The sequence below is a fragment of the Pseudomonas sp. HPB0071 genome (assembly GCF_000478505.2).
Lineage (GTDB): Bacteria > Pseudomonadota > Gammaproteobacteria > Pseudomonadales > Pseudomonadaceae > Chryseomonas > Chryseomonas luteola.
Genome location: NZ_KI517367.1, coordinates 2,533,628 through 2,590,371 on the forward strand (window position 1 = coordinate 2,533,628; position 56,744 = coordinate 2,590,371).

Annotated in this window: 49 protein-coding genes and 1 tRNA gene (1 of these 50 cut by a window edge); 34 read left to right on the forward strand and 16 right to left on the reverse strand. The window is 57.4% G+C overall.

Annotated elements, in window-relative coordinates:
- From asd to HMPREF1487_RS11965, 3 genes are all read right to left on the reverse strand, one after another.
- Positions 1–649, reverse strand: partial view of an archaetidylserine decarboxylase gene (gene asd, locus HMPREF1487_RS11955; RefSeq protein ID WP_037030727.1) — the 5' portion only. The gene continues 245 nt to the left of window position 1, outside the view; only the first 649 of its 894 coding nucleotides appear in the window; the start codon lies at positions 647–649; its stop codon lies beyond the left edge, outside the window.
- 150 nt (positions 650–799) lie between these two features.
- On the reverse strand, positions 800–1,612 hold the full coding sequence (gene rhdA, locus HMPREF1487_RS11960) for a thiosulfate sulfurtransferase (protein ID WP_010796908.1): 813 nt from the start codon (positions 1,610–1,612) through the stop codon (positions 800–802).
- A 42-nt stretch (positions 1,613–1,654) separates the two neighbouring features.
- Complete coding sequence (locus HMPREF1487_RS11965) at positions 1,655–3,205, reverse strand: HDOD domain-containing protein (protein ID WP_010796909.1); 1,551 nt, start codon at positions 3,203–3,205, stop codon at positions 1,655–1,657.
- 114 nt (positions 3,206–3,319) lie between these two features.
- On the opposite strand from HMPREF1487_RS11965, the gene motA reads away from it, so the two are divergent.
- Positions 3,320–4,171 (forward strand): flagellar motor stator protein MotA, encoded by an 852-nt coding sequence (gene motA / locus HMPREF1487_RS11970; protein ID WP_010796910.1) that lies wholly within the window; start codon positions 3,320–3,322, stop codon positions 4,169–4,171.
- Between the two features lie 12 nt (positions 4,172–4,183).
- Positions 4,184–5,293, forward strand: coding sequence for a flagellar motor protein MotB (gene motB, locus HMPREF1487_RS11975; protein WP_010796911.1), 1,110 nt, complete (start codon positions 4,184–4,186; stop codon positions 5,291–5,293).
- Between the two features lie 23 nt (positions 5,294–5,316).
- Here motB and rsgA read toward each other — a convergent pair whose 3' ends face one another.
- On the reverse strand, positions 5,317–6,336 hold the full coding sequence (gene rsgA, locus HMPREF1487_RS11980) for a small ribosomal subunit biogenesis GTPase RsgA (protein ID WP_010796912.1): 1,020 nt from the start codon (positions 6,334–6,336) through the stop codon (positions 5,317–5,319).
- Positions 6,337–6,464: 128 nt separating this feature from the next.
- On the opposite strand from rsgA, the gene HMPREF1487_RS11985 reads away from it, so the two are divergent.
- Positions 6,465–7,235, forward strand: coding sequence for an SAM-dependent methyltransferase (locus HMPREF1487_RS11985; RefSeq protein ID WP_010796913.1), 771 nt, complete (start codon positions 6,465–6,467; stop codon positions 7,233–7,235).
- Between the two features lie 71 nt (positions 7,236–7,306).
- Entirely contained in the window at positions 7,307–7,849 is a 543-nt protein-coding gene (orn, locus tag HMPREF1487_RS11990; RefSeq protein WP_010796914.1) for an oligoribonuclease, read from the forward strand.
- On the opposite strand, the gene queG is transcribed toward orn, so the two are convergent.
- Positions 7,846–8,910: a tRNA epoxyqueuosine(34) reductase QueG gene (queG, locus tag HMPREF1487_RS11995; RefSeq protein WP_010796915.1), complete on the reverse strand. Its 1,065-nt coding sequence runs from the start codon at positions 8,908–8,910 to the stop codon at positions 7,846–7,848. The genes orn and queG overlap by 4 nt on opposite strands.
- Positions 8,911–8,968: 58 nt before the next feature.
- On the opposite strand from queG, the gene HMPREF1487_RS12000 reads away from it, so the two are divergent.
- The 11 genes from HMPREF1487_RS12000 (at position 8,969) to HMPREF1487_RS12050 (ending at position 21,912) form a co-directional block, all read left to right on the forward strand.
- A complete protein-coding gene (locus HMPREF1487_RS12000; protein WP_010796916.1) occupies positions 8,969–10,456 on the forward strand; it encodes a bifunctional ADP-dependent NAD(P)H-hydrate dehydratase/NAD(P)H-hydrate epimerase in 1,488 nt (495 codons plus the stop codon).
- On the forward strand, positions 10,444–10,932 hold the full coding sequence (tsaE, locus tag HMPREF1487_RS12005; protein WP_010796917.1) for a tRNA (adenosine(37)-N6)-threonylcarbamoyltransferase complex ATPase subunit type 1 TsaE: 489 nt from the start codon (positions 10,444–10,446) through the stop codon (positions 10,930–10,932). The genes HMPREF1487_RS12000 and tsaE overlap by 13 nt, the downstream gene beginning before the upstream one ends.
- Before the next feature lie 5 nt (positions 10,933–10,937).
- On the forward strand, positions 10,938–12,215 hold the full coding sequence (locus HMPREF1487_RS12010) for an N-acetylmuramoyl-L-alanine amidase (protein ID WP_010796918.1): 1,278 nt from the start codon (positions 10,938–10,940) through the stop codon (positions 12,213–12,215).
- Between the two features lie 122 nt (positions 12,216–12,337).
- Positions 12,338–14,302 carry a DNA mismatch repair endonuclease MutL gene (gene mutL, locus HMPREF1487_RS12015; RefSeq protein ID WP_010796919.1) on the forward strand — a complete coding sequence of 655 codons (1,965 nt, stop codon included), beginning with the start codon at positions 12,338–12,340 and terminating at the stop codon, positions 14,300–14,302.
- 42 nt (positions 14,303–14,344) lie between these two features.
- The gene (miaA, locus tag HMPREF1487_RS12020) at positions 14,345–15,313 is read left to right on the forward strand and encodes a tRNA (adenosine(37)-N6)-dimethylallyltransferase MiaA (protein WP_037029960.1); all 969 of its coding nucleotides are present in this window, start codon (positions 14,345–14,347) and stop codon (positions 15,311–15,313) included.
- A gap of 83 nt (positions 15,314–15,396) precedes the next feature.
- Positions 15,397–15,645 carry an RNA chaperone Hfq gene (gene hfq, locus HMPREF1487_RS12025; RefSeq protein WP_026003896.1) on the forward strand — a complete coding sequence of 83 codons (249 nt, stop codon included), beginning with the start codon at positions 15,397–15,399 and terminating at the stop codon, positions 15,643–15,645.
- Positions 15,646–15,658: 13 nt separating this feature from the next.
- The gene (gene hflX / locus HMPREF1487_RS12030; RefSeq protein WP_010796922.1) at positions 15,659–16,963 is read left to right on the forward strand and encodes a ribosome rescue GTPase HflX; all 1,305 of its coding nucleotides are present in this window, start codon (positions 15,659–15,661) and stop codon (positions 16,961–16,963) included.
- A 99-nt stretch (positions 16,964–17,062) separates the two neighbouring features.
- Positions 17,063–18,253: an FtsH protease activity modulator HflK gene (hflK, locus tag HMPREF1487_RS12035; protein WP_010796923.1), complete on the forward strand. Its 1,191-nt coding sequence runs from the start codon at positions 17,063–17,065 to the stop codon at positions 18,251–18,253.
- Complete coding sequence (hflC, locus tag HMPREF1487_RS12040; RefSeq protein WP_010796924.1) at positions 18,253–19,122, forward strand: protease modulator HflC; 870 nt, start codon at positions 18,253–18,255, stop codon at positions 19,120–19,122. The genes hflK and hflC overlap by 1 nt, the downstream gene beginning before the upstream one ends.
- Positions 19,123–19,383: 261 nt before the next feature.
- Positions 19,384–20,571 (forward strand): ATP phosphoribosyltransferase regulatory subunit, encoded by a 1,188-nt coding sequence (locus HMPREF1487_RS12045; RefSeq protein ID WP_010796925.1) that lies wholly within the window; start codon positions 19,384–19,386, stop codon positions 20,569–20,571.
- 48 nt (positions 20,572–20,619) lie between these two features.
- On the forward strand, positions 20,620–21,912 hold the full coding sequence (locus HMPREF1487_RS12050) for an adenylosuccinate synthase (protein ID WP_010796926.1): 1,293 nt from the start codon (positions 20,620–20,622) through the stop codon (positions 21,910–21,912).
- 145 nt (positions 21,913–22,057) lie between these two features.
- Here the strand turns inward: HMPREF1487_RS12050 and HMPREF1487_RS12055 are convergent.
- Positions 22,058–22,144, reverse strand: a tRNA-Leu gene (locus HMPREF1487_RS12055).
- A 205-nt stretch (positions 22,145–22,349) separates the two neighbouring features.
- Here HMPREF1487_RS12055 and rnr point away from each other — a divergent pair.
- The 9 genes from rnr (at position 22,350) to HMPREF1487_RS12100 (ending at position 34,575) form a co-directional block, all read left to right on the forward strand.
- Positions 22,350–25,016 (forward strand): ribonuclease R, encoded by a 2,667-nt coding sequence (rnr, locus tag HMPREF1487_RS12060; protein ID WP_010796927.1) that lies wholly within the window; start codon positions 22,350–22,352, stop codon positions 25,014–25,016.
- Positions 25,013–25,756: a 23S rRNA (guanosine(2251)-2'-O)-methyltransferase RlmB gene (gene rlmB, locus HMPREF1487_RS12065; RefSeq protein ID WP_010796928.1), complete on the forward strand. Its 744-nt coding sequence runs from the start codon at positions 25,013–25,015 to the stop codon at positions 25,754–25,756. Before rnr ends, rlmB begins: the two co-directional genes overlap by 4 nt.
- Before the next feature lie 36 nt (positions 25,757–25,792).
- Positions 25,793–28,309, forward strand: coding sequence for a response regulator (locus HMPREF1487_RS12070; RefSeq protein WP_010796929.1), 2,517 nt, complete (start codon positions 25,793–25,795; stop codon positions 28,307–28,309).
- Between the two features lie 171 nt (positions 28,310–28,480).
- Complete coding sequence (gene rpsF / locus HMPREF1487_RS12075; RefSeq protein ID WP_010796930.1) at positions 28,481–28,903, forward strand: 30S ribosomal protein S6; 423 nt, start codon at positions 28,481–28,483, stop codon at positions 28,901–28,903.
- A 26-nt stretch (positions 28,904–28,929) separates the two neighbouring features.
- The gene (rpsR, locus tag HMPREF1487_RS12080; RefSeq protein ID WP_007161145.1) at positions 28,930–29,160 is read left to right on the forward strand and encodes a 30S ribosomal protein S18; all 231 of its coding nucleotides are present in this window, start codon (positions 28,930–28,932) and stop codon (positions 29,158–29,160) included.
- Positions 29,161–29,195: 35 nt separating this feature from the next.
- Positions 29,196–30,086 carry a YybS family protein gene (locus tag HMPREF1487_RS12085; RefSeq protein ID WP_010796931.1) on the forward strand — a complete coding sequence of 297 codons (891 nt, stop codon included), beginning with the start codon at positions 29,196–29,198 and terminating at the stop codon, positions 30,084–30,086.
- Positions 30,087–30,107: 21 nt separating this feature from the next.
- Positions 30,108–30,554, forward strand: coding sequence for a 50S ribosomal protein L9 (gene rplI / locus HMPREF1487_RS12090; protein WP_010796932.1), 447 nt, complete (start codon positions 30,108–30,110; stop codon positions 30,552–30,554).
- 149 nt (positions 30,555–30,703) lie between these two features.
- Positions 30,704–32,098 carry a replicative DNA helicase gene (gene dnaB / locus HMPREF1487_RS12095; protein ID WP_010796933.1) on the forward strand — a complete coding sequence of 465 codons (1,395 nt, stop codon included), beginning with the start codon at positions 30,704–30,706 and terminating at the stop codon, positions 32,096–32,098.
- Positions 32,099–32,322: 224 nt separating this feature from the next.
- Positions 32,323–34,575, forward strand: coding sequence for a YgiQ family radical SAM protein (locus tag HMPREF1487_RS12100; protein WP_010796934.1), 2,253 nt, complete (start codon positions 32,323–32,325; stop codon positions 34,573–34,575).
- Between the two features lie 34 nt (positions 34,576–34,609).
- Here the strand turns inward: HMPREF1487_RS12100 and HMPREF1487_RS12105 are convergent, their stop codons facing one another.
- The 6 genes from HMPREF1487_RS12105 to HMPREF1487_RS12130 all read right to left on the reverse strand — a co-directional run bounded on the left by HMPREF1487_RS12105 (position 34,610) and on the right by HMPREF1487_RS12130 (position 42,043).
- Positions 34,610–36,253 (reverse strand): acid phosphatase, encoded by a 1,644-nt coding sequence (locus tag HMPREF1487_RS12105; RefSeq protein ID WP_010796935.1) that lies wholly within the window; start codon positions 36,251–36,253, stop codon positions 34,610–34,612.
- Between the two features lie 245 nt (positions 36,254–36,498).
- Complete coding sequence (locus HMPREF1487_RS12110; protein WP_010796936.1) at positions 36,499–38,187, reverse strand: bifunctional metallophosphatase/5'-nucleotidase; 1,689 nt, start codon at positions 38,185–38,187, stop codon at positions 36,499–36,501.
- Between the two features lie 175 nt (positions 38,188–38,362).
- A complete protein-coding gene (locus HMPREF1487_RS12115; RefSeq protein WP_010796937.1) occupies positions 38,363–39,220 on the reverse strand; it encodes a glucose 1-dehydrogenase in 858 nt (285 codons plus the stop codon).
- A 33-nt stretch (positions 39,221–39,253) separates the two neighbouring features.
- Complete coding sequence (locus HMPREF1487_RS12120; RefSeq protein WP_010796938.1) at positions 39,254–40,321, reverse strand: class I mannose-6-phosphate isomerase; 1,068 nt, start codon at positions 40,319–40,321, stop codon at positions 39,254–39,256.
- A gap of 141 nt (positions 40,322–40,462) precedes the next feature.
- Positions 40,463–41,323: an SDR family oxidoreductase gene (locus tag HMPREF1487_RS12125; protein WP_112297618.1), complete on the reverse strand. Its 861-nt coding sequence runs from the start codon at positions 41,321–41,323 to the stop codon at positions 40,463–40,465.
- A 132-nt stretch (positions 41,324–41,455) separates the two neighbouring features.
- On the reverse strand, positions 41,456–42,043 hold the full coding sequence (locus HMPREF1487_RS12130; protein WP_010796940.1) for an LOG family protein: 588 nt from the start codon (positions 42,041–42,043) through the stop codon (positions 41,456–41,458).
- Between the two features lie 437 nt (positions 42,044–42,480).
- Here HMPREF1487_RS12130 and azu point away from each other — a divergent pair, with 437 nt between their 5' ends.
- The gene (gene azu, locus HMPREF1487_RS12135; RefSeq protein ID WP_010796942.1) at positions 42,481–42,933 is read left to right on the forward strand and encodes an azurin; all 453 of its coding nucleotides are present in this window, start codon (positions 42,481–42,483) and stop codon (positions 42,931–42,933) included.
- Between the two features lie 53 nt (positions 42,934–42,986).
- Here the strand turns inward: azu and rutR are convergent, their stop codons facing one another.
- Positions 42,987–43,661, reverse strand: coding sequence for an HTH-type transcriptional regulator RutR (rutR, locus tag HMPREF1487_RS12140; RefSeq protein WP_010796943.1), 675 nt, complete (start codon positions 43,659–43,661; stop codon positions 42,987–42,989).
- Positions 43,662–43,973: 312 nt separating this feature from the next.
- Between rutR and rutA the strand changes: the two genes are divergently transcribed.
- From rutA to HMPREF1487_RS12170, 6 genes are all read left to right on the forward strand, one after another.
- Positions 43,974–45,068 (forward strand): pyrimidine utilization protein A, encoded by a 1,095-nt coding sequence (gene rutA / locus HMPREF1487_RS12145; protein WP_010796944.1) that lies wholly within the window; start codon positions 43,974–43,976, stop codon positions 45,066–45,068.
- On the forward strand, positions 45,068–45,796 hold the full coding sequence (rutB, locus tag HMPREF1487_RS12150; protein ID WP_010796945.1) for a pyrimidine utilization protein B: 729 nt from the start codon (positions 45,068–45,070) through the stop codon (positions 45,794–45,796). Before rutA ends, rutB begins: the two co-directional genes overlap by 1 nt.
- A 2-nt stretch (positions 45,797–45,798) precedes the next feature.
- The gene (rutC, locus tag HMPREF1487_RS12155; RefSeq protein ID WP_010796946.1) at positions 45,799–46,185 is read left to right on the forward strand and encodes a pyrimidine utilization protein C; all 387 of its coding nucleotides are present in this window, start codon (positions 45,799–45,801) and stop codon (positions 46,183–46,185) included.
- Positions 46,186–46,346: 161 nt separating this feature from the next.
- Positions 46,347–47,117: a pyrimidine utilization protein D gene (gene rutD, locus HMPREF1487_RS12160; RefSeq protein ID WP_010796947.1), complete on the forward strand. Its 771-nt coding sequence runs from the start codon at positions 46,347–46,349 to the stop codon at positions 47,115–47,117.
- A 41-nt stretch (positions 47,118–47,158) separates the two neighbouring features.
- The gene (gene rutF / locus HMPREF1487_RS12165; RefSeq protein WP_010796948.1) at positions 47,159–47,698 is read left to right on the forward strand and encodes an NADH-dependent FMN reductase RutF; all 540 of its coding nucleotides are present in this window, start codon (positions 47,159–47,161) and stop codon (positions 47,696–47,698) included.
- A gap of 108 nt (positions 47,699–47,806) precedes the next feature.
- Complete coding sequence (locus HMPREF1487_RS12170; protein ID WP_010796949.1) at positions 47,807–48,961, forward strand: hypothetical protein; 1,155 nt, start codon at positions 47,807–47,809, stop codon at positions 48,959–48,961.
- A 45-nt stretch (positions 48,962–49,006) separates the two neighbouring features.
- On the opposite strand, the gene HMPREF1487_RS12175 is transcribed toward HMPREF1487_RS12170, so the two are convergent.
- From HMPREF1487_RS12175 to HMPREF1487_RS12185, 3 genes are all read right to left on the reverse strand, one after another.
- The gene (locus tag HMPREF1487_RS12175; protein ID WP_010796950.1) at positions 49,007–50,344 is read right to left on the reverse strand and encodes an MFS transporter; all 1,338 of its coding nucleotides are present in this window, start codon (positions 50,342–50,344) and stop codon (positions 49,007–49,009) included.
- A gap of 263 nt (positions 50,345–50,607) precedes the next feature.
- Positions 50,608–51,558: a PDR/VanB family oxidoreductase gene (locus HMPREF1487_RS12180; protein WP_037030731.1), complete on the reverse strand. Its 951-nt coding sequence runs from the start codon at positions 51,556–51,558 to the stop codon at positions 50,608–50,610.
- 81 nt (positions 51,559–51,639) lie between these two features.
- Complete coding sequence (locus HMPREF1487_RS12185; RefSeq protein WP_010796952.1) at positions 51,640–52,701, reverse strand: aromatic ring-hydroxylating dioxygenase subunit alpha; 1,062 nt, start codon at positions 52,699–52,701, stop codon at positions 51,640–51,642.
- Between the two features lie 227 nt (positions 52,702–52,928).
- On the opposite strand from HMPREF1487_RS12185, the gene HMPREF1487_RS12190 reads away from it, so the two are divergent.
- The 3 genes from HMPREF1487_RS12190 to HMPREF1487_RS12200 all read left to right on the forward strand — a co-directional run bounded on the left by HMPREF1487_RS12190 (position 52,929) and on the right by HMPREF1487_RS12200 (position 56,630).
- Positions 52,929–53,642, forward strand: a complete 714-nt coding sequence (locus HMPREF1487_RS12190) for a GntR family transcriptional regulator (RefSeq protein WP_010796953.1) — start codon at positions 52,929–52,931, stop codon at positions 53,640–53,642.
- An 86-nt stretch (positions 53,643–53,728) separates the two neighbouring features.
- A complete protein-coding gene (locus tag HMPREF1487_RS12195; protein WP_010796954.1) occupies positions 53,729–54,475 on the forward strand; it encodes an SDR family oxidoreductase in 747 nt (248 codons plus the stop codon).
- A gap of 94 nt (positions 54,476–54,569) precedes the next feature.
- Positions 54,570–56,630, forward strand: coding sequence for an AsmA family protein (locus HMPREF1487_RS12200; RefSeq protein ID WP_010796956.1), 2,061 nt, complete (start codon positions 54,570–54,572; stop codon positions 56,628–56,630).
- Positions 56,631–56,744 lie beyond the last annotated feature (114 nt).

The following is a 56,744-nucleotide window of genomic DNA, read 5'->3' on the forward strand; positions in this document are numbered from 1 at the left end:
CCATACCGGCCCAAACGGTCTCGATACTGGCCACGATCATGGCACCGACCAGAATCATGGCCATCGGACCGCGTTCGGTATCGAAGATGCACACGACACGTTCATTGCGGGCAAACAATTCCGGAACGTTCTCGGCGGTCAGGTGATTGACCGAAAAGATTCGCCCGGGCACATACACCATCTCTTTCAGCGTGCCGGAAATGGGCATGTGTACGCGGTGATAGTCCTTGGGCGATAAGTAGATCGTCGCGAACGATCCACCCATGAACGGTGCAGCCCGTTGGGCATCACCACCTACAAGCTCCAGCAGACTGTAGCTATGCCCCTTGGCCTGAAAAATACGGCCATGCTCGACCTGACCGATCTGGCTGACTTCGCCGTCGCTCGGGCTAACAATGGCTGTCGGATCTTCCGGTAGCGGACGTGCATCTGGCTTTAAGCTGCGGGTAAAGAATGCATTGAAGTTTTCGTATGCCGTCAGGTCTTCGACCTGAGCCTGGCGCATATCCACGTCGTAGCGACGGGCAAACCATGCCGTCAGGGCATTCTTGAACCAAGGCATCCGGCACTCGGCGAAGCCGCCAATCAACCGTGAAAGGAAGTGATGAGGCAGTACGTGCTGGCTAAGAATGAACAGGCGGTCTTTCAAATTCATGGTGTGTCCTTGAGCGGCAATATATGAAGCGTGAACCCGCGGGCGAGGCCAGACAAGGCAAAACAGAAAAGGCCGGGTCAGATTGCTGTGACCCGGTTCTCGTTTCATTGTACAGCCATTCGGCTCGCCGCTGGAAACCCGCTATCAGCGTTCGACCGGTGTATCCGGATGATTTCCCCATTCTCCCCAGGAGCCGGCATAACCCTTGATTCGGGGGTAGCCCAGCGCCTTGGCGACCAGATAGGTAAATCCCGAGCGGTGGTGCGTCTGGCAATGGGTAATCACTTCCTTATCGGGCGTGATCCCCAAGGCATTAAGTGTTTCGGCCATATCGCTGCGGATACGCAGGCTATGTGCCGGGTCCATGCCGGCCGTCCACTCGAAATTGATGGCGCCCGGGATATGCCCGCCCTTGGCTGCCAGGACTTTTTCGCCTCGATATTCCTGTGGCCCGCGTGCATCCCAGATGGCCAGATCTTCCGCACCCAAGCGGCTCTGCAGATACTCACGCGTTGCAGTAGGCTCATCATGCAGCGTGAGGTTAACCGGCGTATCCACCGGCGGTGGCACATCCTGCGTCAATGGCAGGCCCGCTTCGATCCAGGCATGACGGCCGCCGTTAAGGTAATGGTAGCGGTGATGACCGATCACATCCAGCAACCAGATGAACCGTCCTGCCCAGCCACCGCCTTCGTCGTCATACACGACATAAACGGCCTCAGGGCGATGGCCCAGTTCGCTGAACAACATTTCCAGGTCGGCTTTTTCAGGGAGAAGCCCTGGCGCTGGAGGTTTGCCCAATTGTGTACGCTGGGGCGCAATGAAGTGGGCGCCGGGCACATGCCCCTCGGCATAATGCGCAGCGCTGGATAGATCGACCAGAATCAGCTCCGGCGTGTCGAGGCGGGCGGCAAGGTCGGCAGGCTCGATCACGAGCGGCAGGTCTGTAAAGGACATATCAGGTCATCCGGTCTGAAATCATGGGTTCGATTGTAGCGATCATGTGAGTCGTTGGGCGTAACTCGTCACGCCACGCTCGATGCAGGTGACAGTTTTATTGATAGCCTGCTGGTCGCGCTCGGAAAACGGCTCGCCTCCGTTGTCAATGATAGCCAGCATCGAAACGCGACCTTTGTTGCCCATCGAGCGCAGCACCATGTGTGAGTGTGGAAACAGGGCTTGCAGATTACCAGGCAGGTGAGGGCGAAACTGAGCGCTGTTCTCCGGGGTAATACGAAGTTGGGCGGGATCGCTCATCAGCTTGCGCAGCAGGGGATGATTGTTGATAGGCAGCTGAAGCCCCTTGGCTGCCTCGGGCAGGCCATGGATGCCTTGGGCCATGAGCACTGTTTGGTCCGCATCGGGTGTCAACAGGAGCAGGCGTGGCAGGCCGGTTGCCGCCAAGGCATCCCTGGCGCAAGCCGTCAGCTGGATGCCGTTGCTAAAGGAACTGGGCGTCTTTACCAGTTCGGCACAATATCGGCGCCATGCGTCCAGCCCATCGCCTGGCGTTTGGTTATTGGCCGCGGCTGATTGGGTGTCAGGCGCGGCCTTCTTGTTTGAGTGCAGGCGTCTTGCATCCCAGGGCCAGATCAGGGCTTCGGCCGGATGCCAAAGGCCTGGAATGAACTGTTGGCGAGCATGCTGCGCGGCGGCCTGATGGGTGACCTGCTGAATATGATCCAGTGACTCATGCATATAGAGGCCGACCAGCCGTTGCCAGCGGAGGATGTGCGGGTTGCTCCAGCTCTGGTGGGCGGCCACGGCCAGGCCATTCGCCAACAGAATTGTGTTGCCGGGCTGGGTGAGCCACCGACGTAGCGGCAAGTCCTCATCCAGGCGCTGTTGCTGCTGAAGAGGATGGGCATCGTTGTGGGCAATGTGCAGCGCCTTGACCAGGCGGCGACGGTCCTTCACCAGCAGGCGATATCCGTCTACAACCCAGGCGGGCAGGCTCCAGCGCTCGGCTAGGGTCAGGCACAGGTCCAGAAGGGGTACGCCAAGCAGCTCCTGCTCGACCGTGATGGCCGGCTCGTTGTTGCCCAGTACCCGCTGCTCCCATTCTTCCCAGAGTTCTGGATAAGCCTGAGCCAGTGGCCACACGGGCGCCAGGAACAGAAGCGTAGAGAGACGAACCTCCTGGCGCAGGCGAGCCAGGGTATTGCCGAAGAGGCCATTGGCCTGCGCCATGGCGTGTTCGCTGATCAACAAGAGCTGCGAAAGGGCTGGCGAGTATTTCTCTTTAGCTTCCGACGGAAGTGCCGATAACAGGTACTCAGTAGGACCCAGCCCGAGCCGGCTCAAGGCTACTTCCAGCGAAACCGCAGGATTCTCCCGGCCAAGCTGGCTTCGATTGGACTCCCTTAGCAGCACCAGCGACAGGATCGGTGACTGAAGCGCCACCTCGGCAATTTCAGGAACGGTCTTGTTGCCATTGGCCAGAGCCCTGCGGACATCTTCCTTGACTTCCTGGGGTACGGATAAACGTACGCTTTCCAGCCTTTTCAGCCAGGCGTCGAGCGTATTTGGACGAGCGGTAGTAATGGACATAGAGAGCTCGCATGAATGGCTTACAGAAATACCTACAGTCTGGCGCAGATTATCCGATAACTAAATCAGCAGCCTCTTTGTGGGCCCTTGTTTAACTAGAAGTGTTTGAAAATCATGGTCAAGATCATCGGCATTATCGTTGTCATCGGTAGCATACTCGCAGGCTTCGTGCTATCGGGCGGCAGTATCATGGCTCTCGTGCATCCTTACGAAGTGCTGACGATTGGTGGCGCTTCGTTGGGTGCCTTTTTACAGGCCAACTCGGGCAGCACCTTCAAGATCGTGTTTAAGAAGTCTTTGTCCATGTTTGGTCATCGCTTCACTCATGCGTACTACCTGGACGTGCTCAAGCTACTCTACGAAATCCTCAACAAGAGCCGTCGTGAGGGCATGATGTCCATCGAGGGCGATATTGAAGAGCCTAACGAAAGCCCAATCTTCAGCAAATACCCAGCCATCCTCAAAGATGCACGGATGACAGCCTTCATCACTGATTATCTGCGTCTGATGTCGTCTGGCAATATGGCTCCGCACGAATTGGAAGGGTTATTCGACATGGAGCTGAACAGCACCAAGGCTGACCTTGAGCACCCCTCTCATGCCGTAGCCAAGATCGCCGACGGTATGCCAGCCATGGGTATTGTGGCAGCGGTACTGGGTATCGTAATTACCATGGGCCTGTTGGCCGAAGGGGACACCATCAAGATTGGTGCGAGCGTAGGTACTGCCCTGGTAGGTACTTTCCTGGGTATTCTGGCGTCCTACGGCTTCTTTGCACCCTTGGCTGCCTCGCTCGAGCATGACGCCAAGGAAGAACTGAACGTTCTCGAGTCCATCAAGGCCACCCTGGTTGCTTCCGCATCGGGCATGCCGCCAACCGTGGCTGTCGAGTTCGGTCGTAAAGTCCTGTATCCCGCCCATCGCCCAAGCTTCATCGAGCTTGAGCAAGCAATGCGCGGCGCGTGAGGTTAAGCCATCATGGATAACAACCAGCCCATTATCATAAAGCGCGTCAAGAAAGTTGAAGGCGGGCACCATGGCGGCGCCTGGAAGATTGCCTTCGCCGACTTCATGACAGCCCTGATGGCGTTCTTCCTGGTGATGTGGCTGTTGATTTCGACCACTCCCGAGCAGCGGATCGCCATTTCAGGCTACTTTCAGGACCCGATCGGGTTTACGGAAAGCGGAAGTCCTTATGTGATCGACCTTGGCGGTACGCCAACACCGTCTCCCAATCAGACGCTGAACCCGACGATGGAAAATGACCCCAAGACGCCGGATTCACCTGATAGCACTGATGAGGAACAGATCGACCAGACTACCAAGCCGAGTCCGGCTGATGCGGGCGGCATTGATGCTCAGCAGGCCGAGAACATCGCGGAGAAGATCGACAAGGAGCGCCTGCAACTGCTCCTGCAGGAATTGCAGAACAAGATCAACGATAACCCGGATCTGCAGCGTTTCAAGGATCAGATCCTGCTCGAGATCACTCAGGACGGCCTGCGTATCCAGATCGTCGATGCGGAAAATCGGCCGATGTTCGACTCGGGCAGTGCTGAGCTGAAGATGTACTTCGAGAATATCCTGCTGGCCATGGCGGATACGATCAGGGAAGTTCCGAACAAGATCAGCATCAGCGGTCACACCGATGCCAAGCCGTTCGTAGGGAAGGGGTACTACGGCAACTGGGAATTGTCGGCTGCTCGTGCCAATGCGGCCCGTCGAGCGCTGGTGGCAGGTAGTTACCCAGAGAACCAGGTGGCCCGTGTAGTAGGGTATGCCTCGTCGGCACTGTTCGATCGCAAGGACCCGCTCGACCCGGTCAACCGTCGTATCGACATTGTTGTTCTGACCAAGAAGGCTCAGAAGGCCATCGAGGGTGACAATGGCGGCCAAGCCGATACCCCGCCGACCGCGACTCCGGGCCAGGCTCCGGCAGGCAGCGACACGGGTGCCTCGACCGATAGCCCCGGTAGCGTGAAGGCTACGAGTAATCTGGCCAACCCGCTCAAGGGCATCGACCTGAAGAAGGAAATCAATGCCTTCGACGACGGTGCTCTGCAAATGAGCCCGCCGCCTAAGCCCTAGCGGTAAAGAGGGTCTGCCCGGACCTAGTACTCAGGTTCGGGCAGGCTGGCGATAATGTGACGGTAACTGGCCATGCGTTGAGGGTGAATTCGTCCCTCTTCCTGCGCCGCTAGAAAAGCACAGCCCGGCTCCCGGTCGTGCTTACAGTCACGGAAGCGGCAATGCCCGATAAGGTCGGTGAACTCGATAAAGCCGGCTTCCACATCCTGACGGCTTACATGACCCAGGCCGAACTCGCGGATACCGGGTGAGTCGATCAGATCGCCACCGCCCGGGAAGTGGAACAGGCGGGCAGTGGTGGTCGTATGCGTTCCTTTGCCAGTTATCTCGGACAAAGCCCCGACACGCGTGTCCACGCCCGGCAGCAAGGCGTTTACCAGCGATGATTTGCCTACACCGGACTGCCCTACGAAAACACTGATGTGTCCATCGAGCGTCTCTTTCAGCTTGTCCAGGCTTAGGCCGTTCAACGCCGATACTTCGAGCAAGGGGTAGCCCAGGTTGTTGTAGATGCCCAGCAGGTTATCCATCCGCTCGGCATTACTTTCATCGATCAGATCAGCCTTGTTCAACAGTAGAATAGGCTGAATGCTGGCATGCTCGGCTGCGACCAGATAGCGGTCGATCAGGTTGCTGTGGGGCTCGGGAATCGGCGCAAATACAATGATCAATCGATCGACGTTGGCCGCAACTGGCTTCAGGACACCCCGCATGTCGGGACGGCACAGCTCCGAAATTCGAGGCAGCTGGGCGACGATAACGCCAATGCCCTGATTACCCGCCCGCCAGACTACCCTGTCTCCCGTCACCAGGGCTGGCAGGTTGGCGCGCAAGTGGCAGCGCTGGAGCTGGCCGTCTTCGCCCTCCACCTCTACCTGTACACCAAAGTGGGCAATGATCCGACCCGTCAACTCCGGGCCCAGGTCGCCACCCTCAAGCTCTTCGATCAACCGGGACTCCCGACGCTCGGCGCGAGCCGCACGTTCGGTCTGAATCTTTTCAATACGCCAGCTTTGCCGGCGAGTGAGGTGGCGTTTGGCCATTAAGTAGCTCGATAAACCTGAAGTAAAGATAAAGTCTAACAGGCGGTTCGTCTGCCGGGGCAGAGATCGTCCAGCGGTCGGATCTTGGCTAGACTGCACAGCATTATCCGCTGTTATGACTTGGCCATATGCCCGACACCTTACGCCGCCGATATCCCGCTATCCTTGCATTACTGGTGCAGGTGCTTGCACTGCTTGTTACCTGGATTGTTCTACAGGTTGGTCTGGTTACGCTCCATTACCGCGCACCGTTGATCGGTGCGGCGTGCCTGCAAGGGGTCCTGGCCGCAGCGCTTGGGCAGTGGATGGGCCTGCACCGTTGGTGGCTCTTCATCAATCTGGCTTTCGTACCAGCCCTGGTTGCCTTCGCCGGTTATGCCATTCCCGGTTGGGTCTTTCTCGCAGGATTTTTCGTTATTCTGCTCTTGAACTGGAACAGCCTGACCGAACGGGTTCCGCTCTATCTGACCGGGCATGAGACACAGCGAAAGCTCAGTGAGCTGATAGCCGAACGATCAGACAAGGTGTCTTTCATCGACCTGGGAAGCGGTCTGGCCGGAACGCTCGTCTATCTGTCGCGTTTACACCCTAAGAGCCATTTTACGGGCGTCGAGACCGCGCCGATGAGTTTTCTGCTCTCCTGGCTGCGCTGCCTACCGCGGCGTAACTGTCGGATTCGTTATCAGAGCCTCTGGAAAGTCGATCTGGCTGAATACGATGTCGTCTACTGTTTTCTCTCGCCCGCCCCAATGCCTGACCTATGGAAAAAAGCGCAGGCCGAAATGCGTCCGGGTGCGCTGTTTGTCAGCAACACGTTCGAGATTCCGGGTGTGCCTCCCCGGCAGGTCATCGAGCTGAATGACTGGCGCCAGTCGAAAATTCTCATCTGGCAACGCTGACGGCGTGGCGCAAGGCCAGCCGAGCTGTATTTATTCCGCTAAACTGCCTGCATTGCTTAAGGAGTATTGCCATGCAGAATGACCAGAACCTGATCTGGATCGACCTCGAAATGACCGGCCTGGATCCGGATAACGATGTGATCATAGAAATGGCCACCATCGTGACGGACAGTGAGCTGAACACCTTGGCCGAAGGTCCGGTCATCGCGATTCATCAGCCGGACGAGATTCTGAACGGCATGGACGAGTGGAACACACGTCAGCACGGCCAGTCAGGCCTGACCCAGCGGGTCCGCGAAAGCACCATCAGCATGGCGGAGGCCGAGCGCCAGACCCTGGCCTTCCTCGAGCAGTGGGTGCCGGCGCGCAAGTCGCCCATTTGCGGAAACAGCATTTGCCAGGACCGCCGCTTTCTTTATCGGCACATGCCGCAGCTGGAAGCCTATTTCCACTATCGCAACCTGGATGTTTCAACCCTGAAAGAGCTGGCGGCGCGATGGGCTCCTCATGTCCGTGATGGCGTAAAGAAGACCGGCAGTCATCTGGCGTTGGACGATATCCGTGACTCCATTGAGGAGCTGCGCTACTACCGCAAGCATTTCATCAAGGTCTAGGCATAGCCGTGACGACCCAGCGCCCACTCCACATGTTCACGTACAAGTGGGGATGGGTGTTGCTGGTGCACCTTCAATGCTTCGACCACCGGAATGCTGGTAGGCGCGTTGCCCAGCGCCACCGCCAGGTTGCGCAGCCAGCGCTCGTAGCCTGCCCGGCGCAAGGGCGAACCCTCCGTACGGCTTAGAAATTCGTCTTCCGTCCAACGAAATAGCGTCACCAGATCACTGTTGTCCAGGTTATGCCGTGGCTGGAAGTCCGGTTGCGCGGTGGGTTTGGCGAATCGGTTCCAGGGGCAGACAATCTGGCAGTCATCGCAGCCAAAGACCCGGTTGCCGATCAACGGGCGCAGTTCCTCGGGAATCGAGCCCTTGAACTCGATCGTCAGGTAGGAAATGCAGCGCCGCGCATCCAGTACATAGGGGGCAACGAACGCCTGTGTCGGACAGATATCCATGCAGGCGCTGCATCGGCCACAGTGATTGCTGGGATGAGGCTCATCGACAGGTAAGGGTAGGTCGGTAAAGAGTTCTCCCAGAAAGAAATAACTGCCTGCCTTGCGGTTGAGCACCAGCGTGTTCTTGCCGATCCAGCCCAGGCCGGCCTTTTCCGCCAGCGCTTTCTCAAGCACAGGGGCGCTGTCGACGAATGCACGGTAGCCGAACGGGCCAATCGCGGCTTGAATACGTTCGGCCAGCTGTTGCAGCCGTTTGCGGATCAGTTTGTGATAATCGCGGCCCAGAGCGTAGCGAGAGATATAGGCGTGTGCAGGGTCCGCCAGTCGCTTCGCCATGTCGGTATCGCCCGGCAGATAATCCATACGAAGCGAAACGATCCGTAGCGTACCTGGCACCAGTTCGTCCGGGCGCGAACGTTTTTGCCCGTGTGCGGCCATATAGTCCATCTCGCCGTGATAGCCCGCGGCCAGCCAGCGCTCGAGGTACGCTTCGTGGTCGCCCAGCGCTACACCGGTAATGCCGGTCTGCTGAAAGCCCAGCTCGCGACCCCATTCCTTGATGGAGGCTGCTAGCGTATCGAGATCGAGTGCGTAAGAAGACATGACGTGTTTAAGTTACTGACGAGAACCTATTTTGCCAGACCTTGGAGCTTGGTATCGCATGCACGACGAACTGCCGCTTTCCCTCTATAGCGCTGCGCAGGTACGAGCGCTCGACGCGCGTCTGATCGAATCGGGTACTTCCGGTTTCGAACTTATGCACCGTGCCGCGCGAGCCGCCTGGCGGTCCCTGCGTCAACGCTGGCCCGATGCCGGTGCACTGACTGTTTTTGCCGGGGGCGGTAACAATGGCGCAGACGGTTATCTAATCGCCTCGCTTGCTCAGCGGAGTGGCTGGCCGGTAAACGTGTATTACCTGAGCGACCCTGAAAAGCTCGAAGGCGATGCGGCCAAGGCATATATGGAGGCCAAGGGTACCGGTATCAACCCGGAGCCTTGGCGAGCGGGCGTAAAGCTGACAGGCGTTGTAGTGGACGCCCTGCTGGGTACCGGCTTTTCCGGCGAGGTACGTGAGCCGTATGCCAAGGCCATCGAGCAGATCAATAGCTGCGACCTTCCGGTCGTGGCCGTCGATATTCCCTCGGGGCTCAACGCTGATACAGGCTTTGTCAAGGATCAAGCCGTCAAAGCCAACCTTACCATTACCTTTATCGGTCTCAAGCTTGGCCTGTTGACAGGCAATGGGCCTGACTACTGCGGCAGTATCGAGTTTGCCGCCCTGGTTGAGGAACCCCAGAATCCTGCCGATGCCATGGCGCAACGCCTGGCGCCCCGTAATCTGCCCAAGCTTAAGCCGCGTAAGCGCAGCTCGCACAAGGGCAACTTCGGCCATGTGTTGGTCATTGGAGGGGATGAGGGCACTGGAGGCGCTGCGCTCATGGCCTCCGAGGCAGCGCTCCGCTGCGGCGCCGGCATGATTTCCCTGGCTACGCGACCTTCGAATGTGGCGCCTGTGCTGGCACGTCGACCTGAAGTGATGGTGGCAGGTGTCGAGTCCGCGGGTAAAGTCATTGCCCTGGCAGAAAAAGCCGATGTCCTGGCCGTCGGGCCTGGTCTGGGGCAGGGCGCCTGGAGCCGCAGTGTGATCAGCGTGGCGGCGTCCCGAGAAGTACCTCAGGTATGGGATGCCGATGCGCTCAACCTGCTGGCCAGCCAGGCGGTCACCAAGCCCAGGGGCGAGTGGATCATGACCCCTCACCCAGGTGAGGCTGCGCGCCTGTTGCGCAGCGATATTGCCACGATTCAGAGTCGACGCCCGGCCGCAGCCCGAAAGCTGGCGGAGCACTATGGCGCAGTGGTACTGCTCAAAGGCCTCGGGACGCTTATTGCTGCACCGGATGGCCGCATGGCGCTCTGCGGGCGTGGTCACCCGGCGATGTCTACCGGTGGCGCAGGTGATGTGCTCACAGGCATTATTGCTGCCTTACTGGCACAACACCTCTCGGTGTTCGATGCTGCCTGCCTGGGCGCCTGGCTACATGGCCGTGCAGGAGAGCTGCTGGGACAGCATGGTCGAGGACTGGCTGCCAGTGATTTACCCGATACCGTTCGTCAGCTTTTAGAGAGTTACAATCCATGTCTGCAGTAACGCCTTCGTCCGAGACGATAACCCTGTTCGCGCCTGACGAGGACGCCATGACAGCCCTGGGCAGCATGATAGCCCAGGCCAGCGGCGGCCGTGGAACGCTTTATCTTCACGGAGACCTCGGAGCCGGCAAGACGACCTTGTCACGCGGCATCGTGCGGGGTCTAGGCCATACAGGTGCGGTCAAGAGCCCTACCTTTACGCTGGTCGAGCCGTACGAGATCGGTGAGATCCGGGTCTACCATTTCGATCTGTATCGTCTGGCTGATCCGGAAGAACTCGAGTTCATGGGAATCCGGGATTACTTCACCGGTGATGCCCTTTGTCTGATCGAATGGCCTGAACGGGGCATGGGGCTTTTGCCAAAGCCGGACCTGGACATTACCATTACGCCGCATGCGGGCGGCCGTAACGTGCAGTTGGTTTTTCAAGGCTCACATGGTGATGCCTGGCGTGCCGCCCTATCCACAGGAGTTTGATGCAAATGGGGTGGGGGAAGCGTGTACGCCTGGGATGGGCAACGTTGGGAGTCATTTTGTGTTGTCTGGCCAGCCAAGTGTTGGCAGCGTCAGATATCAAGGATATGCGTGTCTGGCGTGCACCGGACAATACGCGCCTGGTATTCGATCTGTCAGGGCCGGTCAAAGCCAATGTCTTTACTCTGACGTCGCCCAACCGGATCGTCATTGATGTCAGCGGAGCCAAACTGGCGACCAAGCTCAACGAGGCTCGCCTGAAGGGTACACCGATTACCGGACTGCGCTCGGCCCAACGCTCAGCCGACGAGCTGCGCATGGTGCTCGATGTGTCCCAGCAGGTTACGCCCAAGAGCTTTACGCTTGCGCCTAATCAGCAGTACGGAAATCGTCTGGTAGTCGATCTGTTCGATCAGGGCGCGGACCTGTCATCCGACATTCCCGCGACGCCTACGCCGGGTGAGCCATCTGCGCCGGTAACCCCTGCGCAGCCCAAGGTCACCGTGCCGGCTGGTCCCTCTGGCAAGCGCGACATCATTGTAGTGATCGACCCTGGTCATGGCGGTGAAGACCCTGGTGCAATTGCCAAGGGTGGCGGCCTTTATGAAAAGAACATCACGTTGGCCATCGGGCGAAAACTGCAAGCCCAGATCAACAGCATGAAGGGCTTCAAGGCCGAGCTGACCCGTACGGGTGACTATTACATCCCCTTGCGCAAGCGTACCGAGATAGCGCGTAAGAAAGGGGCTGATCTGTTTGTGTCCATTCATGCCGACGCAGCGCCCAACCGAACCGCCTCGGGTGTATCGGTATTTGCGCTTTCTCAGCGGGGCGCCACGTCTGAAACAGCGCGCTGGCTGGCAGATACTGAAAACAGCTCGGACCTTGTAGGCGGGGTGGGCAGTGCTCTGGACAACAAGGATCAGATGCTTGCCGGTGTTTTGCTGGATCTGTCCATGACCTCTACCATGTCCGCAAGTCTGGATGTCGGGCAGAAGGTTCTGGCCAACATCGGGCAACAGACCAAGCTCCTGCATAATCGCGTGGAGCAGGCTGCCTTCGTGGTGTTGAAATCGCCGGATATTCCTTCGATCCTGGTTGAAACCGGGTTCATCTCCAACCCGACCGAGTCCGTCAAGCTTGCAACGGCCTCACATCAGGAGTTGCTGGCACGGCAGATCCGCAGCGGTATTTCCACGTACTTCCAGAAGAGTCCGCCGCCAGGTACATACCTGGCCTGGCTGCGTGACCAAAAAGCACAGCAAGTGGCAACCGGCTCGCGCTAAAATAGCGAGATGCCTACGCCATAGCGGTTCGAATCGGCCGGCTGCCACTGCCTCGGGCAGCGCGGCCGGTTTCGTTTTGGCACTGCTTTCCATTCGACTCTCAGACCAGCCTGGCTAATTCCATGACTGAACTTCGTCGTATTCAACTGCTCAGCCCACGTCTGGCTAACCAGATTGCCGCCGGCGAGGTGGTTGAGCGCCCGGCCTCGGTAGCCAAGGAACTGTTGGAAAACAGTCTGGATGCCGGGGCACGCCGTATCGACATCGATGTCGAGCAGGGCGGTGTCAAGCTGCTGCGAATCAGGGACGATGGTAGCGGTATTCCCTCTGACGACCTGCCTCTGGCGCTGGAGCGCCATGCGACCAGCAAGATCTATAACCTGGATGAACTTGAGCATGTCATCAGCCTGGGCTTTCGAGGAGAAGCGCTTGCCTCGATCAGCTCGGTCTCGCGCCTGACCCTTACATCACGCCACCAGGATGCCGATCAGGCGTGGCAGGTCGAGACCGAAGGGCGAGAAATGCACTCATCAGTCAAACCGGCCGCGCATCCGCAAGGCACCACGGTCGAAGTGCGCGACCTTTTCTTCAATACACCGGCGCGTCGTAAATTCCTGCGTTCGGAAAAAACTGAATTCGATCATCTGCAGGAAGTTATCAAGCGCCTGGCCCTGGCCCGCTTTGACGTGGGGTTCAATCTTCGCCACAACGGCAAGAGCATTCTAGCCCTGCGTGAGGCTACGGATGACCTTACCCAGGCCCGCCGTGTCGCGGCGGTCTGTGGGCCGAATTTTCTGGAGCAGGCCCTGCCTATTCAGAATGAACGCGGCGAGCTGCGCCTGTGGGGCTGGGTCGGCATGCCGACCTTCTCTCGCAGCCAGGCGGACCTGCAGTACTTCTATGTGAATGGTCGCATGGTGCGCGACAAGCTGGTCGCGCATGCTATCCGGCAGGCCTATCGTGATGTGCTCTATAACGGGCGGCACCCTGCATTCGTGTTGTTTCTCGAACTCGATCCAGGCGTGGTGGATGTGAACGTACATCCCACCAAGCATGAAGTTCGGTTCCGGGATACGCGGATGGTGCATGATTTCCTTTACGGCACCTTGCACCGTGCGCTGGCCGATGTGCGTCCGGACGATCAGGTGACGGCACCGGCATCGGCTGTTACCGTGCCGCCTCGCGCCACAGGCTCCGCTGCAGGGGAATTTGGTCCCCAAGGTGAGATGAGCCTGGCGGCGCATGCACTGGAAAGTAGCCAGCCTGCGCCTGCATCGTATCGCATCGAACCGGCCATGCCGGAAACATCGCCACGGCCAGTTGCTGGCGGTGGTTCTGGTGGAAGCTACGGCGGCTCCGGCAGCTATTCGCCCAAGCCGGCATACCCTACCCAGAGTGTGGCCGAGCTGCAGGGAGCCTACCAGACCTTTTTTGCTCCGTTGCCTTCTACAGTCAGTAGCACAGGAGCTGCGCCAGCTGCCTTGCCGGAAAGCCAGGGTGATATTCCTCCATTGGGCTATGCACTGGCTCAACTCAAGGGCATTTATATCCTGGCGGAAAATGCTCACGGTCTGGTGCTGGTCGACATGCACGCCGCCCATGAGCGTATTACCTATGAGCGTCTAAAGGTTGCCATGGCCAGCGAAGGCCTGCGTGGACAGCCACTTCTGGTGCCTGAGTCATTGGCGGTCAGCGAGCGGGAGGCCGATTGTGCAGAAGAGCATGCCCAATGGTTTTCCAAGCTGGGTTTTGAGCTGCAGCGGCTAGGGCCGGAAACCCTGGCTATCCGACAAATACCTGCGCTGCTGAAACAAGCCGAAGCAGGTGATCTGGTTCGAGATGTTCTAACAGATCTCTTAGAGTACGGCACGAGTGATCGTATCCAGGCGCATATCAACGAACTGCTGGGCACCATGGCCTGTCACGGCTCCGTCAGAGCCAACCGGCGTTTGACAGTGCCTGAAATGAACGCTTTGCTACGGGATATGGAGATCACCGAGCGAAGCGGCCAATGCAATCATGGTCGACCCACATGGGCGCAGATGGGCCTTGATGATCTCGATAAATTATTCCTGCGTGGCAGGTAATCGATGTCGCATGACGCGGCGTCGACTTTCATGAGAGTTTCCATGTCTTTTCCACCTGCCATTTTTCTGATGGGACCTACAGCCTCCGGCAAGACCGATCTAGCCCTTGAGCTTGCCAGGGTTCTGCCGTGCGACTTGATCAGTGTCGACTCGGCGCTGGTGTATCGCGAGATGGATATCGGTACGGCCAAGCCCTCGAAAGCACTTCTGGAGGCTTTTCCCCATCGTCTGATCGACATCCGCGAGCCCAGCGAGACCTATTCGGCAGCTAATTTCTGTGCCGATGCCCGTCAGGCAATGGCAGACATCACGGCGGCAGGGCGTATTCCTCTGCTGGTAGGCGGCACCATGCTGTATTTCAAGGCGCTCCTTGAGGGGTTAGCGGACATGCCCAGCGCCGATCCAACCATTCGTGCCGAAATCGAAGCCGTTGCGGCAGAGCAGGGGTGGGGTGAGGTTCATCGGCAACTGGCAGAGGTCGATCCTGAGTCAGCGGCGCGCATCCATCCCAATGACCCCCAGCGCCTGACCCGTGCACTGGAAGTCCATCGCGTCAGTGGAATGACGATGACCGAGCATCGGGAGCGTCAAAGACAAGGAAATGCAGATTCCGACGCGCCGTTTGTCGCACATTTCCCGTATACTGCCGTTCATCTGGCTATTGCTCCTCAAGAGCGTGCGCTGTTGCATGCGCGAATAGCCCAGCGTTTCCGCCACATGCTGGAACAGGGCTTTGTCGATGAGGTCTCACGTCTACGGGCGCGAGGTGATTTGCAGCCTGAACTACCCTCCATGCGTGCCGTAGGCTACCGTCAAGTATGGGAGTATCTGGACGGCGGAATGAGTTACGACGAAATGACAGAGCGCGGCATTATCGCCACGCGTCAGCTGGCTAAACGGCAGCTTACCTGGCTACGCAGCTGGGGCCAGCTACAGTGGTTGGACAGTATGGCCCGTGACAATGTGTCGCGTGTCTTGAAAAGCCTTAAGGCGGTCTCCATATGCAGTTGAGTCTCAAGAAGAACCACGCCGGTGATGGCGAACCTTCTGACCTTGCAACAAACGAATCTTTTACCTTTGAGGAGAGCGGCACAATGTCAAAAGGGCATTCGCTACAAGACCCTTACCTGAATACTTTGCGTAAGGAACGCGTTCCAGTTTCCATTTACCTGGTCAATGGCATCAAGTTGCAAGGTCAGATCGAGTCCTTTGATCAGTTCGTCATCCTGCTGAAAAACACTGTCAGCCAGATGGTTTACAAGCACGCAATCTCAACGGTAGTTCCTAGTCGTCCTGTTCGTCTGCCTAGCAGTGATCAGCCGGCTGAACCCGGTAACATGTAAATAGGAGTCGCCTTTGTTCTTTGAACGCCCGGGTGGTGGTGAACGGGCCATTCTGGTCCATCTCGAAGGCCAAGATCCTGAATCCCGCGAGGATCCTCAGGAGTTCCAAGAACTTGCGCACTCTGCTGGCGCTGACACGGTGGCGATGGTTACCGTGTCGCGACATCAGCCTTCTGCACGTTTTCTCATCGGTACCGGCAAGGTCGATGAACTCCATGACTTGGTGAAGGCCGATGAAGCCGAACTGGTCATCTTTAACCATACCCTTACGCCCAGTCAGGAGCGCAACCTCGAGCGCGCCCTGGAGTGCCGGGTGCTTGATCGTACTGGGTTGATTCTCGATATCTTTGCCCAGCGTGCTCGAACCCATGAAGGTAAGCTTCAGGTTGAGCTGGCACAGCTTGAGCACATGAGTACTCGTCTGGTGCGTGGCTGGACCCACCTTGAGCGACAAAAAGGTGGTATCGGTCTTCGAGGGCCGGGCGAAACACAGCTCGAGACGGACCGTCGCCTTTTGCGTGTTCGTATCCGCCAGATCAAACAGCGCCTTGAAAAGGTACGCAGTCAACGTGAGCAGGCCCGAAGAGGGCGGCGACGTGCCGAAGTTCCAGCGGTATCGCTTGTTGGCTATACCAACGCTGGCAAGTCTACGCTATTCAACACCCTGACCTCTTCCGAGGTCTATGCAGCGAATCAGTTGTTCGCGACGTTGGATCCTACATTGCGTCGTCTAGAACTGGCTGACCTGGGACCGGTGGTACTGGCTGATACCGTGGGTTTCATCCGACATCTGCCACACAAGCTGGTTGAGGCGTTTCGCGCCACGCTGGAAGAATCAAGCAACGCGGATCTGCTACTGCATGTGATCGACTCTCACGAAGAGGATCGCATGCTGCAAATCGAGCAGGTGAACGTCGTGCTGGAAGAGATCGGTGCTAACGAGATTCCCATGCTGGAGGTCTATAACAAGATCGACCTGCTTGAGAATGTCGAGCCGCACATCCAGCGCGACGAGGAAACTGGTCGTCCGATCAGAGTTTGGGCTTCTGCTCGGGAAAACCGGGGCTTGGAACTGATTCGTCAAGCTGTGGCCGAATTGTTGGGCGACGACCTGTTCGTAGGTAAATTGCGGCTGCCTCAGGCTATGGGACGTCTGCGTGCGCTATTGTTCAGTCAAGGTGCTGTACAGGAAGAATCGCATGACGAAGAAGGGTATACGGTGTTGTCAGTACGTTTACCTCGTGCAGAACTTAATCGTCTCGTCAGTCGTGAAGGTTTCAAGCCGGATGACTTCGTGGCGCAACATACTTTGCAATAAAGCCTTTATCGACGTTTTTGGTCCGGGTGCCCGGCATCCGGTAGCATTGGTCGGCGCGCCAACCGGCGCGTTTTCGCTTTAGTCAGTAGGGAGAGCGCTATGGCTTGGAACGAGCCGGGTGGCAACTCAAATAATCAAGACCCCTGGGGCGATCGCCGTGGCGGTGGTAATGGTAATGGTGGCGGCCGTCAAGGTCCACCGGACTTGGATGAAGCGCTTCGTAAGCTGCAGAACAAGCTGAATCGCTTGTTTGGCGGTAAAAAGCGCCCGGATTCCAGCGGAGGTAACCGTCAGGCGGGCAGCAGTGCGGGTCTGATTTTAATTGGCTTGGCCTTGCTGTTTGGCTTGTGGCTATACAACGCTATTTATGTCGTTGACGAGCAGGAGCAAGCAGTTGTGCTGCGCTTCGGCAAGTATTACGAAACGGTAGGTCCTGGCCTGAATATTTACTTCCCTCCAATGGATCGCAAGTTCCAGGAAAACGTGACGCGTGAGCGTGCGTATAGCAAGCAGGGGCAAATGCTGACTCAGGACGAGAATATCGTCGAGGTACCGCTGACCGTTCAGTACAAGATTACCGATTTGGAGTCTTTTGTATTAAACGTGGATCAGCCGGAACTCAGTCTTCAGCATGCTACTGATAGTGCTCTGCGTCATGTGGCTGGCTCTTCGACCATGGATCAGCTGCTGACATCTGGCCGTGAGCAGGTCGCAGGTGAGGTGCGTGAGCGCTTACAGCGTTTCCTGGATACCTACAAAACAGGTATTACGGTAACTCAGGTAAACATCCAGAGTGCTGCTGCACCTCGCGAGGTGCAGGAAGCATTTGATGATGTTATTCGTGCACGTGAAGACGAGCAGCGTGAGCGTAACCAAGCCGAAGCTTATGCTAACGGCGTGATTCCCGAGGCGCGTGGTCAGGCTCAGCGTTTAATTGAAGATGCCAATGGTTACCGTGAGGAGGTCATTGCACGCGCTCAGGGTGAAGCGGATCGCTTTAATAACTTGGTAGCCGAGTATGAGAAAGCACCTCAGGTAACGCGCGAGCGTCTGTATCTTGAGGCTATGCAAGATATGCTGAGCCAATCGAGCAAGGTTCTGATCACAGCACAGGGCGGTCAGAATAATATGCTCTATCTGCCGCTAGATAAGATGGTGCAAAACCGTCCTGCCGAATCGAGTGATTCATCGACCTCGCCTTCTTCAGGCAATAACAGCTCGAATAATCCTTCGCCATCGGTAAGGGCTTTGCCGCAGCTGCCTGAAGTACGGACAAGGGAGAGCCGCTGATGAGTAACAAGTCTATCGCCGCTCTGGTTGTAGTGGTCATTCTAGGACTATTTGCCTGGAGCAGCCTGTTTATCGTTCAGCAGACCGAACGTGCAGTTATGTTGCAGTTTGGTCGTGTAGTAGATGCTGACCTTAAGCCTGGTTTGCACTTCAAGCTGCCCTTTGTAAATAAGGTGCGTAAGTTCGATGCCCGTCTTATGACGCTAGACTCTCCAACACAGCGGTTTTTGACCTTGGAAAAGAAAGCTGTGATGGTTGATGCCTATGCCAAATGGCGTGTCTTTAATGCTGAGCGTTTCTATACGGCAACCTCAGGTATGAAGCAGATTGCCGATGAGCGTCTGATGCGTCGTTTAGAAGCCGGACTGCGTGATCAGTTTGGTAAGCGTACTTTGCATGAAGTGGTTTCTGGCGAGCGTGATGCCATGGTGGCCGAGTTAACAGGCTCACTTAACAAAATGGCTAATGCAGAGCTGGGCATCGAAGTATTGGATGTCCGAGTCAAGGCTATTGATCTGCCGAAAGAGGTGAGCCGTAGCGTCTATGAGCGTATGGGCACTGAGCGTGAGCGTGAAGCGCGTGAGCACCGTGCCAAGGGGCGTGAGCTGGCTGAAGGTATTCGTGCAGATGCAGATCGTCAGCGTCGCGTTATTCTGGCGGAAGCCTATCGCGAGGCAGAAGAAACACGAGGCGATGGTGATGCTCGTGCTGCTGCGATCTATGCCCAGGCTTATACAAAAAACCCTGAGTTCTACTCTTTTACGCGTAGCTTGCAGGCTTATCGCAACAGTTTCTCTAATAAGAGCGACATCTTAGTGATGGATCCGAAGAACGAGTTCTTCAAATACTTGGGTGATCCAACCCCGTAAAAAGGTTGGCGGGCGCTCGTCGCCCGCCGCTGACCTTTTTGTATTTCGTGGTATCATGAGTCAGCCGGGAACATCCCGGCTTTTTTGCGTCTGCATGAACCATTGCATGGCGGCGAGGTTGTATCACGGGGATGGCTTAGGCGATCTACCGTCGCTGCGCGCTTTGCTCGCTATTGTACCGTGCTCTGTGCGGCAGGTTTTGCCTGCGCGTGCATAAGGTCTTCATGACAGGCTGCTGCTCGCATGATGGAGAAAGGCTAAATGGCAACGGTAGACCGCTGGCTGCTGCCTGACGGAATTGAAGAAATCCTGCCTCCCGAGGCTGCCAGCATCGAGATCGCGCGTCGACGGGTGTTGGAGTTGTTTCAACAGTGGGGATACGAATTTGTCGTAACGCCCCATGTCGAGTTTATGGAGTCGTTGCTGACGGCGGCGGGCCAGGATCTGGAGCTGCGCACCTTCAAGGTAACCGATCCGCTGTCGGGGCGCCTGATGGGATTCCGCGCCGATATCACACCCCAGGTCGCTCGAATGGATGCCCATGCGTTGCATAGGGAAGGCCCGAGTCGCCTGTGCTATGCCGGCAGTGTCCTGCATTCCCGTCCGCGCGCGCTGTCTACGTCGCGCAGTCCGATTCAGATCGGGGCTGAGTTATATGGTGCCAAGGACACGGCCGGTGATCTTGAAATCATCAGCCTGATGCTGGGTGTGCTTGAACTGGCTCAAATCCCGGATGTGCACATGGACCTTGGACATGTCGGAATCTATCGTGGTTTGTGCGAAGCGGCAGGCCTATCCGGCGCAGCAGAAGAGGCGCTTTTTGATGCGCTGCAGCGCAAGGCGGTAGATGAAGTTATTACCCTGACCCAAGAGCTTTCTGCGCCTTATGGCGACATGTTGCGTAGCCTGGTTGAGCTGTGCGGTGGGCGTCAGGCCCTGGAGGCTGCGCGTCAGCGCCTGGCGGAAGCGCCGCCTGCCGTTGTCTCTGCCCTGGAGGCGCTGTGCTCCCTGGCTGATACGTTAGCTCAACGGTTTCCAGATATTCCGCTGTATTTTGATCTGGGCGAGCTACGTGGGTATCACTATCACACCGGCGTTGTTTTCGCGGCGTTTGTCCCAGGTAGCGGTCAGGCTATTGCTCAAGGGGGGCGCTACGACAATATCGGCGCGAATTTTGGCCGGGCACGCCCAGCAACAGGCTTTTCTACCGATCTGAAAACATTGGTTATGCTGGGTCAGGCGGAAATGACCGAGCCGCTAACAGGTATCTGGGCACCTCATGGCGAGGATGCTCAGCTATGGAATGCGATTCGCCAGTTACGTTCAGGCGGTGAGCGCGTGGTGCAGGCGTTGCCTGGCCAGGCGGATTCGGATGCGCGCGAGTCGGGCTGTGACCGACAGCTGACGTGGCAGGATGGAAGTTGGCAGGTGGCGCCCCTGGCGTCGTGAGAGTTCGCCGGGTTAGCCGGCTCCAGAGATTCCTATAGGGGAAAGGTTATGGGTAAGAATGTCGTCGTCCTGGGCACCCAATGGGGTGATGAGGGCAAAGGCAAAATTGTCGATCTGTTGACTGATCAGGCGGCAGCGGTTGTTCGTTACCAAGGTGGCCACAATGCTGGGCATACATTGGTTATCGATGGTGAAAAAACCATTCTGCGATTGATTCCGTCCGGTATTTTGCGTGCCGACACGCAGTGCCTGATCGGTAACGGCGTGGTGCTGGCGCCGGACGCCTTGTTCAAGGAAGTTGCCGAGCTTGAGGCGAGAGGCGTTCCGGTTCGTGAGCGACTGCGTATCAGTTCGGCCTGCCAATTGATTCTGCCTTATCACGTGGCGCTTGATCAGGCGCGCGAAAAGGCCCGAGGTGATGCCAAGATCGGAACGACCGGTCGTGGAATCGGCCCGGCTTATGAAGACAAGATTGCCCGTCGCGGCTTGCGCGTAGGTGATCTGTTCCATCCTGAGCGCTTCGCTCAAAAGCTGCGTGAAGTGCTGGAGTATCATAACTTTGTGCTGCAGAACTTCTTCAACGAGCAGCCTGTTGATTTCCAGAAGACCTATGATGATGCAATGGAGCACGCCAAGGTACTCAAGCCGCTGATGTTGGATGTAGTGTCGCGTTTGCACGAGCTGCGTAGAGCCGGCGAGAACATCATGTTCGAAGGGGCTCAGGGTACGCTGCTGGATATCGATCACGGTACTTATCCATTTGTTACCAGTTCTAACACCACGGCAGGCGGTGTAGCGACGGGTTCTGGCGTAGGGCCTTTGTACCTGGATTACATCCTTGGAATCACCAAGGCCTATACCACGCGTGTAGGTTCCGGTCCGTTCCCAACGGAACTGTTTGACGAGACTGGCGCTTATCTGGCCAAGAAAGGTCATGAGTTTGGTTCGGTAACAGGTCGTCCGCGTCGTTGTGGTTGGTTCGATGCAGTCATCCTGCGTCGCTCTATCGAGGTAAACAGCATTTCTGGTCTATGCCTGACCAAGCTGGACGTTCTCGATGGTCTGGAAACCGTGCGTATCTGTGTAGGTTATCGCAATGCTGAAGGCGAGCTGACCGAAGCGCCGACCGATGCTGACAGCTATATCGGCTTGGAGCCTATCTATGAGGAAATGCCGGGCTGGTCCGAGTCTACCGTAGGTGCTCGCAGCATGGATGAGCTGCCTGCAAATGCGCGCGCTTATATTGCGCGTATTCAAGAGCTGGTTGGTGCGCCTATCGATATTATCTCGACAGGCCCTGACCGCAACGAAACGATTACGCTTCGTCATCCGTTTGCCTGATCTGATCGGGTAGATAGAAGGGAGGGTCGCTTAGGCGGCCCTTTTTTATAGGCGTCAGTAAAAGCAACTGAGAAAGGGGAGGGAATTAAAAAGCATAACCCCAGAAACGACAAAACCGAGCTATTTAGCTCGGTTGTCTGTAAAGTGGTGCCCAGGAGAAGACTCGAACTTCCACGGTGTTGCCACCGCTAGGACCTGAACCTAGTGCGTCTACCAATTCCGCCACCTGGGCACTCTGCGATATGCGATGATCTCATCGTATTTCGCGTTAGCAACGTTGTTGCCGTTGCTGTGGCGCGAACTATACGAGGCTTTTTTAAACCTGTAAACCCTTGAAGTGGAAAATTTTTATTATTTTTCGAAGACTAACCTTTAAGGCATTTTCGAGCTTCAATATATAGAGAGCTCTTAACCAGACAAAAGGTAACTCTAAACTGATGGCCGATTGGCAATCCCTCGATCCCGAGGCCGCTAGAGAAGCGGAAAAATATGAAAACCCTGTTCCAAGTCGCGAGCTTATTCTGGCGCATCTGGCGCAGCGGGGCGGCCCTGCCTCGCGCACGCAGCTGATAGAAGAGTTCGGTTTGACGGAAGAGGATCAGTTTGAAGCATTGCGCCGTCGCCTTCGTGCCATGGAGCGGGATGGGCAGCTTCTTTATACGCGTCGCGGAGCTTACGCCCCCGTTGATAAGCTCGATCTTGTCTGTGGGCGAGTCAGCGGTCACCGTGACGGCTTTGGCTTTCTTATCCCGGACGACGGCAGTGATGACCTTTTCCTGAGCCCTGCGCAAATGCGGCTCGTGTTCGATGGTGACAAGGCGCTGGCGCGTGTGTCCGGTCTGGATCGTCGAGGCCGCCGTGAAGGCGCTCTGGTCGAAGTCGTACACCGTGCCCATGAGAGCGTGGTCGGCCGGTTCTTTGAAGAGAGCGGCATCGCGTATGTAGTGGCGGACAGCCCCAGGATCCAACAGCAGGTGCTGGTCCCCGCTGGCAAGCATGGCGGAGCGCAGCATGGGCAGTTTGTTCAGGTTCATATCACCGACTGGCCTACCACTCATCGCCAGGCTCAGGGCGAGGTGGTTGAGGTGCTGGGTGATTACCTCGCGCCGGGGATGGAAATCGAAGTGGCATTGCGCAGCTACGATATTCCCCATGAGTGGCCGGCCGATGTAGAGAAAGAGGCGGCCAAGCTCAAGCCTGAAGTCTCTGAGAAAGATAAGGAAAAGCGGGTCGATCTGCGCAACGTACCGTTCGTGACAATTGACGGTGAAGATGCGCGTGACTTTGATGACGCGGTCTATGCCGAGAAGAAAAAGTCCGGAGGCTGGCGGCTCTTCGTCGCGATTGCAGACGTGTCTCATTATGTGAAGGTCGGCTCTGCGCTAGACACCGAGGCCGCACGCCGGGGCAACTCGGTATATTTCCCGGGGCGCGTAGTGCCCATGCTGCCTGAGATATTGTCCAATGGGCTGTGCTCCCTGAACCCCTTGGTGGATCGCCTGGCCATGGTATGCGAGATGACCATCTCGGCTACGGGCAAGCTTACGGGCTATCAGTTCTACGAGGCGGTGATCCACTCCCATGCGCGCCTGACCTATACCCGGGTCAGTCAGTTACTGGAAACGCCGGAAAGCACTGAGGCGCAGCAGTTCCGTGAGCAGCTGCCGCAGCTGGTGCCGCATATCCAGGAACTGTATGCCTTATATGAGGTGCTCGTGATTACCCGGCAGGAGCGGGGTGCTATCGATTTCGAGACACAGGAGACGCGAATCGTCTTTGGTGCCGACAAGAAGATTTCGGAAATCCGGCCTACTCAGCGTAACGACGCCCACAAGCTGATCGAAGAATGCATGCTGTGCGCGAACGTAGCGACAGCCAAGTTTCTCGAGAAGCACAGCATTCCAGCCCTGTACCGGGTTCACGATGCGCCGCCGCTTGAGAAACAGACCAAGTTGCGGCAGTTCCTGGGTGAGATCGGCCTGACTTTGACGAAGGGCAAGGCTACACCGACGCCCAAAGACTACCAGGCGCTACTCAAAGCCGTTCATGACCGTCCCGATTACCGTCTGATCCAGACGGTAATGCTGCGCTCACTGAGCCAAGCGGTTTACAGCCCGGACAATGATGGCCATTTTGGTCTCAATTACGAAGCCTATACACACTTCACATCGCCCATTCGGCGTTATCCGGACCTATTGGTTCACCGTGCAATTCGCAGCGTCATTCGTTCCAAGCTTGAAACACGGCATGTGAAGCGTGCCGGCGCCGCTGCCATGCCCAAGTCGCGTATCTATCCGTATGATGAGGCGCAGCTGGATCAGCTGGGTGAGCAGTGCTCCATGACCGAACGCCGTGCCGACGAAGCTACACGAGACGTTGCGAACTGGCTCAAGTGCGAGTACATGCGTGATCGGGTCGGCGAGACGTACCCGGGTGTCATCACCGCTGTGACGGGATTTGGCGTGTTTGTCGAGCTGAGCGATATCTACGTCGAGGGGCTTGTTCACGTCACGGCGCTGCCAAGCGACTATTATCATTTCGATGCCGTACACCATAGGCTTTCAGGTGAGCGTAGCGGGCGCAGTTATCGGCTGGGTGACTTGGTCGAAATCGTGGTGGCGCGTGTGGATCTGGATGAGCGCAAGATCGACTTCGAGCTGTCCGAGACGGCACAATCGGCTCCGGCAGGTCGTCGCCAGCGAGGCGATGCCAAGTCCTCAAGAGATAAGTCTCGAAAGCGCGAGAAAACCCAGGTACCTGCCCAGAATTCAGCAGTAGGGATCGAGGTCTCGCCTGAATTGCTCAAGCAGGCAGAAGTGTTGTTGGGCAATACGGACGTCAAGCGCAGTCGTGCAGTCAAGCGCGCCCTGCTGGATGAGGCCAAGACCGGTGGAGAAAAGCCCGGCAGGGCGCAACCTGCCAGACAGGAGGCCACCCCGGCGCGCACGCCAGCAAAGAAAGGTAAAAAGGCAGACAGCGCTAAACCCGGCAAGCCAGCTAAATCGGCCAAGGCAACGAAGCCGGGCAAACATCGCAAGGGGCCTTCCAAGGCCAAGGCACAGGCGGCTTCTGGTGAAGTCCGTAAACGTAAGGTCAAGTCATGAGTCAGTGGGAAATGGTCTATGGCATCCATGCCGTAGAAGCGTTGTTGCGTCATCATCCAAAGCGGGTGAAGCAACTATGGATAGCCGAAGGTCGTCAGGAACCGCGCATACAGGCAGTGGTCACATTGGCCGATGCTGCACGTGTGCCGGTGCAGACCCATAGCCGTCAATCGCTCGACGAGCAGGTGGACGGTGTGCATCAGGGGATCGTGGCGCATGTAAGTCCGAGCCAGATCTGGGGCGAGGCGATGCTTGAAGAACTTTTGGATAGAGCCGAAGGCCCGCCGCTGCTTCTGATGCTGGATGGGGTGACGGATCCGCATAACCTGGGGGCCTGCCTGCGTACAGCCGACGCGGCAGGTGTTCAGGCGGTCATCATACCCAAGGACAAGTCAGCCAGTCTGAATGCTACGGTTCGTAAGGTAGCGTGTGGTGCCGCTGAGGTTATTCCATTGGTAGCGGTTACCAATCTGGCGCGTACGCTGGAAAAGCTCAAGAAGCGAGGGCTGTGGGTTGTGGGCACGGCAGGAGAAGCTGAACAGGATGTCTATGATGTAGACATGACCGGACCGACCGTTCTCGTCATGGGTGCAGAGGGCAAGGGAATGCGCCGATTGACACGTGAGCTGTGCGATTTTCTGGTGCGTTTGCCTATGTCCGGCAGTGTCAGCAGTTTGAACGTCTCCGTAGCGACAGGGGTTTGCCTGTTCGAAGCCGTTCGTCAACGTCGTTCTCGCTAGAGGGATCGGCTCGCCCGCTGAAAGTAGTTAGGTTACATGCTCGATTTTGAAAGCATTTTCAGGGCTTCGCCGAATTCGTATGTTCTGCTGAACAGCGCTTTGACCGTCGTGGACGCCAACGAGGCGTACCTGAGGGCCGTGGGGCGGCAGCGTCAGGAGTTGCTTGGGGTCCATTTGTTCGAGGCCTTTCCTGTCGATCCGTTGCAGGGCAACGTGCCATCACAGCAGGCCCTGAAAGCCTCCATCGAGCGAGCTGTTACGCTCAGGCAGGAAGATGCCCTCCCTGTCATTCGTTACGCGATACCGCGTAGCAGTGCCAGGGGGGTAATGTTTGAAGACCATGTCTGGAGTGTTACGCATACGCCACTCTTCGATGCTGAAGGTCGATTGCAGCATGTCCTCCAGCACGCTACGGATATCAGTGAACTCCAGGCCATGCGTGCCGATGTAGTTCGTTCTCCCAGCCTGACATCGACGAACATTCAACTGGGGCAGCGCCTGATCAATCGAGCGAAAGCCTTACAGGATGAAGGGGCCCAGCTGAGACGGCTGTTTCAGCAGGCGCCGGGTTTCATCTGTGTCTTGAGCGGGCCTGACCATGTGTTTGAGCTGGCTAACGATGCGTTTCTGCACCTTGTAGCGCGAGGAGACGTTGTCGGTCATCCTCTTCGTACTGTCTTTCCCGAATTGGTAGAGCAAGGTGCTCTCAGGTTATTTGATGAGGCGCTAGTCTCTCTCAAAACGTTTTCCGGACGCGGCGTTCGCCTGGATATTCAACGTACCGCCTTGGGGCCTTCTAACGAAATCTATGTAGACTTCATCCTGCAGCCGATTATTGATAACGGGCAGGTGGCAGGGCTTTTTATCCAGGGTAACGATGTCACCCAGCAGAAGCGGGCGGAAACCGAGCTGGCCAATTACCGGCTGCACCTTGAAGATCTGGTGCAGGAGCGGACGCGCGAGCTCAAACGCAGTGAAGATGAGCGACAGGCCGCTATGGTTCAGGCGCAAAAGCTGGAAGCCGTTGCCAAACTGACGGGGGGCGTTGCCCATGATTTCAATAACGTCCTGCAGATCATCGGAGGCAACCTGCAGTTGCTGAAAACCCGACTGGCAGGCGATGAGGTTGGCCAGCGTCGGCTGCAGGCGGCCAATACAGCCGTAGAGCGGGGTGCAAGCCTTGCTTCTCAGCTCTTGTCCTTTGCGCGGCGGCAGCCCCTGCAGCCAATGTCAGTCGATACGAAGAGTCTCCTGGATGGCATGAGTGATTTGCTGCATCAGGCGTTGGGCGAGTCCATCACGCTGACTGTGCTTGCTGACCCTGATGTCTGGTCGATATTTGTCGATGCAGGTCAGTTGGAAAACGTGCTGGTCAGTCTGTTACTCAATGCCCGCGAAGCAATGGCTAATGAGGGGCATGTCACTGTTGAGCTACATAACGTGTTGCTTTCCCAGGAGCAGTGGCAGACCGCTGACGAGTTGATTCCAGGCGAGTACGTGCAGCTGATCATCACGGATACCGGGCGCGGAATGTCCGAAGAGGTCAAGGCGCAAGCCTTCGAGCCCTTTTTCTCGACCAAGCGTGAAGAGCATGGCACCGGGCTTGGCCTGTCCATGGTCTATGGTTTCGTGAAGCAGAGTGGCGGACATATCTTGATCAACAGTACCTTGGGCAAGGGAACATCGATCACTCTTTATCTGCCACGCTCGCTACCGAATACCGATACAGCCGATAGTTCCATGGCCTTGCCGTCGGTTGAGGAAGGTGGAAGCGAATGTATCCTTGTAGTGGAAGACGACCCTGATGTTCGTCACATCGTGGTGGATATGCTGAGTGAGCTAGGCTATGACGTGCTGGAAGCCGGTGATGGGCAGGCTGCCCTGACGATGCTTGAGCAGGGGGCGCCTGTAGATTTATTGTTTACAGACATTGTGATGCCGGGCCCGGTACGCAGCACCGAGCTGGCACGCAGAGCAGGGGCGCTCAGGCCTTCCTTGAAGGTACTGTTTACCTCGGGCTATACACAGGACGCTGTAATACAGGGCGGACGGCTCGAGGCAGGAGGCAACCTGCTCAGTAAACCCTATCGTCGGGATGAGTTAGCCCAAAAGGTGCGTATGATGCTCGGTATGCACAGACAGCACACCCCTACTACAGCTGTAACAGAAGAGGACATGGCGTTGGAGGAAACCGCAAGTAACAAGGTATTAAATATTCTGCTGGTCGAGGATGACCTGACGCTACGTAGCCTGACTAGCGAGGTGATGGAAGAGCTGGGCTATCAGGTTACGGCCGTGGCTTCTGCCGAAGAGGCACTGGACGTGCTGCAGAGCAGTACCTTTGATGTCCTTTTCACAGATATCGGGCTTGGAGGCATGTCAGGGCTGGACCTGAGCCGTCAGGCGCTCAAGCGTTATCCCGGACTGCATGTCGTAGTGGCTTCCGGTTATGCCTTTGACAAGGACGACGAACTCAAACATGTAAAGGCGCTGCTCAAGCCATACGATCTTTTCAAGATCCGGCAGCTGCTCGATGATCTGTCCGTCAGATAGTTGTACCGGCGAGCCGGTTGGCTCGTGATCTTCCTTGCGCCACCCGGTGCCCTTCTCTAGAATACCGCCCCTTGCCTGTAGCGGGCCTCCGCTTGCAGGCAAGTCAAAACGAAACATTCACTCCTTGTCTGACCGCATCATGTGGCAGGCTATAACCCGTAAGGAGCATTTATGCGTCATTACGAAGTTGTGTTTCTGGTTCATCCTGACCAGAGCGAACAGGTGGGCGGCATGGTTGAGCGCTACACCAAAGCGATTGAAGAAGACGGTGGCAAGGTTCATCGTCTGGAAGACTGGGGCCGTCGTCAGCTGGCTTACGCTATCGACAACGTGCACAAGGCTCACTATGTTCTGATGAACATTGAGTGCAGCGCCAAAGCACTGGCTGAACTGGAAGACAACTTCCGTTACAACGACGCCGTGATCCGTAACATGATCCTCCGTCGCGATGAAGCCGTTACCGGCCAGTCTGAAATGCTCAAGGCCGAAGAGAACCGTAGCGAGCGCCGTGAGCGTCGCGAGCGTCCTGCCGAGTCCGAGTCCGCCGATGGCAGCGACAATGCTGACGTCGATGGCGACGATAGCGCCGAGTAAGCCTGGATTATTGAGGAATCATTGTTATGGCACGTTTCTTCCGTCGTCGTAAATTCTGCCGTTTCACCGCTGAAGGCGTGAAAGAGATCGATTACAAAGATCTGAACACCCTGAAAGCCTACGTCTCCGAAACCGGCAAGATCGTTCCGAGCCGTATCACTGGCACCAAGGCCAAGTACCAGCGTCAGCTGGGTACTGCCATCAAGCGTGCTCGTTATCTGGCCCTGTTGCCCTACACCGACAGCCACGGCCGTTGAGACCGGGCATCGACACGAACTAACGGATAATTCGCATGCGAGCCCTTGCTGATTTCATCATGCGCGGTCGCATGCAAGCCACCCTTACGGTGGTGATTGCAGCGGTTGTGCCATTTCTGTACTGGCTCAGCGCTGCAGCAGGGAGTCTGGTCGTCCTGCGCCGTGGCGCAAGTGACGCTGCAGGTGTAGTGGTCTGGGCATTGCTGCCGGCCGCGTTCTGGTGGTATCTGGGGGATCCGAGCATTGCGCTCGTATTCGTCGGTACCCTGGCGCTGGCGCTGGTTTTACGCAGCAGTGTTTCCTGGCCGCGTGTCCTGCTCGCCAGCATCCTGGTCGGTCTGGCGTTTGCTGTGACCATTGGTCATGTCTACGCAGAGCCCATCAACCTCTTGGCAGAGGAAATTCAAAAGCTTCTGCCTCAGATGGCGGGTCAGTCACCGGATGCTTTGCCGGAAGCCAAGCAGGCCCAGCTGCATGACATGCTGGTGCCTGTATTGACCGGTCTGATGGCGAGTCTTTTCCAGATTGTCTGTCTGCTGTGCCTGATGTTGGGACGTTATTGGCAAGCTGCGCTGTATAACCCAGGCGGTTTCGCGCGTGAGTTTCATGCGCTGAGATTGTCGCCCGCCCTGGCACTGGGAATGCTGTTGGTCATGCTACTGGCACCCAACATCAACCTGGGACTTGGGATGTTGACACCGCTGTGCAGTGTACCCCTGGCGATAGCTGGCGTTGCCCTGCTTCACGGACTGGTAAGACAGAAGCATATGGCCACGTTCTGGCTGGTGGGGTTGTACGTGACACTGCTGATTTTTGGGCAGTTGATCTATCCGTTGTTGGTGATCGTAGCCGTGGTCGACAGTCTGTTTGATTTTCGTGGGCGCCTGGGCAATACGCCCAAGGACTCCACGAACGGTGAAGGTTAAAAGTTAAGAGGTAAGACTCAAATGGAAGTCATCCTGCTGGAAAAGATCGCCAACCTGGGCAACCTGGGCGATAAAGTGAACGTCAAGGGCGGTTACGCTCGTAACTTCCTGCTGCCGCAGGGCAAGGCAACTGCCGCTACTGCTGACAACGTTGCTGCGTTCGAAGCACGTCGTGCAGAGCTCGAGAAGCAGGCTGCCGATAAGAAGGCTTCTGCTGAAGCTCGTGCTGCCAAGCTGAACGAACTGACCGTTACCATCGCTGCCAACTCTGGCGACGAAGGCAAGCTGTTCGGCTCTATCGGTACTCGCGATATCGCCGAAGCTGTTTCTGCTGCTGGCGTTGAGCTGGACAAGAGCGAAGTTCGTCTGCCCAACGGCGCTCTGCGTAACGTTGGCGAGTTCGACGTAGATGTGCAGCTGCACACCGACGTTGAAACTACCGTCAAGGTGGTCGTGGTTGCTGAATAAGCGGTCATGACAACTGACTAGCGGGCTTGCACGAACATGCAAGCCTGCCGACAATCGGGCACGTCATTCTCGTAATGACGTGCCCGTTTTTTTTCAGGCCATGAAGGCCTGTCTTCTCTGATCGAACTTTCGGTGCCAATCGCTACGCCATGAATGAGATCGCCATCGCTGAACAATACGATTTGCAAACTGCCGCGCTGAAGGTGCCACCGCACTCCATCGAGGCCGAGCAGGCCGTGCTGGGTGGCTTGATGCTGGATAACAATGCGTGGGAACGCGTCTCGGACCAGGTATCGGACGGCGACTTCTATCGCCATGACCATCGCCTGATCTTTCGTGCCATTGCTCGTCTGGCTGAAAGCAACCAGCCTTTCGATGTGGTTACGTTATCCGAGCAGCTCGACAAGGAAGGACAACTACCCCAGGTAGGGGGGCTGGCTTATCTGGGTGAGCTGGCAAAAAACACCCCCTCTGTTGCAAACATCAAGGCCTATGGCCAGATCGTGCGCGAGCGCGCCACGCTGCGCCAGCTGATCGGCATCAGCAATGACATTGCCGACAGTGCCTATAACCCTGAAGGTCGGGGCGCCAATGAGCTTCTTGATGAGGCGGAGCGCAAGATTTTCGAAATTGCCGAGGCCCGTCCCAAGACAGGAGGTCCGATTGGCGTTAATGACATCCTGACCAAGGCCATTGATCGAATCGATACCCTGTTCAACTCGGATAATGCCATTACGGGTGTTTCCACAGGATTCGTGGATCTGGATGATAAAACCAGCGGCCTTCAACCGTCGGACCTGGTTATCGTGGCGGGACGTCCCTCGATGGGTAAGACGACCTTTGCCATGAACCTGGTCGAAAATGCGGTACTGCGTACTGACAAGGCCGTGCTTGTATTTTCACTGGAAATGCCAGCTGATTCGATCGTGATGCGTATGTTGTCGTCCCTTGGGCGAATCGATCAGACCAAGGTCCGCTCGGGTAAGCTGGAGGACGATGACTGGCCAAGGCTGACCTCAGCGGTCAACCTCCTGAATGACCGCAAGCTGTTTATCGACGACACGGCAGGTATCAGCCCGTCGGAAATGCGTGCACGTACGCGGCGTTTGGTGCGTGAACACGGTGACTTGGCGCTGATCATGGTCGACTACCTGCAATTGATGCGGATTGGCGGGGCAGCCAGCGAAAACCGGACCAATGAGATTTCCGAAATTTCGCGCTCGCTCAAAGCGCTGGCCAAGGAGTTCAACTGTCCGGTGGTCGCGTTGTCCCAGCTTAACCGCTCGCTGGAACAGCGGCCGAACAAGCGCCCGGTGAACTCCGACTTGCGTGAATCCGGAGCGATCGAGCAGGACGCCGACGTAATCATGTTTGTGTACCGGGATGAGGTGTATCACCCTGAAACCGAGTACAAGGGTGTAGCCGAAATCATTATCGGTAAACAGCGTAACGGTCCTATCGGTACGGTGCGACTCGCCTTTATCGGCAAATACACCCGTTTCGAGAACTTGGCGCCCGGCAGTTATAACTTCGACGACGACTAAGTTGTCGAGAGCGCAAAAAAGCCGCACACCTGTGCGGCTTTTTTATAAGCGCCTTGGCCTTGCATGTGGTAATCCAGGCGTGGATGCGCGCGTTCGGCAAGCTCAGCAGTCCAGTAACCATGCGGCTGTCAGGCGACGGATAGCGGTTCGCCTCTCTTAACTGGCTATTTTTTGTGCTATTCTTGCACCTCCTCCCGCACCACTTTTAATCCCCGGAAGCCTTCATGCTCGCTGCCAAGCCGTTGTTCGACTATCCCAAATATTGGGCTGAGTGTTTTGGACCTGCGCCTTTCCTGCCGATGAGCAGGGAGGAGATGGACCTGCTCGGCTGGGACAGTTGCGACATCATTGTCGTGACAGGCGATGCCTATGTGGATCATCCATCCTTTGGCATGGCTATCATTGGACGTCTTCTGGAAGCGCAAGGCTTTCGGGTAGGGATTATCTCCCAGCCAGACTGGCAGTCCAAAGACGACTTTATGAAGCTTGGCAAGCCGAACCTGTTTTTTGGCGTGGCGGCAGGCAACATGGATTCGATGATCAACCGCTATACAGCCGATCGCAAGATTCGCTCCGATGACGCCTATACACCAGGCGGTTTGGCCGGCAAGCGTCCCGATCGTGCCAGCATGGTCTACAGCCAGCGTTGCCGTGAAGCCTATAAGGGGGTACCGATTGTCCTGGGCGGTATCGAGGCATCACTGCGCCGGATTGCTCACTACGACTACTGGCAGGACAAGGTACGCCATTCCATCCTGATGGATGCAAAGGCGGATATTCTGCTATACGGCAATGCCGAACGTGCAGTCGTGGAGATTGCTCACCGCTTGGCTGCGGGTGAACCCATCCAGGCGATCACCGATATTCGCGGCACTGCGTTTATCCGCAAGGACACGCCGGAAGGTTGGTTCGAGCTGGACTCGACGCGTATTGACCGTCCGGGGAAGGTCGACAAGATCATCAACCCCTACGTCAATACACAGGATTTGCAGGCGTGTGCCATTGAGCAGTCCAAGGGGCCGCAGGAAGATCCTGAGGAAGCGAAGGTTGTTCAGCTGCTGCCCAGCCCGAAGCTTACCCGTGACAAGACGGTCATTCGGCTGCCGTCGTTCGAGAAAGTAAAGGGCGATCCGGTCCTGTATGCCCACGCCAACCGCGTGCTGCACCTGGAGACCAACCCGGGCAATGCCCGCGCGCTGGTTCAGCGTCATGGCGATCAGGACGTATGGCTCAATGCGCCGCCAATTCCGCTGACCACTGAAGAGATGGACTACGTCTTCGGGCTGACCTATGCCCGTGTTCCGCATCCTGCTTATAAAGGCGAGCGGATTCCTGCGTACGAGATGATCCGCTTCTCGGTCAACATCATGCGCGGCTGTTTTGGCGGCTGCACTTTCTGCTCCATTACCGAGCACGAAGGCCGCATTATCCAGAACCGTTCGGAAGAGTCCATTATTCGAGAAATCGAGGAAATTCGCGACAAAGTGCCAGGGTTTACCGGGGTTATTTCCGACTTGGGTGGCCCGACGGCCAACATGTACCGGATTGCGTGCAAGGACCCGGAAATCGAGAAGCATTGCCGCAAGCCGTCCTGCGTGTGGCCGGGTATCTGCGAAAACCTGAACACCGACCACTCGGCGCTGATTCAGTTGTATCGCTCTGCGCGTGCCCTGCCGGGTGTGAAGAAGATCCTGATTGCGTCGGGCTTGCGGTATGACCTGGCGGTAGAGTCGCCAGAGTACGTAAAGGAGCTGGTAACCCATCACGTGGGAGGCTACTTGAAGATTGCACCGGAGCACACCGAGGAAGGTCCGCTTTCCAAGATGATGAAACCGGGCATCGGCAGTTACGATCGCTTCAAGCAGATGTTCGAGAAGTATACGAAGGAAGCCGGTAAGGAACAGTACCTGATTCCTTATTTCATCGCTGCGCATCCGGGTACGACTGACGAAGACATGATGAACCTGGCGCTCTGGCTCAAGCGTAACGGCTTCCGGGCGGATCAGGTACAGGCGTTCTATCCGTCGCCAATGGCAACCGCGACTGCGATGTACCATTCGGGCAAGAATCCGCTGCGCAAGGTAACTTACAAGAGCGATGGCGTACCGATCGTGAAGGGGGAGCGTCAACGCCGCCTGCACAAGGCATTCCTGCGCTATCACGACCCAAACAACTGGCCGATGCTGCGTGAAGCGCTCAAGGATATGGGGCGTGCCGACTTGATCGGTAACGGCAAGCATCACCTGATTCCCACGTTCCAGCCCGCTGTGGATGGTACTTATCAAAGTGCACGTCGTAAGAATTCGACGCCACTGGGTAGCAAAAAAGCAGGCAAGCCGCTGCTGACTCAGCATACCGGCTTACCGCCGCGGGCAGCGGATGGCAGCAAGGGATGGGACAAGAAGCAGGAAGGTCAGGCGGTGGCGTTTGCCAAAGGCAAGAAAAAGCCCCGGCGAGAACCCAATATTCCGCGTTGATGAAACGGCGAGCCTCAGGCTCGCCGTTTTGCTATCAGCGGATCGTCAACGCGCCGGTAAGATCGCCCAAGGGGGCGAGACCGTAGGTGACGCGTGCGATGTCGCGCTCCACCAGACCCTTGAGCGGCGGCAAGCCGTGGAGCCGGGTGATCAGGCGCAGGATTGAGGTGGTGTCGTACAGGTCGTGATCGACATGTCCTTTGCGTGCGAAAGGTGACACGACAAGGGCCGGAATACGTGTGCCTGGACCCCAGCGATCACCCTTGGGCGGTGCTACGTGATCCCACCAGCCGCCGTTCTCATCGAACGTAATGACGACTACGGTGTTTTCCCATTGCGGGCCTTTCTGCAGATGTTCGATAACCTTGGCAATGTGCTGATCGCCTGAAGCGACATCGGCATAACCGGCATGCAGGTTGAGGCTGCCCTGGGGCTTGTAGAAGGTTACAGGCGGCAGGCGACCGGCATCGATGTCTGCCAGGAAGCGGTTGGTACTCGGATCATCGCCAATTCCGCCGTCGCGGATGTGCTGCTCGCGTGCTGCCGTGCCCGGGGCGAAGCGCTTGAAGTAGTTGAATGGCTGGTGGTGCGCCTGAAACCGGGTATCGGCGCCATTGCCCTCCAACGCTGCCTGCCAGCCTCCCGAGTACCAAGCCCAGTCCACACCCTTGGCTGACAGCAGGTCGCCAATGGTGGCATGGGTCTGTGGTGGCAGTACGCTCGGGTTGGTCGGGTCGGACAGGGCTGGGTCGCCTCCTGCCGGCGGCGGAATCTGGCTGGGCTGATAGGGCGGCAACATGGTATTGATGGCATAGCCGTCAGGGCTAAGCGCGCCCGGATTGACGAATACCGGGCGTCCGTCCAGGGCCGAGGCAGGAGAGTTGTCCGCCAGAGCCAACTCATAGTCCAGCGGATTCTTCCCTTTAAGCACCGCCACCTTGTCCTTTGCCGGGCTGGTGGTGTGGTTGGGGTAGAACGGCGCGCGACCCGAGATCAGGAACTGATGGTTCAGGAAAGAGCCACCAAAAGCAGCCATGAAGAAGTTATCGCAGAGGGTGAATTCCTGGGCCAGTTTCCACAAGCGCAATTTCTCGGGCTGGCTGTAGTAACCCATGACCAGTGCACCCGAGTCACCCCAGGCGACAAAGCCGTCATTGCGCCCGCCGTTGATCTGCATCTGGTTCTGGTAGAACGCATGTACGAGATCACGAGTGATCAAGCCCGGGTTAAGCGGCTTGCCTTGAGCATCCTTCAGAGGAAAGGGTGCATTGGAAAGCCCACTGATCTGATCTTCAGTAATCAGGTATTGCTGACCGTCAATGGTCTGAGCCATAGGCACCAGGCCACCCCAGATCTTGGGTAAGTGCGGTAGCGGCTGTCCGTTACGGTCCTTCTGCTGGAAATGCTTGGCGTTGACCGCAGACAGTGGCTTCGAGACGCCAGGAAAATTGCCAAACAGGTTATTGAAGCTGCGGTTTTCCGCGTAGATAACAACGACATTTTTGATTTGCCGTTTCAGTGAATGGTCGAATGCCTTGCGCTCGGCAGCTTCAGCCATTCCCATGCGGTCAAGACCGGGCAAACCTAGCCCTAACCCGACGACACCTGCTCCGATCAGGAAGCGGCGTCTTGATTTCTCGAGGGTGGAATCGGGCTTATTACGGTCGTCATCTTTCATCGGAGGAAACCTCAGTAACGGAGCTGGCCTCTACAGTAGTAACAAAATATTTCAGATTTTCGAGCGATACGTTCTTATTAAGTCAGTTATTTGTATGCCTAGCTAACTTTTTTGCAGGCGCTGGCTGATCAGTTTTATCACTGAGAGCATGCGAGCCAGTAAGGGCAGGCGGACTACCGCTGCAGTCCGTAGATGAAGCGCCATGTTACATAGCATGGCGCTAAGAAGGGTCATATCAGCCACGCTTACAAGCGTTGAATACGTCCGGCAGGTTTAGCTTGGCCGGCCGGCTTGCCGGACGTGTCCCGTTCAACGAGATAGTGTTCAAGCGCATCGACATCAACAATGCCGGTCTCCTGTACGTGGCGGGCGTGCTTGAGGATCTCAAGTCCATCCCCTCCCTGGGCCATGAAGTTGTTCACTGTAATGCGGTAATCCTGGTCGAGCCGGATCGGCTGTCCATTCAGCTTCATGCTTCCGGAAGCCACTTTCTGGCCCGGTTTGCCTGCCGGATTCCAGCGGTAGCTGAAGCCTTCCGAAACCTGCATCAGACTGGCGCTGTCGTCACTGCTCCATTGCTCCTCCATGAGCTGATAGAGCTGGGCACCGCTCAAGGTCAGCAAGGTCAGGGTATTGCCGAATGGCTGATTGGCGGCCAGTTGGGCGTAGGTCAGCCTGGATTGGCCAGGCTCCAGAGCCAGATTGCTGCGGATGCCGCCTGCGTTCATGAGGGCAATCTGGGCGCCCAGCTTGCGTGTCGCCTGAAGTTGGGCGTCGGCAATGAGATCGCCTAGCGTCGATTCGCCATTCGCATCGGTCATGCGAGTGATCTGGGGGACAGCAATACGTGCGATAGGCCGCTGAAGCACATGCTGGCTACGCTTTTCAACTTCCTGACGCAGCGCGGCGAGCGCAGGATCGGGAGTGTAGCGATGGGCGTCCACGGTCAGGTTTTCGCTGCTGGCCGAGATGATATCGTGGGTCTTGGGGTTAATGCCGAGCCGTACATGGCTAACGAACTGCCCGTAGGAGCCGCCCTGAAAGACAAGGCGATTGTCCACGTGACAGGTATAAGACTGATGCGTGTGGGCACTGGCAACGACATCGACTGCCGGATCAAGGCGCTTGGTAATCTCGACGATAGGGCCGCGCAGGCGGGTGCAGTCTGGCGCGTTGTAGGATTCATTCGTGCCTCCGCCCTGGTGAATCACTGCGATGATGGCCTCTACACCCTGGGCCTTGAGGGCAGGGATCTGGGCGTTGATGGCATCGGCTTCGTCCTGAACGCTCAGTCCGTTCATGCCAGCCGGCGAGACGATCCGGGCTACGTCTTTCAGCACGGCACCCACGAATGCGATTTTTTGTCCGTGGGCTTCCAGGATCTGGTAGGCCGGAAACACGGGTTTACCCGTCTGGTTATCGATCAGGTTTGCAGCCAGGTAGGTAAAGTGCGCCCCCTGATAGTTTTTGTGCAGCTGGCAGGCTTTCTGGGGTCGGTTGGAAGCGCAGCCGCCATTGATGATACGCAGCAGTTCATCCTTTCCGTTGTCCAGCTCATGATTACCTACCGCCGAGAGTTGCAGCCCCAATAGGTTCATGGCTTCGATGGTGGGCTCGTCCGCCCAGAGCGATGAGATGGGTGGGCTGCCACCGATGAGGTCACCGCTGGCAACGACCAGTAGCTCTGGATCCTGTTGACGCAGATAGTTGATAACGCCACCCAGCACCTCTATACCACCCGCTTCGATTGTGCGTTTGCCGTCGGGTGCGGTGGAGTCAGGGTAGGTCAGTCTGGCGGGTTGCAGGTAGCCGTGAAAGTCATTGAATACGGCCAGGTTGATCTCTAACGGTTGGGTCGGGGCCGAAGAGCAGGCCGTCAGCAGGAGGGACAAGGCCACAGGGCCCAGGGCAGCATAAGAGCGAACAGGCATCATCTAGCGCTTCCAGGTGCAGAGGGATATGCATGCCAGAGAGGCATACCAAGCGGATCGCTTCATCCTTTAAGCAATAGCATGCTTTCAACGAAACGGTAGGCGCAGTATGAAGCGGAGAGATGACAGAACAGCGTAAGAAGCCGGCTGGGCCGTTAGACAGCCCAGCCGTGATCGATCAGAGCACGGGCGAGCCGCCAGTGACAGGCACCATGGCACCGGAGACGTAGCTGGATTCATCCGAGGCCAGCATTACATAGACTGGCGCCAGTTCGACAGGCTGGCCAGGACGACCCAGCGGCGCCATCTTGCCGAAGCTTTCCACCTGTTCGGCTGGCATGGTGCAGGGGATCAGCGGCGTCCAGATCGGTCCGGGTGCCACGCTGTTTGCGCGAATACCTTTTTCGGCCAGAAGTTGCGCCAGACCTGCCGTGAAGTTAGCGATTGCTCCTTTGGTGGCGGAGTAAGCCAGCAGTGAAGGCGGCGCGATGTCCGCATTGATCGAGGAGGTATTGATGATGGAGCCGCCCTTGGGCATGTGCTTCACAGCCGCCTGGGTAATGCGGAACATGGCGGTGATGTTCACATCGAACGTGTGCACCCACTCTTCATCCGGAATTTCTTCCAGCGACTGGCGGGTCATCTGAAACGCGGCGTTGTTGACCAGCACGTCGATACGGCCAAACGCTTCAACGGTTTTCTGCACGACGGCCAGGCAGTTTTCGCGCTGACTCAAGTCACCTGGAATCAGGATTGCCTTGCGGCCTGCTTCGGTCACGAGACGCGCGGTTTCACGGGCGTCCTCGTCTTCGCTCAGGTAGGAGATAGCAACGTCCGCACCTTCGCGAGCAAAGGCCAGAGCCACCGCGCGACCGATACCGCTGTCACCGCCGGTAATGAGTGCGGCCTTGCCTTTCAGGCGGCCGGAGCCTTTGTAGCTCTGCTCGCCAAAGTCCGGACGCGGATTCATCTGGCTTTCATAGCCCGGATAGGGTTGGGTTTCGGCTGGCATGGGTGGCGTTGGATAGTCGGACATAAAGACCTCCTTTCAAGTGGTTAGAAAAATGGGTTAATGCGTGGCGCCCAGCACTGCAAAGGCTTGATCACCGTAGCCTGCAGCGCGCAAGGGCGTCCGAATGTCTTGCTCAAGGTCAGGTACGTAGCCGAACAGGACGTCAGCCGGTCCGGCTAACTGAATTTCTCCTAGCGCGGCAGGCAGCAGAAGGGTTTCGGCAGCGCCCAGGACGCCAGACCAGTTACCGGCCTGAATGCGGATGGGTGTGCCGACGTTGCTGAGCAGCGTGGCCTTGTTGAAACGGTAGGTAAGTGGCCTGGCGCCCGCACCGGCTACACGCCAGCGCTCCAAGGCAAAGTAAGGGCTAGCAGTACAGATTAAGCGATCAATGTCATTGCCTTGGGGCAGCCGGAAGCCGGGTGTGAATTCGGGTTGGGGTTCGAGATAGCACTCTTCGAGCAGCTGATCGATACCGTCAATCCAGTCCTGATGGCTGAGTGGCGAGCCGTCGGACATCTGCCAGGGCATTGCCTGTTGTTGGGTGTCCGAAGTCTGCTCGATCTCATAGATCAGCGTACCGGGGCCAAAGCTGTGCAGCGTGCCTCCAGGCACATAGATGGTTTCGCCTGCACGGACCGGCAGACGGCGCATGACGGCGTCGTAATCCTGGGCAATCAGGGCGCTGCGCAAGGTATCGCGATTAATCCCCGGCTTGATTCCGACCAGTGCAGTGGCACCGGGCTCGGCCCAAAGGATATGCCAGGCTTCGGTCTTGCCGTTGGGCTGGCATTCGAGACGGCGAGCGGTTTCGTCATCAGCATGCAAATGCACCGGCAACATGCCGCAGCCATCGATAAACTTGCTGAGCAGGGGAAAATAGGGACCATCAAACCCCGGGCCCACCAGCTCGGTGGGATAACGCTTCACCAGATCACGAAGCGATTGACCGGCAAGCGAGCCCTCGGTGACATTTGCAATGCTGCCTTCGACATCGCTGACTTCCCATGTCTCGGCAATACGGCCAGCAGGCAGCCCGCGGCGACCCAGTATTTCAGCAATGGCGTGACCGCCAAACATGTGGCTACGGATAGGGGTAGATAACCGAAGAGGGTACCAGTCCATGTGTGCTCCTTAGTACAGATGAGGAACAGGCAGGCAAAACAATCCCGTACGCTCACAAGGGCGCATGAGTCATTAAGAGCATGTAGATGTTTGGTCTGGCCACGGTCGGCCGGTTTGTAGCCGACCATGGCGCAGTAGGTCTTACAGAATCGGCTTGCCGCCAGTGACTGCAACGCGAGCGCCGGACACATAGCTGGCTTCATCAGAGGCCAACATGACATATACAGGTGCAAGCTCGGCCGGTTGACCTGCTCGTCCCAGCGGAACCTGGCTACCGAACTGCGAGGCCTGTTCAGGCGGCATGGTGGACGGAATCAGCGGTGTCCAGATCGGGCCGGGTGCTACGCTGTTCGCACGGATGCCTTTTTCGGCCAGGAGCTGAGCCAGACCTGCCGTAAAGTTGGCAATCGCTCCCTTCGTGGTGGCATAGGGCAGCAGAGTGGCCTTGGGCATGTCCGAATTCACAGAGGTGGTGTTGATGATCGAACCACCTTTGCCCATGTGTTTGACGGCTGCCTGGGTGATACGAAACATGGCCGTGATGTTGGTATCGAACGTGTATACCCATTCTTCATCCGGAATCTCTTCCAGAGACTCGTGGGACATCTGGAATGCGGCGTTATTGACGAGTACATCGATGCGGCCGAACTCGGACACGGTCTTTTGAACGATATCCAGGCATTGCTGGCGCTTGCTGATATCGCCTGGCAGCAGCAGAACCTTGCGTCCGGCTTCTTTCACGTAGCGCGCAGTATCCTCGGCATCTTCATGTTCGTTCAGGTAGGAAATGGCAACATCGGCACCTTCCCGAGCGAAGGCTATGGCCACTGCACGACCGATGCCGCTGTCTCCCCCGGTGATGAGTGCAACCTTACCAGCCAGACGACCGGAACCCTTGTAGCTCTGCTCGCCACAGTCCGGGACGGGTGTCATTTTGGATTGAAGCGCTGGCGGCTCTTGAGGTTGTTCGGGGAAAGGTGGGCGTGGGTAATCGGTCATGATGAATTCCTCCAAACGTGTTAGGGCGATGTAAAAATGCGACATGCCATACGTTGAGCGGGTTCACCAAAAGAGATGAATGGTGCTGAAACGATAAAACGAGGCCATACGCCTCGCTTTATCGACTGAAGCGATCTACTTGGGCGCGTTGGCGTGCCAGCGAGGCGCTACGGTGGGCTTCCATTGCTCGAGCGCATCGAGCAGCTCATCCGGCGACTGGCTGACCTGAAGCATCTCGCGATGAGGGCCGGCCACAAAACCTTGACTCACTGCATGATCCAGAAATTGCGCAAGGGGCGCGTAAAAGTTGTTTACTTCCAGAAGGCCCAGCGGCTTGGCGTGATAGCCGAGCTGACCCCAAGTCCAGACTTCAAATAGCTCTTCCAGTGTGCCCAACCCCCCCGGCAGGGCTACAAACGCATCGGCCAGTTCTGACATCCGTGCCTTACGGGCATGCATGCCATCGACTACTTCAAGGCGGGTCAGTCCCTTGTGGCCGACTTCGGCATCCTGGAGGCTTTTGGGGATGATGCCTATCACCTCGCCTCCGGCTGCGAGGGTCGCGTCGGCCACGATGCCCATCAGGCCCACGGCACCGCCACCATAGACGAGCGTAAGACCGCGCTTGGCCAGGGCGCGACCCAAGGCTTCGGCAGCTTCACGGTAGATTGGGTCGGCGCCTGTCTTGGCGCCACAAAATACACAAACGGCTTTCAACGACATTGCTGATCCTTGGCTGGTAGGAGGCGTAAGCGTAATCCTCACGCCGAGGTTAACCAAGTCTTGTCATGATCAGTGCCGTAGTGCATGCGGGAGAGGTGGCCATGAAGCAATCGGCTGATCGCAGGTGCGCGCGTGCCGATTACTTCAGGCTGGAGGGAGCATCAGGCAGAGACCTGTTCAGGACAGGTGCCGCTGGCACCCAGAGCGTAGGCGATGAAAAGCTGGTTGATGTAGTCCGGGAATTTCATGGTGGGTACTCCTCAAGACGGCAAGTGACAGGGGCATCCTCTCAATATCAGGCTGGCCTTGCCGCTCAAAAGTTTCGATGGCAGCCATAGCCGTTTCGTTGCAAACCATGTTCCAGGCGTTTTAGCGATTGGAACTCGCTTTCAAACATGCCAGTCTTCACTAAGTGAACACATGCGTTAGGAGATTTCATGAAACGTTCGCTTTTCGCTGTCTCTCTGCTTGCTCTGGCCAGCTCATCCGTATGGGCAGCCGACCAGTGCTCGGTCGATATTCAGGGAACTGATCAGATGACCTTCAGCACGGACAAGATCAAGGTCAATGAGGACTGCAAGCAATTCACGGTCAACCTGATCCATCCCGGCACGCTTCCCAAGAATGTGATGGGGCATAACTGGGTCTTGACCACAAAGGATGATGTCCAGGGCGTCGCCACTGACGGTATCGCGGCCGGTATGGACAAGGATTACCTCAAGGAAAACGATTCCCGCGTGATCGCCCATACCAAGGTGATTGGAGGTGGCGAAAAGACGTCCGTGACGTTTGAGACCTCCAAATTGCAGAAGGGAGAGGACTATGAATATTTCTGCTCCTTCCCCGGTCATGCGGCCATCATGAAGGGCACGCTCACGATCGACGACTGAATGTCGAAAGACCGATAGAAAGCCCGGCATTGACCGGGCTTTTGCATTTCAGGCTAACGGGGCTTCAAACCGTCCAGAATCAGTGCCTGTACACTGCTCAGCACCTCTTCGAAAAACACAAGATCATCGAGGGTCTTGCCCAGGATGGCCTGAACCTGGACACGAAAGTCGGCGTAGTGCTGGGTGGTTGCCCAGAGCGTAAAGATCAGGTGATGCGGGTCGACCGGAGCCAGTTGACCGGCGTCGATCCAGGCGCGGATTACTGCAGCTTTGGCCTCGACCGTCTCCCGCAGGGGCACTTCCAGTTCGCTCAGGAGCAGCGGCGCGCCTTGCAGGATTTCCATGCAGAACAGGCGGGATTCGGCTGGGTAGTCACGAGAGATTTCCAGCTTGTGCCTGATGTAGCCCTTGATGGCGTCGATTGGGTCCTGCTCTGTGCTAAAGGTCTTCAAGGGGGCCAGCCAGATCACCAACAGCTGGCGTAGCACGTTGAGGTAGAGGTCTTCCTTGCTGCCAAAGTAGTACAGCAGGTTGGTCTTGGAAACCTCTGCCTGGGCGGCTATCTGGTCAAGACTGGTCCCATGCAGGCCGTACCGGGAAAACAAGTCCAGCGCTGCCTCAAGGATGATGCCGCGCTTTTCCTCGATCTGCCGTCGGCGGCGCTCCAGTGTCGCAGCACTGGGCTTGCGAGTGGGCTTGCTGGGTGTGGATGAACGGTCCTGACTCACAACGACTCCTGCCTCTACAGCACGAACTGCACTTTACCGCGAGCGGCCTTGAGTGAGTACCGTCAGTCGAATTTCATGCTCGCCAGAGTAGCAGGTCGCCTGCGGTTTTCGCCCCATCATCGTGCGGGCTGCACAAACCAGGTGCTCTTGTTTGGACCAAATGGTCCACGCTAAGAAGCAGGTTTTGACCTAACTCCTTGTTTGCCCTGCAGAAACCTAAAGCTGGCAGAGTTTGTGCTCTGTCCTTCGTATTCCTGGCTTGCGGTACGGGCGGGAAATCACTTCGACCCACGAGCGAATCCGAGGCTGAGCATGACTCTAGACATTGGCGTATTCATCCCGATCGGCAACAACGGCTGGCTCCTCTCCGAGAACGCACCGCAGTACAAACCTACCTTCGAGTTGAATAAGAACATTGTGCAGCGCGCCGAGCACTATGGCTTCGACTTTGCCCTGTCGATGATCAAGTTGCGTGGTTTTGGTGGCAAGACCGAGTTCTGGGATCACAACCTGGAATCCTTCACCCTGATGGCAGGCCTTGCCGCCGTGACATCCCGCATCAAGCTATTTGCTACTGCCGCTACATTGACCCTGCCGCCTGCCATCGTGGCGCGGATGGCCTCTACCATTGACTCTATTTCCGGTGGCCGCTTCGGCGTGAACCTTGTGACCGGTTGGCAAAAGCCTGAATACAGCCAGATGGGCCTCTGGCCGGGCGATGAGTTCTTTGCTACCCGCTACAACTACCTGGGTGAGTACGCCCAGATCCTGCGCGACTTGTGGGGAACCGGTCGCTCCGACTTCAAGGGCGAACATTTCCAGATGGAGGACTGTCGTGTCAGCCCGCAACCGCAAGCTGATATGCAGATCGTGTGTGCTGGCTCCAGCGACGCCGGTATGGCGTTCTCGGCACAGTACGCCGATTACAATTTTGTCTTTGGCAAAGGTGTGAACACGCCCAAGGCTTTTGCGCCGACCTCCGAGCGTCTTATGGCCGCCACCGCCAAGACAGGCCGCGACGTAAGCTCCATCGTGCTGTTCATGGTGATTGCCGGCGAAACCGATGAAGCGGCACGTGCCAAGTGGGAACACTACAAGGCCGGCGCCGACGAAGAGGCCATCAAATGGCTGGGGGCTCAGGCGGCAGCTGATACCAAGTCAGGCGGCGATACGAATGTACGACAGATGTCGGACCCGACGTCCGCGGTCAACATCAACATGGGTACGCTGGTGGGCTCCTACGCCAACGTCGCCCGCATGCTGGATGAGATCGCCGAGGTACCCGGGGCCAGTGGCGTGTTGCTGACCTTTGACGACTTCATGCAGGGCGTTACCGAATTTGGTGAAAAGATCCAGCCCTTGATGCAGAGCCGCCGTCATGTCACTCGGCTGCAGGAGAGTGCCTGATGAACGCGCTTGAATCCGTGGCAGGGTATGCCGTGCCGACAGGCAGCCAGAACGCGGTCACACTACCTGCACGCCCTGAGCCCCTGCGGCTGAAGGCCAGCGAGACGGCAGTCATAGTCGTCGATATGCAGAACGCCTATGCAAGCAAGGGTGGCTATCTGGACCTTGCCGGTTTTGATGTAGACGCAACCGGTCCGGTCATCGAAAACATTGCCGGGGTGGTGGAAACCGCGCGTGCGACCGGTATCCAGGTTGTCTGGTTTCAGAATGGCTGGGACCCGGCCTATCAGGAAGCCGGTGGCCCCGGATCGCCCAACTGGCATAAGTCCAATGCGCTCAAGACCATGCGCCGCCAGCCTGAACTGCAGGGCCGACTCCTGGCGCGGGGCGGCTGGGATTATGCGCTGGTGGATCAGCTTCAGCCGCGGGAGGGGGATCTGTTCGTACCCAAAACCCGCTACAGCGGTTTCTACAATACGCCTCTCGATAGCCTCCTGCGTGCCCGCGGCATTCGTAACCTCGTGTTCGTAGGGATCGCCACCAATGTCTGCGTGGAGTCCACGCTGCGAGACGGGTTCTTTCTCGAATACTTTGGCGTCTGCCTGGGCGATGCCTGCCATCAGGCCGGGCCGCGCTCGGCGCACGAGGCGGCGCTATTCAATATCGAGACGTTTTTTGGCTGGGTTTCAACCGTTGCCGATTTCCACGCCACCTTCAAAAAGGACTGACCATGCCCAAGCACAGCGTGATTCCCGCCGGAAGCGGAAAACCCCTTGCGCCCTTTGTTCCAGGCTCGCTGGCTGATGGAGTTCTGTATGTTTCCGGCACCCTGCCGTTTGACAAGGACAACAACGTTGTACACGTAGGCGATGCCGCTGCACAGGCGCGGCATGTGCTGGAAACCATCAAGAGGGTCGTGGAGGAGGCCGGCGGAACGATGGATGACGTGACCTTTAACATGATCATGATCACCGACTGGGCGAACTACGGGGCGATCAACGCGGTATACGCCGAGTATTTCCCAGGCGAGAAGCCCGCGCGTTATTGCATCCAGTGCGGCCTGGTAAAGCCGGATGCGTTGATCGAGATCGCCAGTATCGCCCATGTGGGAACGTAAGTAAGCAAGTGAAGTGATGGGTATCGCTTCACTCAACCCATCTTATGAGTCTGTAGGTTGGGTCGAGCCGTCAGGCGATACCTGCTACCAGGGGACTCCCCGTCACGCACCTCATGAAACAACCCATGCGCTTTATCCAACGGTATACAGGGGAGCCTTGCATGCACTACGAGATCCATGGCCGGCAGGATGCCGAGGCCGATACCATCGTACTGTCATCCGGTCTTGGCGGTGCCGGAGCATTCTGGACGCCGCAGCTCGCGGCGCTGGGCGAGTACTTCCGCGTGGTGACTTACGACCAGACCGGCACAGGCAAGAGCCCGGCGGTTATCCCTGAGGGCTATACCATCAAGGCCATGGCCCAGGATGTACTGGACATGGTCGATGCGCTGGGTATCGCGCGTTGCCATTTCATGGGGCACGCCCTGGGCGGTCTTGTAGGGCTTCAGATCGGCTTGATGCGGCCTGAACTCTTGATCAGCCAGATTCTGGTCAACGGCTGGAGCAAGCCTAATCCGCACAGCGCCCGCTGTTTTGCTGTACGACTCGCTCTTTTGAACGATACAGGCCCGGCCGCCTACGTACAGGCCCAGCCCCTGTTTTTGTATCCCGCCGACTGGATGCTGCAAAACACCAAACGCCTCGAGGCTGACGAAGCCCATGCCCTGGCGCATTTTCCCGATAGCGAGAATGTGCGCCGACGTATCGCTGCATTACAGGCATTCGATGTGGATACCCAGCTGGCGCAGATCAGAACACCCACCCTGATCGTCGCCAACCAGGACGATCTGCTAGTACCGTGGGTGTGTTCCGAGCATCTGGCCAAACACCTGCCCGATGCGCAGTTCGAGCTACTCAGCTACGGCGGGCATGCCTCCAGCGTGACGGACCCCGATACCTTCAATGCCTTGATGCTCGACTACCTGACCTGAATCCGATGACAGGAGCGTCGCTCCTGCAGTGAGGCTATGCCATGTCACTTGCCAACCTGAATATCGTTTCGCCCGTACAACCTCTGCTTGTACCCAAGCAGGACTATCGCGATGCCATGGCCCGGCTGGGCGCGGCGGTCAATATCGTGACGACTGATGGTCCCCAAGGCCGTGCCGGCTTCACGGCAACAGCCGTGTGCAGCGTGACCGACGAGCCGCCTACCTTGCTGGTCTGCCTGAACCGTTCAGGCTCGGTCTATCCGATCTTCAAGGCCAACGGCACCCTGTGCGTGAATACCTTGAGCAGTGAGCACAAGGCACTCTCCAATCTGTTTGGCGGTAAAACCGGTATGCAGGATCGATTTGCCGCGGCGTGCTGGAGTACCCTGATCACCGGCTCGCCAGCGCTGGAAGGAGCGGTAGTCTCCTTTGATTGTCGAATCGCTTCGATCAATACCGTAGGCACTCACGACGTACTCCTGTGCGAAGTGGTCGCTATCGAGCGCCAGGACGATGTAGATGGGCTGGTCTACTTCAACCGGGGGTATCAGGACCTGCTGACATCCGCTCCCTGCGGATAACTATGGTAGGGATGTGCTGAGCCGCTTATTCCTCGTAGAGTATGGGCTGACACATGGGTCGATTAGGCTGTGTCGGTTCTTACAAGAAAGGGTCGAGGATAAGAGTCCATGAGAGGTATCGTTTCTGTGCTGCAGTGCTGTAGCGCGGCACTGTTGCTGGCTGCCGGTTCGGCCATGGCAGAGCCGGAGCTGCTGCAGGGCACTGTCGGGCAGGCCAAGGTACTGGTTGAGCTGGATCTGGCTAAACCCGACGAGGTGACCGGGCGCTATTTCTACCAGAAGTACCACACCGATATTGCGCTCGACGGAGCGTTGGACAAGCAGCGTACCCTGCGTCTGAGTGAGAATCGTCCTTTTTTCAGCACGAAAAGCGTGCCCATGCAGTGGACGCTCAAACAGGGCGCCAATGGTCGCTGGACCGGCCGCTGGGCCAGCAAAGGCAAGACGCTCGATATCAGTCTTTCCCCTGTAGCGCTGCCGCCAGCACGTCCTGATGATTTACCCGCCCTGGACGAGCTGCGGCGTACATCACCCTATGAGTATCTGCGCCTGAAAGGGCTGAGCCTGAAGAAAGACAGGCAAGACACCTTTATGGGATATGGCTTGCAGTGGTGGGTGGAGCCTGTTTCCCGCATTCGCCTATTCCAGCTGGTTTCATCCCCTACGGCGATGGATCTGAGCGCTGCCAACAGGACGTTGCAGAATCGGCAGTGGCAGGAGGTGAACAGCTACTTTGGGTGTCTGTCCGGGGCACGTGATCGTGAGACAGAGTTCGATCAGACGGTCAAACCGGTATTTATCAATGACTCTGTACTGAGCGTCAGTCTGTTCACCAGCTACGACTGCGGCGGTGCGCATCCAGACTTTGGTGATGCGCCGCTCAACATGGAGTTGGCCACCGGCAAGATTCTAGAGTTGGAAGACGTGTTCTGGCTGGGCAAGGGACCATCTATCCATTACGAGCGGGGCATGGATAATCTGGAGGCGTACTCCAACTACCGCGAGCAGTTGTTTGCCCCGTGGGTGGTTGACCAGTTCAAGCGTCTGTATCCCGAGCTGATGAACGACGACCCGAACGAATGCAATTACCAGGACCCTTCTGTCTGGCAGTTTTCGGTGTGGTATTTCGAGCCTCGTGGAATTTACCTGGGGCCTACTTTTGCCCGGGCCGCCAGAAGCTGCGATGAGCCAGGCGATACGGTGATTCCCTACAAGACCATCAAGGCGCATCCGGGGCCGGTCAAGGTCACGCTACCGGAGTGATTGGATCAGACTAGAGGCAGCCGGAGCGGCCTCTAGTCTACTCACTCAATGAGCCTGTGAAGGTGCGCCCACAGTACGAACAGGGGCAGACAGTTTGAGCAGAAGCACCGTAGCCGCCGCCAATACAAACACCACGGCGTAGCCCTGATACAGCTGAGCCGGACCCCACTGCAGGTCAATCAGCCCACCGGCCACCAGTGGCGAGAGAATAGCCCCGAAGCGGCCAATGCCAATACCCCAGCCCATACCCGTTGCGCGTACCGAGGCGTCATATGCCATGGAGGCCAAGGCATACAACCCGGCAATGCAGCCGTTACTGAAGAGGCCAATGAGCAGACCCAGGGTAAAGGCCGTGGTCAGTGAGGAGGTGGAGGAAACGAACAGGCTGAGCAGCACGGCTGTGCAGGCCATGAAAACGGCCAGCAGGTGGCTGATCTTAAAGCGTGCAGCGAGCATACCGATCAAGGCTGCACCAAAGATGCCGCCAATGCTCAGCAATACTCCACCCGTCACGCCCTGCTGTGCGGAAAGACCGGCCGACACCAGCAGCTTGGGTGTCCAGCTCATAATGAAGTAGAAACCGAACATCGTCAGGAAGAATGAGCCCCAGATCAGCAGGGTGGTGCGTAGCAGCGCGGGTGAAAATAGCTGCTTGAAGCTGCTGCCCTTGTGCGCCTCGCGCAGGGGCTGCGGAGGCAGCTCGGTAAGCGGTGCATAGCCCAATTTCTGGGCCAGGCGATTGACCCGCACCAGGGCATTGTCCGGGCGCTTGGCCAGTAGAAAATCCAACGATTCGGGCAGACGCCACAGTACGAAGGGAATGATAGCGAACGTCACCAGACCACCAAAGACAAAGACCGAGCGCCAGCCCCAGGCAGACAGCAATGCCACGGCAATAAGCCCGCCAATGGTGGCCCCGAGGGCATAGCCGGTGGATTGCAGGGTCACTGCAAGCCCACGCCACCGCTTGGATGAGTACTCGCTGGCAATCACATTACTGCTGGCCAGGATGCCACCGATACCAAGCCCAGTAATGGCCCGCAATACAGCCAGCTGAGTAGCTGACTGACTAAATGCAGACAGCAACATGCCAAGGCCTGCAACGGTTACGCACGCCAGAATGAGCGGGCGACGGCCAAAGCGATCCGCCCAGGGAGCAATAAATAGCGAGCCCGCAGCCATGCCAAACAGTCCTGCGCTGAGCAGTACGCCCAGCTGAGCGCCAGAGAGCTTCCATTCAGCGGAAACGGACGCGGCGGTAAAGGCCATGACCAGCACGTCGAAGCCGTCGATCATGTTTAACGCGATACAAATGATAATGGCGGTCCATTGAAAGCCGTTCATGCGGCCTTCATCGACAGCCCGGCGAAGGTCGTTATGCATGGCCCGCCTCCCGAATAGTGGTGGCGCGCAAGTGACGTGCATAACAGAGCAGAGATAGCGGTGTCATGAGCATGGGGGTGCCTCTTGTTATTGTTGTAGTGCTGGAAGTCTGCTCGAAGCGTTCAAGCCTTGATCGCGATATTCGAGGCAGACCGGATGCAGTACTTATACGACACCGCGGCCCTCTCGACGTAGAAGAGTGGCCGCTTAACGAACAGCTTTTGATGGCGATCTGATGACCTGACGGGCTTCCATCAGGCCTATCAGATATCCAGGACCAGCACAGCGCTCTTGGCGCGTGAGCAACAGGGCGTGAATTGATCGTTCGCAGCCTGTTCATCCTCTGTCATGAACATGTCCCGGTGCTCTGGCGTACCGTCCAGCACGCGGGTCAGACAGGTGCCGCAGATACCTTGCTCACAGGACATCGGAATGTCGAACCCTGCCTCCAGCAGAACGTCGAGTGCGGTACGTTCAGCGGGAACATGCAGGGTCTGTCCGGTGCTGGCAATCCTGAGGTCGAAGCTGCCATCGTTGGAGGTATCGGTGGGTGCTGCCGCAAAATATTCACGATGCAGTTGCTCCTCCGGCCAACCGTTGGCTTTGGCTGTGCTGAGAACGTACTCCATGAAGCCTGTCGGGCCGCACACGTACACGTGTACATCCGGCTCCGGCTGGCCCAGCACTTGAGTGGCGTCCAGCTTCTGCTGCGCGGGGCCATCGTCATGGTGAAAATGTACCTGACCGGCAAACGGTGAGGTGCTGATTCGCTCGACGAATGCCGTGCGATCGGCGGAGCGGGTGCAGTAATGCATCTCGAAGTCTGCGGCCATATTCGACAGACGCTCGGCCATGCACAGAATGGGCGTCACGCCGATACCGCCAGCAAACAGCAGGCTGCGTTTGGCGCCATGTGCCAGGGGAAACAGATTGCGCGGCTCGCTGATAGTGAGGTGTGTACCTTCCTTGAGCTGATGAACACCGAGCGAGCCGCCACGGGAGGCGGGGTCCTTGAGAACGGCAATCTGATAGCGATGGCGCTCGCTTGGCGGGTTGCAGAGCGAATATTGCCGAACGATGCCATCCGGCAAGTGCACATCGATATGCGAGCCGGCACTGAATTCCGGCAAGGGTGAGCCATCGACACTGGCCAGCTCGAGGCTGCAGATGTCCGTGGCTTCGGTTTTCTTCGAAACGATCAGAACGTCGATCACGATAAAGTCCTCGGCTGAGTGGCCTGCCATGCAAGCCACCTCAATAGCAGGCGCCTCTGTACGAAGGAGGCGCCAGGGGCATCAGGCGGTAGCAATCATGCCCAGCGGGGCAGCTGCGCTACGCTCGCTTTCGATGAGGCGATCCAGAATCCGGCGCGACTGTACGCCGCCCGCGTCGATGTTCAGCTTTAGCAGTTGCCGTTCGGGATAGGCCAGCAGGTTCTGTTGCTGACGTTCCAGCATTTCCAGGTCTTCGGAGAAGATCTTGCCCTGGCCTTCACGGATGGTCGCCGTCAGCGCCTCGTCTTCAGGTCTGAAATTGCGCGCCATGCCCCAGAAGTACCAGATAGAGGTCTCGGTCTCCGGTGTAATGAAATCGACCACAATGCTGGAGGCCTTGTATTTGGGATCGGCCTCGTAACCGCCATGCCCGGCATGGGCCACACCCACTTCAATCAGAACATGGCTTGGTGGCGTGAAGCGGCAGATCTGCCAGCGATCCACGGGGACGTCATCCGCCAGGTTGTTGCCGCGCAAGGCCATGCGCCAGAAGGGCGGGGCCATGATGTTTTCCATATGGCGGCTGGTGATGACGGTATCGCCTTCCACTTTCGTGATGGGTGCGGCTTCGTCGATCTCCTTCTGCCCGATGCTGCTGGCATGGACATAGGTCTCATGGGTCAGGTCCATGAGGTTGTCGATCATCAGGCGATAGTCACAGTTGATGTGATACAGGCCGCCGCCATATGCCCACTCGGGGTTGTCGGCCCATTCCAGATGATGAATCAGGGCAGGATCGGCTTTTTCGGCCTCGCCGGTCCAGACCCAGATGAAGCCGTAGCGCTCTTCGACCGGATACTGACGGATACAGGGGAAACCACGAACGCGCTGGCCTGGCATGGCAACGGTCTTGCCATCGCAGCCCATCTCTAGGCCGTGATAGCCGCATACAAGGGCGCCGTCACGTACAAAGCCCAGCGAGAGGGGGGCGCCACGGTGAGGGCAGAAATCCTCCAGGGCCGCGACCTTGCCTTCCGGACCACGGTAGAAAACGATCTTTTCACCACAAATCTGACGGCCGAGCGGTTTATCGGCGATCTCGTCAGGCGTACAGGCTACATACCACGTATTTTTCGGGAACATGGTGGGCTCCTCGCAGGGCTGTTTTGTTTTTATTGGATCCAATACTTTGCGCTATACAGATCCTGAGTCAATCTATAAGTCACTATTGGATCCATTTTTGGTGCGATTAACGGCCATTGGGTTCGACGAGCGCCGGGTTGCTCCCTGACGATAGCTGCCGCAGGTGTCGTGCCCAGCCGGAAGCTGCCTGCGCTAAGATGAATTGATTACAGCGCCGAGAGGACCTCATGAGCAAGCCAGGACAACGGGTGTTGGTCACATTACGGAAAATGATCGTGTCCGGTGAATTACCGGCCGGTGAGCGGCTGGTGGAAATTCCTACCGCCGAGCGGCTGGGAGTTTCGCGCATGCCGGTGCGTATGGCCTTTCGGACGCTGGAGCAGGAAGGATTGCTGTCCAAGAACGAAGGCCGTGGTTATACCGTGCGGACGGTGACTGGCGAAGAGATTGCAGGTGCGGTGGAAGTCCGGGGTGTATTGGAGGGGCTGGCGGCGCGACAGGCGGCAGAACGCGGTTTGGATCCAACGACTCAGGAAGCCTTGCAGCAGTGCCTTGCCACGGGAGATGTCCTGTTTGCCAAAGGTTATGTCACCGAGGAAGACATGGAGGTTTACCATGATTTCAACCGGCGCTTTCATCAGGTCATTATTGAGGCCAGCGGTAATCCTGCGATCAGTCATGCCTTGGCGCGTAACGATCACTTGCCGTTTGCCTCGGTCAGCTCGCTGGCAGTAGATCGCAACGACATGGCCCGAGAATATCGGCGCTTCAACTTTGCGCACATGCAGCACCATGCCATCGTCGATGCCCTGGTAAACAGACAGGGCGCGCGTGCAGAAGCTCTGATGCGTGAACATGCTAATGCGACGATGCGCTATGCCGATCTGTTTGGCTCCCCGCACATCGATCACGAGGGGCTCAAGGTCATTCGCGATATGTAACAGCACCTGTCCTATCCGCCTGCCCGCTCGCACCCTCATCAATTCCTGCCTAAGCTGAACGGACTTTCCGAACAAGAGAGGCCTCCATGAGTAAGATTATTCTGATTACCGGCGCCAGCCGGGGTATTGGTCGTGAAGCAGCGCGACTGGCCGGTGCACGCGGCTGGCGTGTGGGTGTGAACTACACGGCTGACGAGACGGCGGCTAATGAATGTGTGGCGCTGGTAGAGCAGGCTGGTGGCGAGGCGATTGCCATTCGTGGCGATGTGTCCGTCGAGGCAAACGTTCTGGCCATGTTCGATACCATTCAGCACAAGTTTGGCGGGCTGGACGGGCTGGTCAACAATGCCGGTATCACGGGGCAGTCCCTGCAGCTCGCCGATATGCCCATCGACCGTATGCGGCGCATGTTTGAGGTGAATATCCTGGGCGCCTTCCTGTGCGCGCGTGAGGCTGCACGGCGCATGTCTACCGAGCGAGGCGGCCGAGGCGGGGTGATCGTAAATGTGTCTTCGGTTGCCGCGCGGCTGGGTTCACCCAATGAATACGTCGATTATGCTGCGTCCAAAGGCGCAATCGACACCATGACGCTAGGGCTTTCCAAAGAGCTGGGACCGCAGGGCGTGCGCGTCAACGCGGTACGTCCTGGTCTGACCCTGACCGAGATTCATGCCAGTGGCGGCGATCCTGACCGCGGTTTGCGGCTTGGTGTCACGACGCCCATGGGCCGGTCAGGTGAGCCGCAAGAGATTGCCGCCGGAATCATCTGGTTGCTGTCGGATGAGGCCTCTTATGCCAGCGGTGCGATACTCGACATTTCTGGAGGTCGCTGAGCGAGCGGTTGAACCACTGCCGTTCGTCGTTGACGTAGTAGGTACATGGCATAACGCCGTGACCTTCTGATGGCTGGCGAAACGGAGAAAAGGCGTGACACGGACCCGGAAAATCATTGTCTGGACGCTAGGCATCCTGGTGGCGTTAATCGTCGTGATGATCGTCTTCGTCTCGACGTTCGACTGGAACCGGCTCAAGCCTACCCTCAATGACAAGGCGTCAGCCGCACTCAACCGTTCGTTCGCCATCAACGGCAATCTGGGTGTGGACTGGCGCCGCGAAACGGATCAGGGCGGCTGGCGGGCCTGGGTCCCGTGGCCGCACATCTCGGCGGAAAACATCGAGATCGGCAATCCTTCCTGGGCAAGCAACCCACGCTTCGTGCACCTGGACCGGGTACAGTTGCGGATCTCGCCTCTGGCGCTTTTGAGCAAGCAGGTCTATATCCCACGTATCGACGTGACCAAGCCGGAAGCCAACTTGCAACGCCTGGCGGATGGCCGTAATACCTGGACCTTCGACCAGGGCGACAAACAGGAAAAGGACCCAAACGAAGCATCCTCAGCCTGGACCGTGGACATCGGCACCATTGGCTTTGACGCCGGCCGCGTTGCCTATGACGATGACATCGTTCAGGCCCATGTCAAAACCACCATCACCTCACTGGATGCGCCAATTGCCTATGCCGACATCGTTGGGCAGGCCGGGACTCAGCGGCAGCGGGCCAATGTCAAGCAGACCCAGGCACTGCAATTTGGCTGGACCGTAAAGGGCCGGTACAAAGAACAACCCGTGGAGGGCAGCGGCAAGATCGGTGGGCTGCTGGCATTGCATGATCCGGACGCACCCTTTCCCATTCAGGCCGATGTCCGCGCGGGCGCCACGCACCTGAATGTCTTCGGAACGCTGACCGAACCGCTCAAGCTGGGGGCTCTGGATCTGCGGCTCAAGCTGTCCGGGCAGAGCCTGGGGCAGCTCTATCGCCTGACGGGCGTAACGCTCCCGGAAACGGCGCCGTACTCGACTGATGGACACCTTACCGTTGTCCTCAACGACCCGGCCGGGCCACGTTTCCAATACGAGGACTTTTCTGGAAAGGTAGGGCAGAGCGATCTTCATGGAGATCTGCAATATACAGGGGGCAAGCCACGGCCAAAACTGACCGGCGAACTGACCTCAAATCAGCTGCTTTTTGCTGATCTGGCGCCTCTTATCGGCGCCGACTCTGCCGAGCAGAAGCAGGCCCGCGGTGAAGAGAACAAGCAGCCTGCGGAAAAGGCGCTACCTGTCTCCGAGTTTCGTACCGAACGGTGGCGCGCCATGGATGCCGACGTGAAGTTTACCGGCCAGCGCATCGTTCAGAATGCCTCATTGCCGCTGTCTGATCTGTATCTGCATCTGAAGCTGACCGATGGCGTCCTGCTCATCGATCCACTGCGCTTTGGCGCCGCAGGCGGTGCGCTGAATAGCACGGTTCGCCTGGAAGGAGACAAGAGCCCCATGCCCGCCCGGATGGATCTGCACATACGGGGCGTCAAACTCAAGCAGCTGTTCCCTACGGTTGAAGCCATGCGTGACAGCTTTGGCGAACTCAACGGTGATGCCACCCTGACGGGAACGGGTAACTCGGTCGCAGCACTGCTGGGCAGCAGCAATGGTGAACTCAAGGTGCTGATGAATGATGGCTCCATCAGTCGTAGTCTGATGGAAATCGCTGGCCTCAATGTGGGCAACTATCTGGTCAGCCGCCTGTTTGGTGACGATGAGGTGGCGATCAATTGCGCTGCGTCGGATCTGCAGGTCACGAATGGACTGATGAAGACGCGTATCTTCGTATTCGATACGGAAAACGCTTTGATCAACATCGACGGCACCGTCAACTTTGCCAACGAGCAGATTGACCTGTCCATTGAGCCGCACAGCAAGGGCTATCGCATCTTCTCGCTCCGCTCGCCTTTGTATGTGCGGGGAACATTGAAGAATCCTTCGCCAGGCGTCAAACCCTTGCCCTTGGCTGCACGGGGCGCCGCTGCCGCACTGCTTGCCACATTTGCCGCCCCGGCTGCGGGCCTGCTGGCACTTGTGGCCCCGAGCAATAACAGTCAGGACAACCAGTGCAAAGCTCTGCTTCAGCAGATGAGAAGAGGGAACTAATCAGGCTTTACCGTTTATCTGTCAGGCCGCAACGAAGCGACCGTTCAGCGGGCGTGACAGAACAAGTGAAGGGTTATACCTCTCAAAACAGGTGTATCTCACTCAGGGAGACCG

What these genes read in the sequence shown, in the direction of transcription:
- HMPREF1487_RS12070 (WP_010796929.1), top strand. Translation starts at nt 25,793, where the DNA reads ATGCTCGATTTTGAAAGCATTTTCAGGGCTTCGCCGAATTCGTATGTT.
- HMPREF1487_RS12085 (WP_010796931.1), top strand. Translation starts at nt 29,196, where the DNA reads ATGCGAGCCCTTGCTGATTTCATCATGCGCGGTCGCATGCAAGCCACC.
- HMPREF1487_RS12190 (WP_010796953.1), top strand. Translation starts at nt 52,929, where the DNA reads ATGAGCAAGCCAGGACAACGGGTGTTGGTCACATTACGGAAAATGATC.
- HMPREF1487_RS12175 (WP_010796950.1), bottom strand. Translation starts at nt 50,344, where the DNA reads ATGCATAACGACCTTCGCCGGGCTGTCGATGAAGGCCGCATGAACGGC.
- hflC (WP_010796924.1), top strand. Translation starts at nt 18,253, where the DNA reads ATGAGTAACAAGTCTATCGCCGCTCTGGTTGTAGTGGTCATTCTAGGA.
- rutF (WP_010796948.1), top strand. Translation starts at nt 47,159, where the DNA reads ATGTCACTTGCCAACCTGAATATCGTTTCGCCCGTACAACCTCTGCTT.
- HMPREF1487_RS12185 (WP_010796952.1), bottom strand. Translation starts at nt 52,701, where the DNA reads ATGTTCCCGAAAAATACGTGGTATGTAGCCTGTACGCCTGACGAGATC.
- HMPREF1487_RS12045 (WP_010796925.1), top strand. Translation starts at nt 19,384, where the DNA reads ATGGCAACGGTAGACCGCTGGCTGCTGCCTGACGGAATTGAAGAAATC.
- HMPREF1487_RS12105 (WP_010796935.1), bottom strand. Translation starts at nt 36,253, where the DNA reads ATGAAAGATGACGACCGTAATAAGCCCGATTCCACCCTCGAGAAATCA.
- rhdA (WP_010796908.1), bottom strand. Translation starts at nt 1,612, where the DNA reads ATGTCCTTTACAGACCTGCCGCTCGTGATCGAGCCTGCCGACCTTGCC.
- rutD (WP_010796947.1), top strand. Translation starts at nt 46,347, where the DNA reads ATGCACTACGAGATCCATGGCCGGCAGGATGCCGAGGCCGATACCATC.
- mutL (WP_010796919.1), top strand. Translation starts at nt 12,338, where the DNA reads ATGACTGAACTTCGTCGTATTCAACTGCTCAGCCCACGTCTGGCTAAC.
- motA (WP_010796910.1), top strand. Translation starts at nt 3,320, where the DNA reads ATGGTCAAGATCATCGGCATTATCGTTGTCATCGGTAGCATACTCGCA.
- rutA (WP_010796944.1), top strand. Translation starts at nt 43,974, where the DNA reads ATGACTCTAGACATTGGCGTATTCATCCCGATCGGCAACAACGGCTGG.
- hflK (WP_010796923.1), top strand. Translation starts at nt 17,063, where the DNA reads ATGGCTTGGAACGAGCCGGGTGGCAACTCAAATAATCAAGACCCCTGG.
- azu (WP_010796942.1), top strand. Translation starts at nt 42,481, where the DNA reads ATGAAACGTTCGCTTTTCGCTGTCTCTCTGCTTGCTCTGGCCAGCTCA.
- rpsR (WP_007161145.1), top strand. Translation starts at nt 28,930, where the DNA reads ATGGCACGTTTCTTCCGTCGTCGTAAATTCTGCCGTTTCACCGCTGAA.
- HMPREF1487_RS12130 (WP_010796940.1), bottom strand. Translation starts at nt 42,043, where the DNA reads ATGTCGTTGAAAGCCGTTTGTGTATTTTGTGGCGCCAAGACAGGCGCC.
- miaA (WP_037029960.1), top strand. Translation starts at nt 14,345, where the DNA reads ATGTCTTTTCCACCTGCCATTTTTCTGATGGGACCTACAGCCTCCGGC.
- HMPREF1487_RS12000 (WP_010796916.1), top strand. Translation starts at nt 8,969, where the DNA reads ATGCACGACGAACTGCCGCTTTCCCTCTATAGCGCTGCGCAGGTACGA.
- HMPREF1487_RS12170 (WP_010796949.1), top strand. Translation starts at nt 47,807, where the DNA reads ATGAGAGGTATCGTTTCTGTGCTGCAGTGCTGTAGCGCGGCACTGTTG.
- orn (WP_010796914.1), top strand. Translation starts at nt 7,307, where the DNA reads ATGCAGAATGACCAGAACCTGATCTGGATCGACCTCGAAATGACCGGC.
- HMPREF1487_RS12010 (WP_010796918.1), top strand. Translation starts at nt 10,938, where the DNA reads ATGGGGTGGGGGAAGCGTGTACGCCTGGGATGGGCAACGTTGGGAGTC.
- HMPREF1487_RS12195 (WP_010796954.1), top strand. Translation starts at nt 53,729, where the DNA reads ATGAGTAAGATTATTCTGATTACCGGCGCCAGCCGGGGTATTGGTCGT.
- rutC (WP_010796946.1), top strand. Translation starts at nt 45,799, where the DNA reads ATGCCCAAGCACAGCGTGATTCCCGCCGGAAGCGGAAAACCCCTTGCG.
- motB (WP_010796911.1), top strand. Translation starts at nt 4,184, where the DNA reads ATGGATAACAACCAGCCCATTATCATAAAGCGCGTCAAGAAAGTTGAA.
- rpsF (WP_010796930.1), top strand. Translation starts at nt 28,481, where the DNA reads ATGCGTCATTACGAAGTTGTGTTTCTGGTTCATCCTGACCAGAGCGAA.
- HMPREF1487_RS12120 (WP_010796938.1), bottom strand. Translation starts at nt 40,321, where the DNA reads ATGGACTGGTACCCTCTTCGGTTATCTACCCCTATCCGTAGCCACATG.
- rplI (WP_010796932.1), top strand. Translation starts at nt 30,108, where the DNA reads ATGGAAGTCATCCTGCTGGAAAAGATCGCCAACCTGGGCAACCTGGGC.
- dnaB (WP_010796933.1), top strand. Translation starts at nt 30,704, where the DNA reads ATGAATGAGATCGCCATCGCTGAACAATACGATTTGCAAACTGCCGCG.
- queG (WP_010796915.1), bottom strand. Translation starts at nt 8,910, where the DNA reads ATGTCTTCTTACGCACTCGATCTCGATACGCTAGCAGCCTCCATCAAG.
- hfq (WP_026003896.1), top strand. Translation starts at nt 15,397, where the DNA reads ATGTCAAAAGGGCATTCGCTACAAGACCCTTACCTGAATACTTTGCGT.
- tsaE (WP_010796917.1), top strand. Translation starts at nt 10,444, where the DNA reads ATGTCTGCAGTAACGCCTTCGTCCGAGACGATAACCCTGTTCGCGCCT.
- HMPREF1487_RS12050 (WP_010796926.1), top strand. Translation starts at nt 20,620, where the DNA reads ATGGGTAAGAATGTCGTCGTCCTGGGCACCCAATGGGGTGATGAGGGC.
- rlmB (WP_010796928.1), top strand. Translation starts at nt 25,013, where the DNA reads ATGAGTCAGTGGGAAATGGTCTATGGCATCCATGCCGTAGAAGCGTTG.
- rutB (WP_010796945.1), top strand. Translation starts at nt 45,068, where the DNA reads ATGAACGCGCTTGAATCCGTGGCAGGGTATGCCGTGCCGACAGGCAGC.
- HMPREF1487_RS11965 (WP_010796909.1), bottom strand. Translation starts at nt 3,205, where the DNA reads ATGTCCATTACTACCGCTCGTCCAAATACGCTCGACGCCTGGCTGAAA.
- HMPREF1487_RS12115 (WP_010796937.1), bottom strand. Translation starts at nt 39,220, where the DNA reads ATGTCCGACTATCCAACGCCACCCATGCCAGCCGAAACCCAACCCTAT.
- HMPREF1487_RS12100 (WP_010796934.1), top strand. Translation starts at nt 32,323, where the DNA reads ATGCTCGCTGCCAAGCCGTTGTTCGACTATCCCAAATATTGGGCTGAG.
- HMPREF1487_RS12110 (WP_010796936.1), bottom strand. Translation starts at nt 38,187, where the DNA reads ATGATGCCTGTTCGCTCTTATGCTGCCCTGGGCCCTGTGGCCTTGTCC.
- rsgA (WP_010796912.1), bottom strand. Translation starts at nt 6,336, where the DNA reads ATGGCCAAACGCCACCTCACTCGCCGGCAAAGCTGGCGTATTGAAAAG.
- HMPREF1487_RS11985 (WP_010796913.1), top strand. Translation starts at nt 6,465, where the DNA reads ATGCCCGACACCTTACGCCGCCGATATCCCGCTATCCTTGCATTACTG.
- rnr (WP_010796927.1), top strand. Translation starts at nt 22,350, where the DNA reads ATGGCCGATTGGCAATCCCTCGATCCCGAGGCCGCTAGAGAAGCGGAA.